The sequence below is a fragment of the Kitasatospora sp. NPDC101801 genome (genome assembly GCF_044766665.1).
Lineage (GTDB): Bacteria > Actinomycetota > Actinomycetes > Streptomycetales > Streptomycetaceae > Kitasatospora.
Window position 1 is genome coordinate 1 of the sequence record NZ_JBIWML010000008.1, and the last position, 55,774, is coordinate 55,774.

Genomic DNA, 55,774 nt, shown 5'->3' on the forward strand with positions numbered 1-55,774 from the left:
ACGGGTGTGGTGCGGTCATACAGTTTCATAGTGTTTCGGTGGTCATAGCGTGAGGGAAACGCCCGGTTACATTCCGAACCCGGAAGCTAAGCCTCATAGCGCCGATGGTACTGCAGGGGGGACCCTGTGGGAGAGTAGGACGCCGCCGAACAATCATTCACAGAAAGCCCCTACCCGGGATCGGGTAGGGGCTTTCTGCATTTCCGGACCAGAACGACCAGCCCGACCCGATCCGGGCCCCCGGGCCGGCGACTCCGTCGGAGCGGACCCGGCGGACCGTCCGGTTTCGGTTCTGACGCCGCGTATGGTCGGCCTCATGGAGACGACGAACCCGAGTCAGGACGGTATCCGCAGCACCGAGACCCTCGGTCCGGACGATCTTGCGGCGGCCAGGGCGGTGCTCGCGGCGGCGGGTGTGGAGGACGGGCGGGAGGCGGTGTCCGAGGCGGGGCGGTTGCGGTTGCGGGTGGACAGCGCGCGGCCCGGGGTGACCCATCTGGTGCAGCGTCAGGAGGGCGTGCCCGCGGGGTACGCGCAGCTGGAGGTTGGGGAGGAGCGGACCACGGTGGAGCTGACCGTGCATCCGGACCTCCGGCGGCTCGGGCTCGGGCGGCAGTTGCTGGACGCGACGCTGGCCGAGGCGGATGCGGGCACGGTGGACTTCTGGGCGCACGGCGGTCACCCGGGCGCCGCGCGGCTGGCGGCGGAGTACGGGGCGGAGCTGGTCCGGGAGCTGCGGCAGATGCGCCGGCCGGCCGACGAGCAGCCGGCCGAGCCGGTGCTGCCCGAGGGCGTGACGGTGCGGACCTTCCGCCCGGGGCAGGACGACGCGGCCTGGCTGCGGTTGAACGCGCTGGCGTTCTCGCACCACCCCGAGCAGGGCAGCTGGACGGAGCAGGACCTGGCCGAGCGGCTGGTCGAGCCGTGGTTCGACCCGGCGGGCCTGTTCCTGGCCTGGCGGGGGGAGCAGCTGGTCGGCTCGCACTGGACCAAGGTGCACCCGGACGGGCTGGGCGAGGTGTACGTGGTGGCGGTGGACCCGGCGGAGCAGGGCAACGGGCTGGGCCGGGCACTGACCGCGACCGGCCTGCGGCACCTGGCGGAGGACCGGAAGGTCCCGGCCGTGCTGCTCTACGTGGACGCCGACAACCCGGCCGCGGTGCGGGTCTACGAACGGCTGGGCTTCACGGTGCACGAGGTGGACCTGATGTACCGCCTGGACACCGCCGGCCCGCGCTGAGCCGGGTGGGGGCCGAGCGGCGGCCTGACCTGGCCGAGGCCCGTACCGGTCGGTGATCCGGCCCGGACACGGGGTGACCGACTCAGCTTTCCTCCTGGCCATGCGGTGTTTACCGTGGATTAAGTTAACGCCGCAAAGATCACAGGATGACGTCAGCAGTGCCACGCCCCCGGTCGGCCGGAGACCCCTCGGCCGACCGGTCGCCGACCGCCCCGGGCGGTTGGGTTCTGGCGCCTGCCGCCGGGAACCCGGAGAACGTCCTGCTGGAGGAGCTGGAGCCCATGAGCGTCCCCCGTCCCGCCTCCGTCCCGAAGAGCTCGAAGGGCCCGAAGAGTCCCGCTGCGGTCACTGCCGCGGCCCCCGCCACCGCCCTGCCGCCGTCGCTGGCGCTGGCCGAGGTCGATCTCGAGGTCGACGGCCAGGAGCTGGAGGAGCTGCCGCAGGGGCGGTTCCTCGACCGCGAGCGCAGCTGGCTGGCGTTCAACGAGCGGGTGCTCGAGCTCGCCGAGGACCCGCAGATCCCGCTGCTGGAGCGGGCCAAGTTCCTGGCCATCTTCGCCAGCAACCTGGACGAGTTCTTCATGGTCCGGGTGGCCGGGCTGAAGCGCCGGATCGCCACCGGGGTGGCCCAGCGGTCGGCCTCCGGGCTGCAGCCGCGTGAGGTGCTGGACCAGATCTGGACCAGGTCGCGCGAGTTGATGGCCCGTCATGCCGCGACCTTCCAGCAGGAGGTGCTGCCGGACCTCGCGACGGAGGGCATCGAGCTGGTCCGCTGGGCCGAGCTGGCGGAGAAGGAGCAGGCCCGCCTGCACACGCTGTTCCGGCAGAAGATCTTCCCGGTGCTGACCCCGCTGGCGGTCGACCCGGCGCACCCGTTCCCGTACATATCGGGTCTGAGCCTGAACCTGGCCGTGGTGGTGCGCAACCCGGTCTCCGGGCACAAGCACTTCGCCCGGGTGAAGGTGCCGCAGTCGCTGGCGCGCTTCCTGGCGGCGGGTGACCAGCGTTACGTCCCGCTGGAGGACGTGATGGGGGCGCACCTGGAGGAGCTCTTCCCGGGGATGGAGGTGTTGGCCCACCACGCGTTCCGGGTGACCCGGAACGAGGATCTCGAGGTGGAGGAGGACGACACCGAGAACATCCTCAAGGCGCTGGAGAAGGAGCTGATGCGGCGTCGGTTCGGCCCGCCGGTGCGGCTGGAGGTGGAGGAGTCGATCGACCCCTACATCCTCGACCTGCTGGTGCGCGAGCTGAACATCACCGACGCCGAGGTCTTCCCGCTGCCGGGCCCGCTGGACCTGACCGGGCTGTTCGGGATCGCCGACCTGGACCGCCCGGAGCTGCGGTACCCGAAGTTCGTGGCGGGCACGGCCCGTGGGCTGATCGAGGTGGAGTCGGCCTCGCAGCCGGACATCTTCGCCGCGATGCGCGAGCGGGACGTGCTGCTGCACCACCCGTACGACAGCTTCTCCACCTCGGTGCTGGCCTTCCTGGAGCAGGCGGCCAACGACCCGGACGTGCTGGCGATCAAGCAGACGCTGTACCGGACCTCGGGCGACTCGCCGATCGTGGACGCGCTGATCGACGCGGCCGAGTCGGGCAAGCAGGTGCTGGTGCTGGTCGAGATCAAGGCGCGCTTCGACGAGCAGGCCAACATCAAGTGGGCCCGCAAGCTGGAGGAGGCGGGCTGCCACGTGGTCTACGGCCTGGTCGGGCTGAAGACGCACTGCAAGCTCTCGCTGGTGGTCCGTCAGGAGGGCGACACGCTGCGGCGGTACGCCCACGTCGGCACGGGCAACTACCACCCGAAGACCGCGCGGCTCTACGAGGACCTGGGGCTGCTGACCGCGGACCCGCAGGTCGGTGCGGACCTGTCGGACCTGTTCAACCGACTGTCGGGCTACTCGCGCCGGGAGTCCTACCGCCGGCTGCTGACCGCGCCGCGCGGGCTGCGGGACGGGTTGGTGGCGCGGATCCAGCAGGAGATCGCGCACCACCGGGCGGGGCGGCCGGCGTTCGTGAAGATCAAGGTCAACTCGATCGTGGACGAGTCCGTGATCGACGCGCTGTACCGCGCCTCGCAGGCCGGTGTGCCGGTCGACGTCTGGGTGCGCGGGATCTGCGCGGTCCGCCCCGGGGTGGCCGGGCTGAGCGACAACATCCGGGTGCGCAGCATCCTGGGCCGATTCCTGGAGCACTCCCGGATCTTCGTGTTCGGCAACGGCGGCGAGCCCGAGGTGTGGTTCGGCAGCGCCGACATGATGCACCGGAACCTGGACCGCCGGATCGAGGCGCTGGTGAAGGTGACCGACCCGGCGGCCCGTGCGGAGCTGTCGGGCCTGATCGACCTCGGGATGTCGGACGAGACCGAGTCCTGGCACCTGGGGCCGGACGGCCGCTGGACCAGGCACGCGCAGGACGCCGAAGGGCGGCCGCGTCGGCACGTGCAGGACCTGCTGATCGACTCCAGGCAGCGCCGACGCAAGCTGCCGTAGCAGGAGCTGACGGACAGTCACCATCCCCGGGGCATCGCCACCACAGCGGGGACAGCCCTCGGGGGGACGAGGAATCAGCATGACCGATCTGCCGACGACGACGGAGCGCACCGACCACCCGGCCCCGGCCGGGGAGGTGCTGGCGGGGTACCTGAACGCCCGGGCGGGGGCGTTTCTTCGAGCGCTCCCGCTGGCGGTGGGGGAGGCCGGGTCCCGGACCGGCTCGCTGCCGAGCGCCGGGGGCGGCGGGCAGGGGGTGGCCTCCGGGACGGGGGAGCTGCTGCGGTGCGTGCGCCGGATCGGCGGGGCGCTGCACACCTTCTCGACGGTCTTCGAGCCGGTCTGGGCGCAGGAGACCCGGACGGAGCTGCGCTGGCTGTCGGGGCTGCTGGCGCAGGAGCCGGGGTACGTCCGGCGGTCGGCGCGGCTGCTGGCGGCGCTGGACTCGCTGAGCGAGACGGACCCGGGCCGGCCCGGGATGCTGGCCGGGCACGCCGGTGCGCCGAAGGCCCGGGCCCTGATGGAGCGTCAGCTGACGCTGGCCAGGACCAGGGCGCACACCGCGCTGCTGCAGGAGCTCCGGTCGGCCCGGCTGCACGCGCTGGCGGACCGGATGACGCTGCTGGCGGGGGAGGTGCCGATGCTGCCGGGTGGCGAGGCGGACCTGCGGCCGCGGGTGGCGACCGCGCTGGGGGTGCTGGAGGCGGGGGTGGCGACGCTGCCGCCGGCCCGGGCGCCGTACGGGGGCGAGGGGCTGCACCGGCTCGGGGCGGTGCCGGCCCAGGGCGCGCCGGTGGACGCCGACGCGGTGGTGGCGGCGGACGACGCGCCGTGGCACCGGGTGCGGATCCTGGCGAAGCGGGCCAGGTACGCGCTGGAGGTGTGCGGTGCGGGGCTGTCGGAACTGGACGGGGTGGACCGGGTGCTGGACCGTCACCAGGAGGCGGCGGACGCGGCGGTGACGGTCTCGACGGCGGCGCGGACGCCGCGGATCACCCCGGCGACGGCGTACGTGCTCGGGGTGGTGCATGCTGATCAGCGGCTGGAGGTGGAGGCGGCGAGGTACGCCTTCGGCCACCAGTGGCCGACTCTCCAGCATCACGGATGGCACGAATGGGCAAGCTGCTGACCGCACCGGTCCGGGGGACGCGCGGGCGGCCGTCCCGGCACGGGCAGACCATCCTGGCGGCCGGGGCGGTGCTCTGGGTGCCGGGGCCGCCGAAGAAGAGCGGCGTGGGCCGGAAGAAGCCGCGGATCGCGCTGATCCACCGGCCGAAGTACGACGACTGGTCGCTGCCGAAGGGGAAGCTGGACCCGGGGGAGGGCTGGCGGGCGGCCGCGCTGCGGGAGGTCAGGGAGGAGACCGGGCTGCGCTGCGTGCTGGGGGTGGAGCTGCCCACCCAGCACTACCTGGCGCAGGGGCGGGCCAAGGAGGTCAGGTACTGGGCGGCGGTGCCGACCGGTGGCTCGTTCACGCCGAACCGCGAGGTGGACCGTTTGAAGTGGCTGTCGCCGCGGAAGGCGAAGGCCCGGCTGACCCACGCCCGGGACCGGGAGCTGGTGGACGCGCTGCTGGCGGCGCTGGGCGACGCGGCGGCCGGGCGGTTCGCGGACGAGTGATCTCGTCGCGCCCTGTCCGTGACGCAACCGTTACTACCGATCGGTGTTTCCCGCCATCCGCTACAGGTTCACTCTCCGTTCACTTGTGACCGCCTGACGCGTCACCTACCCGGCCTAACTTCGGTAGCACCGGAGGGCCGCACGGGCCCCGGACCACAGCAGAACCCGTACCGCCGTCCCACGTCGGGAGCAGGCAGAGCACGGGTGGTGCCACAGAAAGGGAACCCCTGTGAAGCTCCAGCGGAACGGCCGCTCCAAGGCCCTCGCGATCGGTGCCATGGCGCTCGTTGGCTCGCTGTCGCTCGCGGCTTGCGGCTCGGACGACAACGCCGACCCCAAGGCGTCCGGCTCGGCCGCCCCGTCCGCCGCCGCGATCGCGTGCGGCAAGGCAGGCCAGCTCCTCGGCGCCGGTTCCACCGCGCAGGGCAGCGCCATCGACGTGTGGAAGGTTGCCTACGGCAACGCCTGCGCCGGTTCGACGATCACCTACTCGGGCGGCGGTTCGGGCGCGGGTGTCCAGCAGTTCAACCAGGGCAAGGTCGCCTTCGCGGGCACCGACTCGGCCCTGAAGCCGGCCGAGGTCGACGCGTCCAAGGCGGTCTGCAAGACCGGCCAGGGCATCAACCTGCCGCTGGTGGCCGGTCTGATCTCGGTCATCTACAACGTGAACGGCGTGGACAACCTGGTCCTCGACGGCCCGACCCTGGCCGCGGTCTTCGACTCGAAGATCACCAAGTGGAACGACCCGGCGATCGCCAAGCTGAACCCGACCGCCAAGCTGCCGGACGCCGAGATCCAGACCGTGCACCGCTCGGACGACTCGGGCACCACGGAGAACTTCACCAAGTACCTGTCAAAGGCCTCGGCCGGTGCCTGGACCTACGCGCCGGCCAAGACCTGGGCGGGCAAGGGCGGCCAGTCGGCCAACCTGAGCGCCGGTGTCTCGGCCCAGGTGAAGACGGTCCCGAACTCGATCAGCTACGCCGAGCTCTCCTACGCCCAGACCAACAACCTGAAGTCGGCCGCCATCGCGACCGGCGCCAGCAAGCCGGTCGAGGCCACCGCCGCCAACGCCGCCACCACCTTCGCCAAGGCGAAGATCGCCGGCACCGGCAGCGACCTGGCGCTGACCCTGGACTACGCGACCAAGGAGGAGGGTTCCTACCCGCTCGTCCTGGTCACGTACGAGGTCGTCTGCGACAAGGGCAACAACGCCGAGACCCTGGAGACCCTGAAGTCCTTCCTCACCTACACGGTGAGCGACGCCGGCCAGCAGGCGATCGCGCCGAAGGGCTACGTCCCGCTCCCCAAGGAGCTCGGTGACAAGGTGAAGGCCGCGGTCACCGCGCTCGCCTAGATCCACCGCACCACCGGCCGGGCGGCCCTCAGTTGAGGGGGGCGGGGCTGCCCGGCCGGATCCACCACCGCACCACAAGTCCGGGGCACCGCCGCCATGGTGCCGCCCTCCGCGGGGCAGCACCACCAGACCGGAGTACACACCATGACTTCATCACCCCCTGCTGCCACGCGCGGCAGGGCACGCCAGAGCCGGGACAGTCGGCGCGGCGACACCATCTTCTTCAACCTCTCCCGCGGTTCGGGCATCCTGCTGCTGGTCGTCATGGCCGCCATCGCCGGGTTCCTGACGTACCGTTCGGTGCTCGCCTTCGGGCACAACGAGGGCAACTTCCTCACCACCTTCGAGTGGATGCCGGACGCGCCCAAGCCGACCTTCGGCATCGCCGTGCTGGTCTTCGGGACCGTCGCGAGCGCGATCGTCGCGATGGTGATCGCGGTTCCGGTCGCCATCGGCGTGGCGCTGTTCATCTCGCACTACGCCCCGCGCCGGATCGCCCAGCCGTTCGCCTATCTGGTGGACCTGCTGGCGGCCGTGCCCAGCATCGTCTACGGCCTCTGGGGCGCGCTCTTCCTGGTGCCGCACCTGCGCGGTCTGACCAGCTGGCTGGACGAGTACCTCGGCTGGACGTACATCCTCGACTCGACCAAGGTCGGGGCCGCCCCGCGTTCCCTGTTCACGGTCGGCATCGTGCTGGCGATCATGATCCTGCCGATCATCACCGCGGTCTCCCGCGAGGTCTTCAAGCAGGCGCCGCGGATGCACGAGGAGGCGGCGCTCGCCCTGGGGGCGACCCGCTGGGAGATGATCCGCACCGCGGTGCTGCCGTTCGGCCGCCCGGGCGTGATCTCCGCCTCGATGCTCGGCCTCGGCCGGGCGCTCGGTGAGACCATCGCGGTCGCCACCGTGCTCTCCGCCAGCCCGCAGCTCTCGCTGCACCTGCTCGACGCGGGCGGCGGGACCTTCGCGCAGAACATCGCGCTCCGCTTCGGCGAGTCCGGCGAGAACGGCCGGAACGCGCTGATGGCCTCCGGCCTCGTCCTGTTCGTGATCACCTTGCTGGTCAACGGCGCTGCTCGCATGATCATCGCGCGCCGCAAGGAATACTCGGGGGCCAACTGATGAGCGCCGTTACCGACACCGTGACCGTGACGCCGCAGCTGCACCGGGGTCTGACGACCGATCGGCTGCCGAACTGGGCCCCGGCCGGGATCGCCGCCGTCGCGATCGCGCTCGGCGTCCTGATCGGCCTGGTCGGTGACCTGCAGAGCCGGATCCAGTGGGGTCTGATCGCGGGTCTGCTCTTCGTCGGCCTCACCTACGGGCTGTCCGCCCGGATCGAGGGCCGCCGGCAGGCCAAGGACCGGCTCGCCACCTCGGTGGTCTGGCTGGCCTTCGTGATGGCCGTCATCCCGCTGGTCGCGCTGGTCTTCTACACCGTCCAGCAGGGCGCCGGTGTGGTGGACGCCTACTTCCTGAACCACTCGATGAAGGGCGTGCTGTTCACCGAGGCGGGTGGTGGTGTCTACCACGCGCTGATCGGCACCCTGGAGCAGGTCGGTCTGGCCACCCTGATGGCGGCCCCGATCGGTCTGCTGACCGCCGTCTACCTGGTGGAGTACGGCCGTGGCCGGCTCGCCAAGGCGGTCACCTTCTTCGTCGACGTCATGACGGGCATCCCGTCGATCGTCGCCGGTCTGTTCATTCTCTCGCTCTGGATCCTGCTCTTCGACTTCGAGTACTCCGGCTTCGCGGGCAGCCTCGCGCTGGCGATCCTGATGATGCCGGTGGTGGTCCGTTCCACCGAGGAGATGCTCAAGCTCGTTCCGAACGAGCTGCGCGAAGCCGCCTACGCGCTGGGCGTGCCGAAGTGGAAGACCATCCTGCGGGTGGTCCTGCCGACCGCGATCGGTGGCATCACCACCGGCGTGATGCTGGCGGTCGCCCGTATCACCGGTGAGACCGCGCCCGTGATGATGCTGGTCTTCGGGGCCGACATCATCAACTCGAACCCGTTCGAGGGTCCGCAGCAGTCGTTGCCGCTCTACATCTGGCAGCAGTACCAGACCAACAACGACTTCGGGTACGCCCGCGCCTGGGGCGCCGCACTGGTGCTGATCGCCTTCGTGATGGCGCTCAACCTGGTCGCCCGGGGCATCGCCCGCTGGCGTTCGCCCAAGTCCGGTCACTGACACACCGACTGACGCCCCAGAAGACGAGAGAAGACGAAAGATCATGGCCAAGCGCATCGACGTCAGCGGACTGTCCGCCTACTACGGCACCACCAAGGCCATCGAGGACATCTCGATGACCGTCGAGCCCCGCTCGGTGACGGCCTTCATCGGCCCCTCCGGCTGCGGCAAGTCCACCTTCCTGCGCACCCTGAACCGGATGCACGAGGTGATCCCCGGTGCCCGGGTCGAGGGCAAGGTGCTGCTCGACGACGAGAACCTGTACGGCTCGGCGGTCGACCCGGTCGCCGTCCGCCGCACCGTCGGCATGGTGTTCCAGCGGCCGAACCCCTTCCCCACCATGTCGATCTACGACAACGTGGCGGCCGGGCTCAAGCTGGCCGGCGTGAAGAAGAAGTCGGTACTGGACGGCGTGGTGGAGAAGTCGCTCCAGGGCGCCAACCTCTGGAACGAGGTCAAGGACCGGCTGAACAAGCCCGGTGCCGGCCTGTCGGGCGGTCAGCAGCAGCGGCTCTGCATCGCCCGCGCGATCGCGGTCGAGCCGCAGGTGCTGCTGATGGACGAGCCCTGCTCGGCCCTGGACCCGATCTCCACCCTCGCCATCGAGGACCTGATCGGTGAGCTCAAGTCGCAGTTCACCATCGTGATCGTCACCCACAACATGCAGCAGGCGGCCCGGGTCTCCGACCGCACCGCCTTCTTCAACCTCGCCGGGGTCGGCCAGCCGGGCAAGCTCGTCGAGCTCGACGACACCCAGCGGATCTTCTCCAACCCGTCCGTCCAGGCCACCGAGGACTACATCTCGGGCCGGTTCGGCTGAGACTGCTTCGCGGCGCTGCATGGCGGTGCCGCCGCGAAGTCAGAGAAGGCCCGCCCCCGTGATGTGGGGGCGGGCCTTCGTCGTGCCGTGACCGGCGGGTCGCGCTAGAAGACCAGGTAGACGGCCCAGTAGATCAGCGCGGCGACCAGGGCGGCGGCCGGCATGGTGATGAACCAGCCCAGCACGATGTTCTTGGCCACGCCCCAACGGACCGCGCGGATCCGCTTGGTGGCCCCCACGCCCATGATCGCCGAGGTGATGACGTGGGTGGTGGAGATCGGCGCCTTGAAGACGAACGACGTGATGTACATGATCGTCGCGGCGGTGGTCTCGGCCGCGAAGCCCTGCGGCGGGTCCAGCTCGATGATCTTGCGGCCGAGGGTCCGCATGATCCGCCAGCCACCGGCGTAGGTGCCCAGCGAGAGCGCCGTGGCACAGGAGATCTTCACCCAGACCGGGATGTCGCTGCCGCTCTGGTGACCGGAGATGGTGAGCGCCATCACCACGATGCCCATGGTCTTCTGGGCGTCCTGCAGACCGTGGGCCAGCGCCATCGCGGCGGCCGAGGCGGTCTGGGCGACCCGGAAGTTGCGCTTGGCCCGGTGCGGGTTGGCCTTCCGGAAGATCCACAGGATCGCCAGCATCACCAGGAAACCGGCCACCAGGCCGATCACCGGCGACAGGAACATCGGGATGATGATCTTGTCCACCACGCCGGACCAGATCACCTTGGTGCCGCCGGCCAGCGCCGCGCCCACCATGCCGCCGAACAGGGCGTGCGAGGAGGACGAGGGCAGCCCGAAGTACCAGGTGACCAGGTTCCAGGTGATCGCGCCGACCAGGGCGGCGAACAGGATGCCCATCCCCTGACGGCCCGTCGGGGTGGCGATCAGGCCCTCGGAGACGGTCTTCGCGACCCCGGTGCCGAGGAAGGCACCGGCCAGGTTCATCACCGCGGCCATCGCCAGCGCGGCGCGCGGGGTGAGGGCCCGGGTGGAGACCGAGGTGGCGATGGCGTTCGCCGAGTCGTGGAAGCCGTTGGTGTACGTGAAGAAGAACGCCACCCCGAGGACGGCGATGAGTGCTGCCGTATCCACGCTGGTCAGGACTCCTTGACGGCGATGGTCTCCACCGTGTTGGCCACGTGCTCGAACGCGTCGGCGGCCTCTTCGAGGACGTCCACGACCTGCTTGAGCTTCAGCACCTCGATCGCCTCGTACTGACCGCTGAACAGGTGGGCGAGCAGCTTCCGGTGGATCTGGTCGGCCTGGTTCTCCAGCCGGTTGATCTCGATCCAGTACTCGGTGAGCTTGGTCATGGTGCGCAGCTTCGGCATCGCCTCGGCGGTCAGCTCGGCGGCCCGGGCGAGCACCTCGATCTGCTGCTCGACGCCCTTGGGCAGGGTCTGGATGTCGTAGAGGACGACCAGGTCGACCGCCTCCTCCATGAAGTCCATGATGTCGTCCAGCGAGGACGCGAGGCTGTAGATGTCCTCGCGGTCGAAGGGCGTGATGAAGGAGGAGTTGAGCTGGTGGAAGACCGCGTGGGTGGTGTCGTCCCCGGCGTGTTCGGCGGCGCGCATGCGCTCGACGATCTCCGCGCGGGCCGACACGTCTGAACCCAGCAGTTCCAGCAGGAGCTTCGATCCCACGACCAGGTTCTCCGCGGCTGCGGCGAACATGTCGTAGAAGCTCGTCTCCTTCGGGGTCAGGCTAAAACGCACGGAAATCTCCGATGTGCGGGGTAGGGACTGAACGATGCTAGGCGCAAGGCGTCAGAAGTGCGCAAACGGGGTGATGTTCACGGAGCCGGAGCGTCCGGTTCCGCACTTCGGCACACGGCGGTTCGGTCGGGGCCGCACACCGGTGTGCGGACGTGAGTCATCAGTCTGACGGAACAGCGGCCCGATTACCCCCCTGTTGCGGTCGGAGATCGGTCGTGCCGCTCGTACGGAGGAACAGACCCGGGCCCCGGGGTGTTGGACACTTGGGCCCTACGGACAGGTGAGCACCGAGACTGAGGCGGACGGGATGACCAGCGTCGGGACACAGGATGCCGAGCTCCAGCAGGAGCCCGGGCACCAGGAGCAGGCCGGGCACGGCCCGCACGGGTACAGCTCGCAGAAGGCCGAGCACCTGAAGCGGCTGCGCCGGATCGAGGGTCAGGTGCGCGGCCTGCAGCGGATGGTCGACGAGGACGTGTACTGCATCGACATCCTGACCCAGGTCTCGGCCAACACCAAGGCGCTCCAGGCGTTCGCGCTCTCGCTGCTGGAGGAGCACCTGCGGCACTGCGTCGCGGCCGCCGCCGAGCAGGGCGGCGCCGAGCTGGACGCGAAGGTGGCCGAGGCCACCGCCGCGATCTCCCGCCTGCTGCGGACCTGACGCCGGCCCGGGGCTGACGCCCGGTCAGCCGGACGCCTCGTCACCCGACCGCAGCACCTCGTCGATCCGCTCGGGGGCCAGCCGCTCGCTCTCGCTGTCGGAAGCGGCGATCATCAGCTCCCCGGTCAGCTCGATCTCCTCCAGGGCGGTCTGGTCGTGACCGCCGCGGGGCCCCGAGGACGCCATCACCCGTTCCACCCCCATGGACCCGTCCGACCGGTGGCGTGCCGCCCCCGACTCCAGCGTAGGGAGCCGGGGCACGCGGCCGCATGGCACGGACGGGCCATCTCTGGCGACCATCCGGGCGGTTACTTCGGCGGGGTGGACGCCGCAGGCCGATCGGGCCGCATGGAGTAGATCTCGGCCGGCGCCGGCTCCGCGGCCTCCACCGGCTTCCCGAACTCGGACAGCGAGAGCACCGAGACCACCTTCACCTGGTCCTTGGGCTGCTTCGACCCGGCCACCCCGGAGAACCCGAACGTCTGCACCACCTTGCGCAGCCGCCCCTGCCCGTCCAGCCACGCCTCGTACGGGATCTCCTTCACCGTGAACGTCCCCGCGGCCATCCGCAGCCCGTCCCCGCCGCGCCCGCCGGTGGCCTCGGCGGCCTTGGCCAGGTCGAGCACCCCCTTGTAGTGCTTGAGCTCCACCCCGCCGACCGACTCGGTGCCGACCAGCTCGGCCTGCTGCGCACCGCGCAGCGCGCCGGCCGCGCTGGCCGGGTCGGTGGCCCCGCTGCTGACCAGGTTGCCGTCCGGGAGCTGGCGGATGTCCAGCTTCACCCACTTGCCCTCGGGGATCTTGGCGCCGCTGTTCTGCAGGTAGACCGTGCCGGGCAGGACCACCTCGGCGATCTTCCCGGTGGTCGCGGCGCCCGGCGGGACGGTGATGTCCAGGCGGCCGATCCGCTTCACGTAGTCGTAGCCGCCGGCGCCGGTGAACACCGCCTTCTTGTCACCCGACTCGGTGGTCAGCTCGGTGACCGCCTGGGCGGAGCCGGTGCGGCCGGTGATGTCGGCGGCGCTGCGGACGGCGGTCAGCGGGTCGGCCGACAGCTGGTCGGCGGAACCACCGGCCGGGTGGCCCGACCCGCCTCCACAGGCGGTCAGAGCGGCGGCGAGCACCGCCACGGCGGTGGCGGTACGAGCGGACTTCTTCACGACAGCGACAACCCCCTCGGGCCTGGGCCCGGCAAGCAGCCACCCCGGATGGGCAGAGCTCTTGCGTGGCAAACGAGTTGACGGCCCGGGGGTTACGGGCGGACCGGCGCACAGTGTTCATTTCGCGCCGGTCGGCGGAGCGGTTACCGTGGCAGGGTGCCCCGCGAGCATCACGTGACGATCGACGAACGCGGCTCCTTCGCCATCGCCCACTGCACCTGCGGCTGGTCCGCCCCCGCCCGCCGCTCCCGGGAACGCTCCCGACGCGACGCCGCTGAACACCTGGCGGCCCCCGACGCCGACCTTCTGGCACGAGGTGCACCACCAGGGGCTCGGGGAACTGCGACGCCGGCCTCGTAGAAGGTGATCGTCGCGTAGGTGGTCAGGCACTTTCGCAGTGACCCCGGCGCCAGATCCCCTCGCAGTTCCCCGATCCCCTGGACAGTGCAACTGGACGCCCTGCCAAAGGCGGAGCCCCCGAGCCCCTGGGGGGGGGTGCCTGCCCGGAGCGGAGCTCCTAGGCCGCGAGGTCGCGTTCCGCGTGGCGGCGGGAGCGGCGGCGGGGTTGGGGGGCGACCAGCAGGGGGCGGAGGGCGGTCCGGGTGAGGGCGTGGCAGAGCGGGACCAGGACGGCCATCGCGAGCGGGGCGAGCAGCAGGACCACCGCGGCCGCCAGCGCGTAACCGCCGAGCACGTCGGTCGGGTAGTGCACCCCGACGTACAGCCGGGCGAAGCCCTGGAGCAGGGCGAGCCCGGCGGCGATCAGCCCGAGGCGTCGGTTGACCAGGTAGAGGGCGATCGCGAGGCCCATCGACATGGCCGAGTGGTCGCTGACGAAGGAGAGGGTGCCCTCCTTGCCGGCCACCAGGACGTCCAGGTCGGGGTGGTCGACGAACGGGCGGGGCCGGTTCACCAGGGCGGAGATCGGCAGGTTGGCGAGCTCGCAGAGGGCGACCGCGAGCGGGGCCCAGAGCAGGCCGGCGACGGCGACCGGGGCGTCCGGGCGGCGGCGGGCCTGGAGCCAGGCGACCACGCCGATCAGGGCCAGGCCGAGCAGCAGGCCGTACTCGCCGAACCAGGCGACGGTGCCGTCGACCCAGGAGGGTGCGGAGTCGGCCAGCCCGTTCACCGCACGCAGCAGCTCCAGGTCGGGCCCGGTCGTGTCGCCGAGCAGCGTCGACACGCCACACCTCCGTCGGATCCGATTGTTCGCCATCGGTCACAACGCCGGAACCGGGGTATCGGGTTCCGTCTCGACGCGGTGTTATGAAAAATTGACTGACCGTCCACTTCGCGGTCACAGACCTCTGGTCGGTGCGGTCACTCCCGCCCGGTGCCCTGGCCGCCGCTGGCGATGTCGCCGTCGGCGTTCCTGGTCGGCAGGGCGACCGCGCCGTCCGGGGTGACCCGGGTGGCGCCGAAGTACTTGGCCCGGTCGATGCTGTCGTAGCGGATCACCGCGCCGGTGTGCGGGGCGTTGATCATGTACCCACCGCCGACGTAGATGCCGACGTGGTCGATCGAGCGCGGGTCGCTCTGGTCGGTGGCGAAGAAGACCAGATCGCCCGGACGGAGTTGGTCCCGGCTGGGGTGCGGTCCGGAGTTCCACTGGTCGTTGGCGACCCGCGGGAGCTCGATGCCGACGCTGGCGTACGCGGCCTGGGTCAGCCCGGAGCAGTCGAACCGGCCGTCCTGCGAGGCCCACCCGTTGCCGCCCCAGAGGTACGGGGTGCCGAGGGTGCGCTGGGCGTAGTAGATCGCCCCGGCGGACTGGGCGGACAGCGCGAGCGAGCTGCCCGCGACGGGCGCGGTGAAGCTCTGGGCCAGGGACTTGATGCTCCGTACGTAGCCCTGGGTCTCCCGGTACGGCGGGATGCCCTGGTACCTGGTGACCGCGTCGGGGCCGGCGTTGTAGGCGGCCAGCATGTTCGACTGCAGGTCGCCGGGGACCTTGGCGACGAACCTGGCGAGCGCGCAGTCGAAGGTGGCGGCGGAGGCGATCGCGTCCAGCGGCTCCCACGGGTCGGCCTTGCCGTCGCCGTTGCCGTCCCGGCCGTAGCCGGCCCAGGTGCCGGGCATGAACTGGGCCATCCCCTGGGCGCCGACCGGGCTCTTGGCGGTCGGTTTGAAGCCGCTCTCCTGGTAGAGCTGGGCGGCCAGCAGCGGGGGCGACAGCTCCGGGCAGAGCGCGCCCCACTGTTCGATCGGCGCCTGGTAGGCGGCCGGGACCGAACGGCTGGAGAGGGCGAGGTGGTTGCCGGCGGCGGCCGGGGCCCCGCTGGCGGCGTACGTGCCGAGCACGATCACGGCGACGAAGCCGACGGCGAGCACGCCGACGGCGCCTGTGGCGGCCTTGGCCTTCCCGAGTAGCATCAGCACCGTCCCGACGAGGCGTCAGTTTCCTGTGTCCGAGAAGGCATTGCTCAGCGCAATCATCGCAGATACAAAGAGTGAGCGGTATCATTCGTACGGTGGACATCCTGGCGTACGTGTCCCATCCCCTGCGACCAATCCGCGAGAAGCAGCCAAGTCGGCATCAGATCTGGCCAAGAATGGGTACCGGCCCTTCGCGCAACCCTGGTCCGGGGCCTTGAATTTGCCTGATCGGGCGGTGAGATGGAATGAACCAGAGCAACCTGCTGAGCGACCGGATCGGCTTCCTGGCCGAGGACCCTCCCAAGAAGGCGGGCATCGACACCATCATCGGCGGCATCGCCCCGGACTGGGGCCCGTTCGCCAGTCTCGGCGCCGAGGCCCGGACGATGGTCCAGGTGGTGATGGCGGTCGCCATCCTCTCCTGCCTGGGCATCGCGATCTGGGGTGCCGCCAAGCAGCGGATCGGCGCGACCGCGATGCGGGACACCTTCGGGGCCGAACAGGGCAAGGGGCTGATCGTCGCGGGGCTGACCGGCGTGTTCATCATCGGATCGCTCGGAACTCTGTTCACCATTGTGTACGGCATGGCCATCTGACGATCGGACAGTCCTAACCCCGGTGGTGCGGCCAGGCGGCCGTCGCCGCCGGGCTGTCGCGCATCCCAACCCGTTCGCGCAGCACAGTCAGTCCACGCTTGGGCGCCCGCCGGGCTCCCCGTACCAGGAGGGTCGCCGTGCCGGTGTCCGACGACCAGCCGCACACCCGGACGCGGCTGCCGGTCGGCGAGCAGTCCGTCTACCAGTCGACGGGCCGTCAGCCGCGCCCGCTGCGCACCTTGTTGACCGTTCTGCTGGTGGTGGCCCTGCTGGTGGTGGCGATCTCGATCGCGAACCGGGACAAGCCGGACCCGGGCGCCGCCGCCTCGGCCGACCAGGTGACCGCCCCGCCCGCCTCCGCCACCGCTCCGACCGGCCAACTCCCGGTCACCACCGCCTCGAACGGCATCGGCGTCGGGTACCCGCACACCGGCCAGGGCGCCCAGTCCGCCGCCGCCAACTACGCGGTCGCGCTGGGCTCGGCGGAGATGCTCCGGGCGGAGGGGCGGCGCACCGTGCTGGCCACCATCGCGGACGCCTCCAGCCAGGCCCCGCTGACCGCCCGGCTGGACGCCGCGTTCAGCAAGGAGATGCTGGCCCGGCTCGGCCTGGACGACAAGGGGAAGGCGCCGAAGGGGACGACCTTCGTCAGCCGGACCATCCCGGTCGGCACCAAGGTCACCAACTCCGCGGACACCGCCACCGTGGTCGAGGTCTGGTGCACCGGCCTGCTGGGGCTGGCCGGCGCCTCCTCGGTGCTGCCGGTCACCGAGAACTGGTTCACCCTCACCGTCACGATGCGCTGGACGGGAGCCGACTGGAAGTTGACCGACTTCGCCCAGCGGACCGGTCCGGCCCCGCTGCCCGGCGACCAGCAGGCCGCCACCGCCGAGGAGATCACCGGCGCCGTCCAGGACTTCGGAGGCTTCCGCTATGCCCGTTGACGGACACCGACTCCGCCGGGCGGCCACGCTGCTCGGTTCGCTCCCGGTCCTGGTGCTGCTGGCCGCCCGGCAGGCGTGGGCCGATCCGGCGGTGCCCTCGCCCACCCCCCGGTGCAACCTGCCGCTGCCGGGCGGCACCAGCGTCTGTGACGCGCCCTCAGGTGCGGCGGTGGTCCCCAGCGGTGGTGGCGGCACCATCGGCGGCGGCATCACCGACCCGCTCGGCTCGCTGGCCAAGGGCTGCGCCCAGGCCGCCGCCTACGTGGTGCGGGCGCTGTCCGGCGCGATCGACGGCACCACCCAGGTGGACTTCACCAACGCCGCCTTCCTCCAGCAGTACGCGGTGGTGTTCGCGGCCTCCACGGTGATCACCCTGGTGCTCTGGCTGCTCGCGGTGACCAAGCGCGCGGTCCGCGGCGCCTCGCTGGCCGGGGCCATCTCGGAGGCGATCGGCTTCCTCTGGCTGACCGTCATCGCCTCCGCCTTCACCCCGCTGATCCTCTACACCCTGGTCTCCGCCACCGACGGCCTGACCGACGCGATCTCGGCCGGCACCAAGTCCGACACCGGCACCTACCTGGGCGGCTTCGCGGACACCCTGGAGAAGGGGTCGATCGGCGGCGGGCCGCTGATCCTGATCATCATCTCGCTGGTCGCGGTGCTGGCCGCCGCGGTGCTCTGGATCGAGCTGCTGATCCGGGCCGCGATGCTCTACGTCGGCGCGCTGCTCGGCACCGCCGTGTACGCCGGGCTGGTGGACAAGCAGCTCTGGAAGCACGTCCGGCGCTGGGCCGGGGTGATGCTCGCGGTCGACCTGGCCAAGCCGATCATCGTGATCATCCTCGGCCTGGCCGGCGCGGTGGCCACCGGTGCCGGGGTCACCGACGACTTCTCCAAGGTGCTCTCCGGCCTGGCCATCCTGTTTCTGTCGATCTTCGCGAGCGCCGCCGTCTACCGCTTCGTCCCCGGCTTCGGCGACGAGATGATGCAGCTGCGGAACGCCCGGGCGAGCGCCGTCTCGGCCGGCTCGGCGATGATCAACGGCCCGGCCAACCTGGTCAAGCAGGGCATCTCCACGCACGGTTCGCGCGGCGGCCCGCAGGCCGCCAACGCCTCCACCGGAGCGGGCGGCGGCTCCGTCGCCCCCGGTATCGCCGCGCACGGCTCCCGCACCCCGGCCCCGCCGGCCCAGGCCCCCGCCCCGACCACCAACCCAGTGAAGGGAGCGTGACCGGCCAGTGAGCAGCGAACAGTACGGCGGTGGTTCCTACGCCCAGCCGTACGTGCACCAGCGTCGCACCTACCTGATCGGCAAGTCCCGCCCGAACGCGCCGATCGGGCGCAACCGGGAGTCCGGGGAGATCGTGCTGATCATCTTCGGCGCCTTCCTCGGCATGGTGTGGGGCCTGGCGATGCCGGTCCTGCCGTTGCGGATCGCCGGTCTGATCGGTCTGCCGCTGCTCGCCGTGATGGCCGTCTACGTGCCCTACAGGCGGCGGACGTTCTACAAGTGGGTGGAGATCAACCGCACCTACCGCCGCACCGCGCGCAGCGGCCGGGGGCTGTGGCGGTCCGACGTGGTGGACGCCGGTACCCGGCTGGACGGCCGGGAGATCGAGATCGGCCCGCCGCCCGGCGTCGGGCGGCTGCGCTGGCTGTCCGCACCGTTCGGTCCGGACGAGGTCGGGGTGCTGATGCACCTGGAGCGCCGCACCGTGACGGCCGCGATCGAGATCGAGGGCCCGGGCGTCGGGCTGCGCGACTCGGAGGACCAGGAGACGCTGGTCGACCGGTTCGGCACGCTGCTCAAGCACGTCGCCAACGGGGACGGCTTCGTGACCCGGCTGCAGATCCTGGCCCGCACGCTGCCGGCCGACCCGGACGCGCACGCCAAGGACGTGGAGCGGCGGGGCAACCCGTCCTCGCCGGGCTGGCTGCAGGACAGCTACGACCAGCTCCAGTCGATGGTCTCCACCTCCTCCGAGCAGCACCGGGCCTACCTGGTGGCCTGCATGCACTACACCCGGGACCTGGCGGCCGAGGCACACGCGATGGGCCGCACCTCCGGGGCCCGGCGGGCCAGGGACGACGAGGGCCTGGCGGCCGTGATGGCCCGTGAGCTGACCGACATCTGCGCCCGGCTGGCCGAGGCCGACATCCGGGTCAGGCAGCCGCTCGGCCACGCCCGGCTGTCCTCGCTGCTGCACTCGATGTACGACCCGGACCACCCGATCGACCACATCCAGGCGATGAGCCAGCGGAATGCCTGGCCGGCCGAACTGGACGCCACCCACCAGCAGTTCCTGCAGGCCAAGACCCGGGAGTCGGCCACCAGGGAGCCCTGGTGCCATGCCACCGCCTGGATCAAGGAGTGGCCGCTCACCCCGGTCGGGGTGAACTTCCTGGCCCCGCTGCTGGTGCACACCCCGGACGTGATCCGCACCGTCGCGGTCACGATGGACCTCGAGCCGACCGACGTCGCGATCGAGCGGATGCTCACCGAGAAGACCAACGACGAGGCGGAGGCCAGCCGGGCCGCCAAGATGAACCGCACGGTGGACCCGCGCGACCTGGCGCACACCGGCCGGGTGGACCAGCGCGGCGACGACCTGGCCTCCGGCGCGGCCGGGGTGAACCTGGTCGGGTACATCACGGTTTCCTCGCGCAGCCCGGAGGCGCTGGCGCGCGACAAGCGCACCATCCGCGCCTCGGCGGGCAAGAGCTACCTCAAGCTGGAGTGGTGCGACCGCGAGCACCACCGGGCCTTCGTCAACACCCTCCCGTTCGCCACGGGCATCCGCCGCTGACCCTTCCCGGGAGGACCACTGATGGCCATCGGAAGCCTGACCGACGCTTTCACCAGCCTGATGTTCGGCAAGGTGGAGACCGCCCGGCTGCCCGTGCGCACCTCCACCGGCCAGGCCCAGGCGGTGTACCTGCCCACCGCCGCCCCGGGGCTGGGCGACTCCGGGGTGATCATCGGCCGCGAGGTGTACAGCGGCAAGGGTTACGTCTACGACCCGTTCCAGCTGTACGGGCAGCAACTGCCGGCCCCGCACTGGCTGGTGCTCGGCGAGTCCGGTAACGGCAAGTCGGCGCTGGAGAAGACCTACGTGCTGCGCCAGCTGCGGTTCAAGGACCGCCAGGTGGTGGTGCTGGACGCGCAGGGCGAGGACGGCGTCGGCGAGTGGAACCTGATCGCCAACGCGCTGGGGATAAAGTCCATCCGGCTGGACCCGATGGCCGCCCGGGACGGTGGCGTCAAGCTCAACCCGCTCGACCCGGCGATCACCACCACCGGCCAGCTGTCGCTGCTGCGCACCATCATCGAGGTGGCGATGGGGCGCGGCCTGGAGGAGCGGGCGGGCTTCGCACTGAAGGCCGCACACGCCCATGTGCTGGCCACCGTGACGGACCGTCAGCCGGTGCTGGACGACATCATCACCACCCTGCGCAGCCCGGAGCTGGGCTCCACCGACTCGCTCGGGGTCGAGGTCCGGGACGTGCAGTCCTGGGGCCTGGACGTCGCGCTGGTGCTGGACCGGCTGGTCGACGGCGACCTGCGCGGCATGTTCGACGGCTCCACCACCGACGGCATCGACCTGGACGCGCCGCTGATCGTCTTCGACCTCTCGCACATCGACCGGAACTCGATCGCGATGCCGATCCTGATGGCGATCGTCGGGGTCTGGCTGGAGCACACCTGGATCCGTCCGGACCGGAAGAAGCGGATCTTCCTGGTCGAGGAGGCCTGGCACATCATCAACAGCCCGTTCGTGGCCCAGCTGTTCCAGCGGCTGCTGAAGTTCGGCCGGCGGCTCGGGCTGTCCTTCGTCGCGGTGGTCCACCACCTCTCCGACGTGGTGGACGGGGCGGCGGCCAAGGAGGCCTCGGCGATCCTCAAGATGGCCTCCACCCGGACCATCTACATGCAGAAGGCCGACGAGGCGAGAGCGACCGGCCGGGTGCTCGGGCTGCCCCGCTGGGCGGTGGAGATCATCCCGACGCTGTCCCCGGGCATCGCGGTCTGGGACGTGAACGGCAACGTCCAGGTGGTCAAGCACATCATCACCGAGGCCGAGCGGCCGCTGGTGTACACCGACCGCGCGATGACCGAGGACGCGGTGGCGGAGCGGGACCGGGCCGAGCGGCACCTGGAGGCCGAGCCCCGGCGGTGAGGGGCCGTCAGTCCCCGGCGGTCCGGTCGGATTCGTCTGCAGGAAACGCTCTCGTTACCTCCGGGGTCCTGACAGCTACGCGCGTTGACTCTAGGCTGCATCGGGTCACACCACCCTCGGCTCCACCCCACGGCGGAGCCCCAAACGGTGCAGGGGAAACCTCATGCCCAATGTCGGTCAGCTCGGCCGCTTCCGTCGGCCCGCGTACGCCGCGGCCGCCGTCGTCGGCCTGTTCGGGACGTTGCTGGTGCCGAGCGCCGCCCAGGCGCACGGCTGGGACTGGAACTGGCACCAGCCCAAGACCGAGGACCTCCAGATCCTCGCCATCAACGACCTGCACGGGAACCTGGAGCCGCCGGCCGGCTCCTCCGGGAACATCAAGGAGATCGACCCGGCGACCGGCAAGGTGGTGGACACCCCCGCCGGCGGCATGGAGTACCTGGCCACCGCACTGCGGCAGGCCCGCGAGGGCCACCGCAACACGGTCACCGTCGCGGCCGGCGACCTGGTCGGCGCCAGCCCGCTGCTCTCCGGCCTGTTCCACGACGAGCCCACCGTCGAGGCGCTGAACAAGGTCGGCCTGGACGTCACCAGTGTCGGCAACCACGAGTTCGACGAGGGCTCCAAGGAGCTGCTCCGGCTGCAGAACGGCGGCTGCCACCCGACCGACGGCTGCTACGAGAAGGGCCGCAAGTTCAAGGGCGCGGACTTCGAGTACCTGGCCGCCAACGTCACCAACGAGAAGACCGGCCGCCCGATCCTCAAGCCGTACTGGGTGAAGAACGTCCACGGCGTCAAGGTCGGCTTCATCGGCGCGACCCTGGAGGGCACGCCGAACATCGTCACCGCGGCCGGCATCCAGGGCCTCAAGTTCGGCGACGAGATCGAGACCATCAACAAGTACGCCAAGGAGCTCAAGCGCCAGGGCGTGGACTCGATCGTGGCGCTGATCCACGAGGGCGGCTACCCGGCCTCCAGCACCTACAACTACGACTGCGGCGCGGCCGGCCAGGGCATCTCGGGCCCGATCGTGGACATCGCCAAGGGCCTCGACCCGGCGATCGGCGCGATCGTCACCGGTCACACCCACAACGCCTACGCCTGCGCCATCCCGGACCCGAACGGCCAGCTGCGGTCGGTCACCAGCGCGGCCTCCTTCGGCCGGCTGTACACCGAGATCAACCTCAAGCTGGACAAGCGCTCCGGCGCGATCGTCCGCCCCTCGGTGACCGCCGCCAACCACGTGGTGCGCCGCACCACCGAGAAGGCCGCCGACATCACCTCGCTGATCAGCCGCTACAGCAAGCTGGCGGCCCCGATCGCCAACCGCTCGCTCGGCTGGATCGGCGCGGACATCAACGGCCGTGGCTCCAGCGCGTACGAGAAGCCGCTCGGTGACGTGATCGCCGACGCCCAGCTGGCCGGGCTCGCGCCCGCCGACAAGGGCGGCGCGCAGATCGCCTTCATGAACCCCGGTGGCATCCGCTCCGACCTGGTCTACAAGGCCAGCGGCGCCGAGGGCGACGGCGTGGTGACCTACGGCGAGGCGTTCACCGTCCAGCCGTTCACCAACATGATGCAGGTCAAGACCCTGACGGGTGCCCAGGTCGTGCAGCTGCTCAAGGAGCAGGTCAGCGGCCTCAACACGGCCGCCCCGAAGATCCTGCAGAACTCCAAGGGCCTGACCTACACCCTGGACCTCAACAAGACCGGCGCCGACCGGGTGCCGGCCGACTCGGTCAAGCTGAACGGCGCCCCGATCAACCCGACCGCCAACTACCGGGTCGCGGCCAACGAGTTCCTGGCCGGCGGCGGCGACGGCTTCCCGACCTTCGCGGCGGGCACCGACAAGCTGGTCGGCGTCTCCGACCTCGACCTGTTCGCGGCCTACCTCGGCGCCAACTCCTCCGCCACCGCCCCGCTGGCGGTCCCGGCGCAGGACCGGATCAAGGTCATCGGCGTCGGCGAGGACGTCAACTGACGTCCACCGCACACCTGAAGTGAGAGGGGCACCCCCGGCGGGGGTGCCCCTCTCGCGTGCGGCCCGCCTGCCCGCCTACGGCCGGTCGGTCTGGCCGGGGAGGCGGACGGTGGCCAGGGTGCCCGGGCCGTCCTGGGGCGCACCGAGCGCGACCTCGCCGCCGGAGTCGCGGACGGCCTGCGCCACGATCGAGAGCCCGAGGCCGGAGCCGGGGAGCTGACGGGAGGACGGGGAGCGCCAGAACCGGTCGAACACGTACTGGAGTTCGTCCTGGGGGATGCCGGGGCCGTGGTCACGGACGGTCAGCCGGCCCTGCTGGAGGGCGACCTCGACGGCGCCGCCGGGCGGGGAGTACTTGACCGCGTTGTCCAGCAGGTTGATCACCGCGCGCTCCAGTGCGGCGGCGTCGCCGTGCACGAACCAGGGCTGGATCGCGAGCTCGAAGTGCAGGCCGGGGCCGCGCAGTCGGGCCCGTTCGACGGCCCGGTCGGCGATCTCGTGCAGGGCCACCACGGTGGGGTTCTGACCGGGCCTGGGGGAGTCCGGGCGGGACAGCTGGAGCAGGTCGCCGATGAGCAGGGTGAGTTCCTGCATCTGCGCCTTCATGTTGCCGAGCAGCTTGGTGCGGGTCGCCTCGGGCAGCGGGCGCCCGGTGTCGTTGGAGCGGATCAGCAGGTCGACGTTGGTCCGCAGCGAGGTCAGCGGAGTACGGAGCTCGTGCCCGGCGTCGGCGATCAACCGGGTCTGCCGGTCACGGGAGTTGGCCAGCGCGGTGGACATCGAGTTGAAGGAGGAGGACAGTCGGGCGATCTCGTCGTCCCCGTGCACGGGGATGGTGGAGCCGACCTCCTCGGTGCGGGCGATGTGCTCGACCACGTCCGTGAGCTGGTCGACGGGCTTGAGCGCGGACCGCGCGACCAGCCGGCCGGTGGCGCCGGCACCGACCACGCCGAGGGCGGCGACGCCGAGCAGGATGAAGGCGAGCTGCTGGAGCGAGTTCTCCACCGAGGCGAGCGGCTCGGCGGCCAGCATGACGTAGGTCTGCCCCTCGTAGGGGAAGGTCGAGGCGCGCACCATGACCGACTCCCCGTTGGTGTACGTGCTCTCGTGGAAGACGTACGTCCCGGGGGCGGTGGTGGAGTTCAGCAGTGCCAGGTCGACCGAAGTGACCTTGATCGCGTGGTTGGAGCCGATCTGCAGGCAGATCTGCTGGTCGGGGCTGATGGCCTGGAGCGGCCAGCGGGGGCCGAGCGGCTGCCCGGCCGGCAGCTTGCCGACCGCGGCGGTGGCATTGGCCAGCGCCGAGTCCGGGGTGGCGCCACAGGGCCAGTAGGTGGCCCCGGGCCGAGTACCGGCCGTCGGTGAGTTCGGTGCACCCCTGAGGTTGCTCTTCACCTGCTCGTACAGCTGTCCCCTGACGATGAACCAGCAGGCGAGCGCCGACAGCGCGATGGCGACCGCCACCGCGGCGGCGGTGAGCATGGCGAGCCGGCTCCGGAGGGAGCGGCCGCGGAACCAGCCGGTGAGTCTCTTCACGCCGCTGGGCCGGTGGCGGACCGGAGGGCGTAGCCGACGCCGCGGACGGTCTGGATCAGGCGGGGGAGGCCGCCCTGTTCGGTCTTGCGGCGCAGGTACATCACGTAGACGTCCAGCGAGTTGGAGGAGGGCTCGAAGTCGAAGCCCCAGACCGCCTTGAGGATCTGTTCCCGGGTCAGCACCTGGCGCGGGTGCGAGAGGAACATCTCCAGCAGCATGAACTCGGTCCGGGTCAGCTCGATCGGCTTGCCCTCCCGGGTGACCTCGCGGGTCGCGGTGTTCATCCGCAGGTCGGCGAAGGCGATCACCTCGGTGTCCTCGGCCTCGACCGCCGCGCGGGCGGCGGCCTCGGAGGCGAGGGCGCTGCGCCGGAGCAACGCCCGGACCCGGGCCAGCAGTTCGTCGAGTTCGAACGGCTTGGCCAGGTAGTCGTCGGCGCCCACGTCGAGGCCGGTGACCCGGTCGCCGACCGCGTCCCGGGCGGTGAGCATCAGGACCGGTGCGGTGTCGCCCCGGGCCCGCATCCGGCGGACGGCGGTGAGGCCGTCCATCCGGGGCATCATGATGTCGAGCAGGACTAGGTCGGGGTGGTCGCGTTCGACGGCGTCCAGCGCCTCGAAGCCGTCGGTGGCGGTGGTGACCTCGTAGCCCTCGAAGGCGAGGCTGCTCTCCAGGGCGTCCCGCAGTGCGGGCTCGTCGTCGACCACGAGGAGCCGGGCCGTGCTGCCCGGGGTCTCGGCAGAGGTGCGGTCGTCGGCGGGGGGTGTCATCGGGGCGGGACCTTTCCTAGTCCGGTCGTACGGTCATTGTGCTGCTCAGAGCTGCTGGCCGGCCTGCACCTTGGGCAGCACGTCCTTGATGTCGTTGATCGGGATGGCGAAGCCGAGCCCGACGCTGCCCGCGGTGCCGGACCCGGCGGTCGAACTGGAGCCACTGGCCGAGTACATCGCGGAGTTGAGGCCGATTACCTGACCGGTGGCGTTGATCAGCGGGCCGCCGGAGTTGCCGGGGTTGAGCGCGGCGTCGGTCTGCAGGGCCTTGTAGTTGGCGGTGTCGCCGCCGGTGGAGCCGCCGGAGCTGCGCTGACCGGGCAGGTTGGGGAAGCCGAAGCCGCCGTTGCCGCTGGTGGTGGACTCGTCGACCTGGACGGTGACCGGGCGGTCCTTGGCGCTGATGATGCCGGAGGTGACGGTGCCGGTGAGGCCCTCGGGGTTGCCGATGGCGACCACCGAGTCGCCGACCTGGACGGCGTCCGAGTCGCCGAGGGTGACGGTGGGCAGTCCGCTGACGCCGTTCGCGGTGATCACCGCGACGTCCAGCGAGGCATCGGTGCCGGTCACGCTGGCGGTCTTGGTGGAGCCGTCCTTGAAGGTCACGGTGAGCTGCCCGCCGCCGCTGACGGCGCCGGAGATCACGTGGTAGTTCGTCAGGATCTGGCCGTTGGCGGTGAGCACCACGCCGGTGCCGGTCGCCGTGCCGGAGGCGGACTTCACGGTGATCTGGACCACGCTCGGCGAGACCGCCGAGTTGATCGCGGTGACGTCGGCGCTGCCGTCGGACTTCGCGGAGACCGGGCGCACCAGGGTGCTGGAGCTGCTGCCGCCGGAGCCCCGGTCGGCGGCGATCACCCCGCCGGTCACCCCGCCGAGCAGCGCGGCCACCGTGGCCACGGCGGTGACCAGGGCCAGCCGGCCCTTGAGGAAGCCCTTGCGGGCGTGGCTGACCGGGGGCGCGGGCTCGGCGGGCGGTGCGGCGAAGTCCTCGGCGTACGGGCCGTGCGGGAGCACGGTGCCCTCGATCACGTGGGCGCTCGGCGCCTCGGTCGGTTGCGGCGGGGTCCAGCCCGGGTAGCCGTACGGACCCTGGTCTTCGGTGTTGCGGTGCTGGTCGCTCATGGATCCAACGTCCGCCCGGTTGATGAGAGCCGGATGAGAGCGCGGTCAGAGCCGCCCGAGAAGCCCGTTGACTTCTCATAAAGCCTGGTCAGCCCTGGGAGGGGGCTCCGCAGCCGCAGGAACGGCGGATGACCAGCCGGGACGGGAACTTCCGGACCCGCTCGGTGTCCGAGCCGGGCACCATCAGCGAGTCGTCCAGCACCAGGTCGACGGCCGCCCGGGCCATCGCGTCCCGGTCCGAGGCGACGGTGGTCAGCGGCGGGTCGGCCAGCGCGGCCTCGGGGATGTCGTCGAAGCCGGCCACCGCCAGGTCCTCCGGCACCCGCAGGCCGACCTCGCGGGCGGCCCGGAGCACGCCGATCGCCTGGTCGTCGGTGGAGCAGAAGATCGCCGGCGGCCGCTGCGGCGAGCGCAGCAGGGCGACCGCGACCTCGTACGCGCCGTAGCGGTGGAACGGGGCGTCCACCAGGTTGGGCTCGACCGGGAGGCCGTGCGCGTCCATCGCGCGCTGCCAGCCCTCGACGTGGTCGATCACCGGGTCGCCGGGAGCGGGCTGCTCGACCGGGCCGCCGAAGCAGACCACGTACGGGTGCCCGTGCACCTCCAGCAGGTGGCGGACGGCGGTCTCGGCGCCGCCCACGTCGTCGGTGACCACCGCGACGTCGTCGATCGCCTCGGGTCGGCGGTGCAGCAGCACCACCTTGGCGCCCTCCATCGCGGCGAACTCCTCGGCGGCCCGCTGCGAGGGGCCCTGGCTGACCAGGATCAGGCCGGAGACCCGCATGCCGAGGAAGGCGCGGACGTAGTGCACCTCGCGGTCGTCCACGTAGTCGGAGTTGCCGATCAGCACCAGCTTGCCGCGCTCGGAGGCGGCCCGTTCGACCGCGTGCGCCATCTCGGCGAAGAACGGCTGCCGGGCGTCGGGGACGACCATGCCGACCAGGTTGGTCCGCCGGGAGGCCATCGCCTGGGCGACGCTGTTCGGCCGGTAGCCGAGCTGCTCGATCGCCGCGAGCACCTTCTCCTTGGTCGCGGGCGCGACCGGTCGCGGCCCGTTGTTGATGACGTAGCTGACGACCGCGGTCGAGGTCCCAGCCAGTCGGGCTACATCGTCACGCGTCACCTTGGCCACGGGGGGAGTCTACGCGGGTCGCGCAAGGGGGTACGGCGGACCGCCCGACCCGCCCCGGACAGGCCGGGGCGTAGTCGGACAAGCCGGTCACGGCCGTTGGGCCGTCAGTACTCGCGGGCGGCCGGGGAGCGCTGCTCCAGCCCGGGCCGCTCGCCCTTGTCCGGCTTCTCGGGGATGACGAAGCGGTAGCCGACGTTGCGGACGGTGCCGATCAGCTGCTCGTTCTCGACGCCGAGCTTCGCCCGGAGCCGCCGGACGTGCACGTCCACCGTCCGGGTGCCGCCGAAGTAGTCGTAGCCCCAGACCTCCTGGAGCAGCTGGGCCCGGGTGAACACCCGGCCCGGGTGCTGGGCCAGGTACTTCAGCAGTTCGAACTCCTTGAAGGTCAGGTCGAGCACCCGGCCCTTGAGCTTGGCCGAGTAGGTCGCCTCGTCGACCACCAGGTCGCCGTTGCGGATCTCCATCGGGCTGTCGTCGGAGACCACCTGGAGCCGGCCCGTCGCCAGCCGCAGCCGGGCCTCGACCTCGGCCGGGCCCGCGGTGTCCAGCAGGACGTCGTCGATGCCCCACTCGGCGGTCACGGCGGCCAGGCCGCCCTCGGTGACCACCAGGATCAGCGGGCAGCCGATCCCGGTGGAGCGGAGCAGCTGGCAGAGGCTGCGGATCTGCGGCAGGTCCCGGCGGCCGTCCACCAGGATGACGTCGGCGCTCGGGGTGTCGACCAGGGCGGAGCCCTCGGCCGGGGCCACCCGGACGGTGTGCAGCAGCAGGCCGAGGGCAGGCAGTACCTCGGCGGAAGGCTGCAGCGCGTTGGTGAGCAGAAGGAGAGAACTCATACCCGGTAGTCCCCTTTCCGGGTCGTCGCGGTCGCAGCCGGTCGGCCGGGGGGCCGGTGGCGGGCTGCGGTGAAGGTGGGGGAGCGGACGTCCGAGGGACGAGATCCGACCGGTTCGTGAGCGCGCAGCACCGGCCGGGGCGTGCGTCCGGGGTCCCGCAACCCCTGATGCTCCGTCTCAGTCCTGCTCATCCGCGAACCTTCCGGTCTGCTCCCGCTGCACTCCCGCCCGGCCGAGCTCCCGCACACCGTTGTGCGGCTCCTGCCGGTCGGTCCTCGCCGACGACGGTGCGGGTGGGGCACCGTCCCGGGAGGCCATCCGTACGTGGCGTCCTGAAAGCACAAAAGGACCCGGGGGCGACTCTGCCCAGGTCCCTCACGCCACGAGAATAGCCGACCACTCCCCGCACGGGGAGGGCTGTGCACGCGTCGTCGGGCCACATCGGGCCACTCCGGGCGTGACTCCCGCCACGTCCGCGCCGTTCACCGGGTGCCGAACGCGCCACGCGCGACCAGCGCCGTTACGGCTTCCGGGCCCGGCCGGTCCATCATGGGAGCCGCACCGGCCGCACCGTACGTGTACACCTTTGGCGTGGGTGCCCCGGCAGCAGAGCCGGCGCACCGCACCGGGCGAGGACGACGAGGAGGGCTGCCATGGCAGCGCACACTTCCACCGCACGAGCGACGGCGCCGGGGGCCACCAGGGTGACCGGCACCCTCCGGTACTGGGCCGCGGCCAAGGCCGCCGCAGGGGTCGCCGAGGAGCCCTACCTGGCCGCCACGCTCGGCGAGGCGCTGGCCGAGGTCCGGCAGCGCCACGGCGACAACCCCCAGCTGCTCCGGATACTCACCCACTGCTCCTACCTGGTCGACGGCCACCAGGTGGGCACCCGCGACCACACCACCGTCCCCCTCACCGAGGGCGGCACCATCGAGGCCCTCCCCCCCTTCGCGGGCGGCTGACCCGGCCCTCCGGCTGGCGCGCCGGGCTCAGCCATCAGGGGCTCGGGGCTCTGCAGTTGTGCGGCTCCGCCGCGCGGGCGACGCCAGCTTCTAGGCAGGCGGCTCGGCATCTACGGTCAGGGGCTCGGGGCTCTGCAGTTGTGCGGCTCCGCCGCGCGGGCGACGCCGGCCTCTGCAAGGTGGTCCGTTCCGGGGTGGTCAGGCACTTTCGCAGTGACCCGCACGCCAGATCTCCTCGCCCACGCGGCGGAGCCGCACATCAGCAGAGCCCGAGCCCCTGGGCAGGGCAACTGGACGCACTGCCGAGAGCGCAGCCCCGGTGCCGCGGGCGGAGCGCCCTGCAAAAAAAGTTGATCGCCTGCCCAGTGGAGACTCCTGATGGTCCTGACCGCCGCCCCCGCGAAGAGCGACTTGCCGATCGTGGCGCCGGGCCTACGGCCCGCGGTGCTGACGGCGGGTCTGTGCGCACTGCTGGCGGTGGCCGCCCTCGGGGGCCGGTACGGCCTGACGGCCGGGCTGACGGTGGCTCAGGGGCTGACCGCGGTGGGGTGGTTCAGGCTGCACGGGATGTGGCCGGCCCGGCAGGGGATCGCCGGGGTGGCGCTGGCGGGCTTCGCCGCCGACGCCGCGGTGCTGGCCGGTGGGGCCGCCGGTCTGGCGGCGGCGCTGGGGGTCGGCCTGGTGGTGGCGCTGGTCTGGCAGACGTTCCGGCCGGCCGATCCGGCCGAGCGGTTCTATGCGCTGACCGTGCTCGGTTCCGGCGTGCTGCTGACCGGGCTGATGGCCGGGCTGCTGCTCGCGGGGCACGTCCCGGCCGCGCTGCTCGTGGTCGCGGTGGGCACGCTGCTGGCGGCGGCCCCGGTCCGGGGTGTGCTCCGGCCGGTGGCCGCGCTGCTGTTGGGGGCGACCGCCGGGGTGCTGGCGGGCGGTCCGCCGGCCGTGGCGGGGCTGGCGGCGGTCGGTGCGGTGGTCGGCCACCGGGTGGCGTCGTACGACTTCCCGTCCCGGTTCGTGCACTTCACGGCGGGTGTGGTGCTGCCGCTCACGGTGGCCGCGCCGCTGGCGTGGATCGGCTCGCGGCTGATCGGCTGACCGCCCGCCCCGTCCGCTCTGCGAGACGCACTGTCCAGCGTTGCCGCTCCGGGGCCTGCGCGGCCGGGCGGCGGACGGGGCCGGGCCCGGTGCGAGGAGGGCGGGAAACCCGCAAATCTCACTATGTGATGCGAATCGTCTCACTATTTGACACGCTGATGACAGCGGCCGGTCCGAGTCCCTAGCATCGTGAGCATGAAGCGACAGGCGGACCTCACGAAGCGGCGGGCGGTAGACCTGTGCCGCGTGGCCGCCTGCCTGTGTCGAATGCGCTGAACGGGCGGTTCTGACCGGTACGTCCGGCCCTGCCCACTCCCTTGCCGCTGGCCCTGACCAGGCAGTTCCACGCCTCAGGCCGCCTCGGCACCCCTGCAAGGAAGCCCAACCCCGGCCACACCCGTGCGTCTCGGTATTCGGACAGAATTCCGGACGGCCGGCCTCCCGGGGTGCCGCTCACACAGACCTCCGCACCCCTTCCGCAGTACCGCCCCCGGATGGAGACACCACCATGAGCCGCAGTGACGTCCTGGTCGACGCCGACTGGGTCCAGGACAACCTGGACAACCCGAAGGTCGTCGTCGTCGAGGTTGACGAGGACACCGCCGCGTACGAGCTGAACCACATCCGCAACGCGGTCCGGATCGACTGGAAGCAGGACCTCCAGGACCCGGTCCGCCGCGACTTCGTCGACCAGGCCGGCTTCGAGGCGCTGCTCTCGAAGAAGGGCATCGGCAACGACCACATCGTGGTGCTCTACGGCGGCAACAACAACTGGTTCGCCTCGTACGCCTACTGGTACTTCAAGCTCTACGGCCACGGTGACGTCCGCCTGCTCGACGGCGGCCGCAAGAAGTGGGAGCTCGACGCCCGCGAGCTGGTCGCCGAGGTGCCCGAGCGCGCCGCGACCGAGTACAAGGCGCAGGAGCAGGACAAGTCGATCCGCGCCTTCCGCGACGACGTGGTGAACGCGATCGGCACCCTCAACCTGGTCGACGTCCGGTCGCCCGACGAGTTCGCCGGTCGCCTGCTCGCCCCGGCCCACCTCCCGCAGGAGCAGTCGCAGCGTCCGGGCCACGTCCCGTCCGCCCGCAACATCCCGTGGGCGAAGAACGCCAACGACGACGGCACCTTCAAGTCGGACGAGGCGCTCAAGGAGCTCTACTCCGCCGAGGGCGTCGACCTGGCGAAGGACACCATCGCGTACTGCCGCATCGGTGAGCGCTCCGCGCTCACCTGGTTCGTGCTGCACGAGCTGCTGGGCCAGGAGAACGTCAAGAACTACGACGGCTCCTGGACCGAGTACGGCAGCCTGGTCGGCGTGCCGATCGCGCTCGGCGACAACTGAGCCTCTCGAACCGTAGGAAGGGAAGACATCATGTGCGGTGCGAAGGCCGGTGGCCCCGATCTGGCAGGAGTTGACGTGGCCAAGGAGACGATCATCCAGGGTTCGGTGACCCGCGACGGCGAGCCCGTCAACGGTTACGTCCGTCTGCTGGACGAGGGCGGCGAGTTCACGGCCGAGGTGCCCACCTCAGCGACCGGGCAGTTCCGCTTCTTCGCCCGTCCGGGCAAGTGGACGCTGCGCGCGCTGGTCCCGGGCGCGACCGTGGACCGGGTCGTGGTCGCCTCCCAGGGCGCCCAGACCGAGGTCGCGATCGCGGTCTGACGACCCGACAGCTCCCCGACGTACGACCGAGGGCCCCCTGCCGCGCAGGGGGCCCTCGGCCGTACCGTGCAAGGGTGCAGCAGCGCCGGAGGCACCTCTACTACTTCGTCATGATGGCCGTCTGCGTGACGATGTTCGTCCTGGCCTGGGGAGTGGTGCGGTTCTTCTCGGTGCCCGCCGCGATCGGGATGTGCGTGGTCGCGGCGGTGATACCGCCGACCGCCGCGATCTTCGCCAACAAGCGCGACCCCGAGGACGACTGGTGGCAGGACCCGCGCTGGGACGACCCCCGGTGGGACGAGCCCGGTCATGACCGGGACCGGCCGGATCAGTAGACCAGGGCCTGCACGTCGTCGGCCATGATCTCCTGCACGAACAGCTGCGCCCCGGCGATCCGGGCACCCTCGACCAGGTCCTGCTCGACGATGCCCCGGCGCACCGCGCACTGCGTGCAGACGGTGACCTGGCCGGCCGCCAGCACCGCGTCCAGCAGGTCGGGCAGCGGCGCGGCGTGCGGCAGCTCGAACTCGGCGGCCCGGCCCGGCAGTGCGAACCAGGTCGCCTCGCCGGTCAGCCAGAGCGAGACCTCGACCCCGCTGGCGACCGCGACGGCGGCCACCGTGAACGCCTGCGAACAGCGCTCCGGGGCGTCGGCTCCGGCGGTGACCTTGATGACCAGCTTCTTCGGCATGGTGACACCTTATAGACGACGTGGCGGGGCTCACCGAGACCGGCGCATACCGGGCCGATAGACTCAGCCCGTCCTGCTCTGTACCGCAACGCCGCAATGGGAGCGCCCCGTGTCCGGTCTGGAATACGTCTTCACTGGTCTGCTCGTCCTGGTGGCCGTGCTGGTCACCTGGTTCGCCATCTTCGCCGTCATGAAGCTCTACCAGGGCCAGCGCTGATCCCTCCCGTACGGTTGAGGCAGTCCCACACCGACGACAGCGACCAGGAACATGATCGAGATCCCTTCTGACCTCCACAAGGACGTCGTCCCGCTGGCCTTCCTCCTCGGCACCTGGGAGGGCGCGGGCGTCTACGACTTCCCGGGCACCGAGAAGTGCAACTTCGGCCAGGAGATCGTGTTCCGGCACGACACCCGGGCCTTCCTGGAGTTCCGCTCCCGCTCCTGGGTGCTGGACAACGACGGTGAGAAGGTCCGCCCGCTGGAGACCGAGCACGGGTTCTGGCGGATCACCAGCAACCAGCACGGCACCAGCGGCGAGCGCGAGATCGAGGTCTCCTCGGTCCGCGACGACGGCACCGTGGAGATCTGGTACGGCAAGCTGCACGACGGCAAGCCGCAGATCGACCTGGCCACCGACGCGGTCGCCCGGATCGAGGGCGCGGCCCCGTACACCGGCGGCAAGCGGCTCTACGGCATGGTCGCCGAGGAACTGCTCTGGGTCGGTGAGAAGGCCGCCCCCGAGGTGCCGCTGCGGCCGTACATGTCGGCGCAGCTCAGGAAGGTGCTGAACCCGGCGAAGCTGATCCAGGACATCGCGGACCTGCCGGACGACGGCATCGCCTTCTTCCGCTGAGCAATGGTGCACCGTAGGGGCCGGCCGGATGGTCGGTCCCTACACTTGTCGCACGCGGGCCTGTCCGACCATTCCCGTCGGGTCCGGCCCGTCCAGCACGCACGCTCGCCGCACGGCCGCCGCGACGACCAGCGGCTCCGCCCCGGGGCCCGAGCAGCTCCGCTACGAGGGCGCCCCGGCCGCACGCCGAGCGCACGCACCGGACGACCCGGCCTGTTCCGACGCGAATGGTCGGACAGGCCCCAGAGGCAGGGCAGGCGCACCGTGGCTGACACCGAGACCCCCTTCGACTGGAAGGCCGACCTGCGCGAGCGCGGGTACCGGCTCACCCCGCAGCGCCAGCTGGTGCTGGAGGCGGTGGACACACTGGACCACGCCACCCCGGACGAGCTGCTGCACGAGGTCAGGAAGACCGCCAGCGGGGTCAACATCTCCACCGTGTACCGGACCCTGGAGCTGCTGGAGGAGCTCGGGCTGGTCTCGCACGCCCACTTGGGCCACGGCGCCCCGACGTACCACCTGGCCGGCCGGCACACCCACCTGCACCTGGTCTGCCGGGACTGCGAGGGCGTCACCGAGACCGACACCGCGATCGCCGCGCCGCTGATCGACAGCCTGCGCGCGGAGCACGGCTTCGACACCGACCTCAAGCACTTCGCCATCTTCGGCCGCTGCGCGGACTGCACCAGCAAGCTCGCGCAGGAGCAGTCGTAAGCTTGCGGTCATGAAGAGTCCGCTGCTTGCCCTGCCCGGTGCCGTCCCCGCCGAAGGAGCCGACGAAGGGGTGGCCGCGCACTACGGCGGCCTCTTCCCCGAGCAGCGCGAACTGGCCGAGGGGCGCGGGTTCGTGGACCTCTCGCACCGGGGCGTGCTGACCGTCACCGGCGCGGACCGGCTGAGCTGGCTGCACCTGCTGCTCACCCAGCACGTCAGCGCACTGCCGCCGCAGCAGGCCACCGACGCGCTGGTGCTCTCCCCGAACGGGCACGTCGAGCACGCGCTCTACCTGGTGGACGACGGCGAGACCACCTGGGCGCACGTCGAACCGGGCACCCAGGCGGCGCTGATCGGGTACCTGGAGAGCATGAAGTTCTTCTACCGGGTGGAGGTCGCCGACGCGACCGAGGAGTACGCCGTGGTGTACCTGCCGGCCGGCTCCGAGGCATCCGCCGAAGGGGCCGCCGCGGTCCGCGAACTCCCGTACGGGCGGGACCTGTTCGTGCCGCGGGCCCGACTGGCCGAGCTGACCGCCGGCTACGGCCCGGCGGCCGGGGTGTGGGCGTACGAGGCGCTCCGGATCGAGGGCCACCGGCCCCGGCTGGGCTTCGAGACCGACCACCGGACCATCCCGCACGAGGTGGACTGGCTGTCCAGCGCCGTGCACCTGCAGAAGGGCTGCTACCGGGGCCAGGAGACGGTGGCCCGGGTGCACAACCTGGGGAAGCCGCCGCGTCGGCTGGTGCTGCTCAACCTGGACGGCACCGAGGAAAAGCTCCCGGCGCACGGCGCCGAGGTGCTCCGGCCCGGCCAGGACCGCCCGGTGGGCTTCGTGACCTCCTCGGCCCGGCACCACGAGCTGGGCCCGATCGCGCTGGCCCTGGTGAAGCGGAACGTGCCGGTGGACGAGGTGCTGCTGGCCGACGGCGTGCCGGGCAGCCAGGACGTGATCGTCCCGGTCTAGGCCCTACAGCTCCAGCAGGACGGTGAGCGGGCCGTCGTTCACCAGCGACACCTTCATGTCGGCGCCGAACCGACCGGTCTCCACCGTGGCGCCGAGCGACCGGAGTTCGGCCACCACGGCGTCCACCAGGGGCTCGGCCTGCGGGCCCGGGGCGGCCGCGTTCCAGGTGGGGCGGCGGCCCTTGCGGGCATCGCCGTAGAGCGTGAACTGACTGATCACCAGCAGCGGGGCGTCCAGGTCCGAGCAGGACAGCTCGGTCTCCCCGCCGTCGAACAGCCGTACCGACCAGAGCTTCCGGGCCAGTTGGGCGGCCTGCTCCGGGGTGTCCGCGTGGGTCACCCCGACCAGCACGCAGAGCCCGGGGCCCTCGATCGCGCCGACCGTCTCGCCGTCCACCGTCACGGCCGCCTCGGCGACCCGCTGCACCACTGCTCGCATGGACCTCATTCTGCCGGAGCGCATCGGCCGCCCCACGGGCGCGTGGCAGGGTCCCGCACGCCGGGGGCGCATTCCGCGCGCGGTCGGACCAGGGGCACGGCCTGCGGATTGTTCCGGTCGTATCAGCCACCCCCCTTCGCCAGGGGGCCGTTCGGGTGCACGGGCGGTGCACCGGCCGGTCCCGGATGGCACGCTGTGGGCGACGCGTGGACGAGCACCCATGCGGGGTAGGGAGTTCCGGGGTCGCTCGCACGGGTGGAGTCGCTGCCCGGCGGGAACTCCCGGCGTCGGGCGGGCGTCACCGGACACGGGGCATCCGGCGGCGGACCCAGTGGGGGATCAGTGACCGGTACAGCGGCAGGTGGTTGGTTGATGGACGCGAGCAGCACGGCCCACGAGCAGGAGTACGGCCTCACCGGGCTCGGCCTGGAGCAGCTCCGGCTGCTCCGCCGGGACGCACAGGACCAGGAGGCCGACCTCTCGTACCTGCGCCGGCTGCTGCACGGGCGGTTGGACATCCTGCGGGCCGAGCTGGCCCGCCGGCGGTCCACCGGGTCCGAGCCCGGGGGTGACGGGCTGTCGGACGCGCTGCTCGACCAGCTCCCGGCGATCCTGGCCGACACCCCGTCACCGGTCCGCCGCCCGGCCAGGCACCTGCGGCTCGGCCCGCCGCGCGGGGAGCGCTACCAGCGGGAGGCGGACGCCCTGATGGGTGACGTCCAACTGGCCGATCTGGAGGCCCACCAGACCGTCGAACTGGTGGCCGCCGTCGAGCGCCTGACGCTGCACGAGCGGGAGGTCTCCGGGCGCCGGCAGGCGCTCCAGCGGCGGGCGGACGACTGCAGCGCGGAGATCACCCGGCGCTACCGGGAGGGCGAGGCCAGGGTGGACGACCTGCTCACCGGCGGGTGAGCGTGCGGGACCGGTTCGGCTGGGGCACGGTGGGACCGGGGGCGCACCGATGGGAGAAGAGCCATGAGCGAACACGTGTACCGGGTCACCGAGATCGTCGGTTCCTCGACCGAGGGGGTGGACGCGGCGATCCGGAACGGGGTCGGGCGGGCCTCGCGGACACTGCGCAACCTGGACTGGTTCGAGGTCACGCAGATCAGGGGGCACATCGCCGACGGCGGGGTCGCGCACTTCCAGGTGGGGCTGAAGGTCGGCTTCCGGCTGGACGACGAGGACTGACCCGCACCGGGGCTGCCCGCCCCGGCGGCGGGCAGCTCAGTGCCGGGACGGCAGGACCAGCGGGACGCCGCTGACCGGGTGCGGGAAGACGTCCACGGGGTGTGCGTACACCTCGGTCAGCAGCGGGGCGTTCAGCACCTCGGCGACCGGTCCTTCGGCCACTGCGCGGCCGCCCGCGAGCAGCACCACGCGGTCGGCGTAGGCGGCGGCCAGCGAGAGGTCGTGCAGCACCACCACCACGGCGTCGCCCGCCTCGGCGCGGTCCCTGGCCACCCGCAGCACCAGCTCCTGGTGGCGCAGGTCGAGGGCGGCGGTGGGCTCGTCGAGCAGCAGCAGCGCGGCCCGCTGGGCGAGCACCCGGGCCAGCGCGATCCTGGCCCGCTCGCCGCCGGAGAGCGCGGTGAACGGACGGTCCACGAAGGCGGCCGACTCGGTCGCGGCCAGCGCGGCGGCCACCGCCGCGTCGTCCTCCTGCTCGGCCGCCGTACCGGCCCAGGGCGCGCGGCCCATCCGGACCACCTCGCCGGCCGGGAACGGGAAGGAGAGCGCGGCGGACTGCGGCAGCAGCGCCCGGTGCAGGGCGAGTTCGGCCGGGCGGTAGCCGGCCAGCGGGCGACCGCCGAGGGTGACCGTGCCGGAGGTCGGGGCGACATCCCCGGCCAGCACCGAGAGCAGGGTGGACTTGCCGGCCCCGTTCGGCCCGAGCAGGGCGAGCACCTCGCCGGACCGGACCACCAGGTCCACCCCGCCGAGCAGTTCGCGGCCCTCGACCTCCAGCCGGAGGCCGGCCGCGGTGAGCAGTTCGGCGCCCGGGAGCGGACGTTCGGGCACCTGGCGGCGTCGCTTCACGCCCAACCCCCTTGCTTGGTACGGGTCCGGCGGAGCAGCCAGAAGAAGAACGGGCTGCCGATCAGCGCCGTGAGCACGCCGAGCGGCAGTTCGGCGGGCTGGGCCAGGGTGCGGGCGGCCAGGTCGCCGAGCACCAGCACCAGCGCGCCGGCCAGCGCGCTACCGGGCAGCAGGAAGCGGTGCCCGGGACCGGCCAGCATCCGCAGCAGGTGCGGGACGACCAGGCCGACGAAGCCGATGATGCCGCTCACCGAGACGGCGGCGGCGGTCAGCAGCGCCACCACGGTGATCAGCACCAGCCGCATCCGCTCGACGTCCACGCCGAGGTGCCTGGCCGGGCGCTCGCCGAGCGCCAGCAGGTCCAGCTTCCGGGCGTGGAACGGCGCGACGGCCAGGCCGAGCAGGGCGAACGGCAGGACCGCCAGCACCTTGCCCCAGGTCGCCTGGGAGAGCGAGCCGAGCTGCCAGAAGGTCACCTGGTTGATCGCGGCGCTGTCGGCGGTGAACAGGAAGATGCCGATCAGCGCGCCGCAGAAGGCGTTCACCGCGACCCCGGTGAGCACTAGGGTGACCACCTCGGTCCGGCCGCCCGAGCGGGACATCGCGTACACCGCGAAGACCGTCAACAGGCCGGTGACGAAGGCGAAGACGGTGACCGTCCAGCTGCCGAGCGCGTCCAGGCCGAGCACGATGCAGGCGACCGCGCCGACCGCGCCGCCGGAGGACACCCCGATCACGCCGGGCTCGGCCAGCGGATTGCCGAAGACGCCCTGCATCAGCGCGCCGGCGCAGCCGAGCGAGCCGCCGACCAGGAGGGCCAGCACCACTCGGGGGAAGCGGACGTTCCAGAGCACCGACTCGGGCACCCGGTCGAGCGCGTGGCCACCGAGGCCGACCCGGTGCGCGACCGAGGCGAGCAGGTCGCCGAGCGGGATGCGGTACGCGCCGACCCCGGCCGCGAGCAGCGCGGCGACCAGCAGGGCGAGCCCGAGCCCGGCGGTGAGCAGGGTGCTTCGGCTGATCCTGGGGCGGGTCAACGGGAGGGCGGTGGCGGTCACTTGGCGGTCCCGTAGAGCTGGTCGGAGATCGACCTGAGCACCTCGGGGGTGCGCGGGCCGTAGCTGAGCAGGATGCCGTCCGGCACCGAGACCACCCGGCGGTCGAGGCCGGCCGGGGTCTGGGCGACGCCGGGCAGCTTGAGCATCCCGTCGATGCCGCCGACCGAGTCCAGGCCCTTGCTCATCACCAGCAGGGCGTCGGGGGCGGCCTTGACCAGCGCCTCGCTGGTGAGCGGGGTGAAGTCACCGGTCAGCCCGGAGGCGGTGCCCGCGTCCACGCCGCCGACCGCGTCGATCAGCGAGCCGGCGCCGGAGTCGGCGCCGCCGAGCAGGAAGACCGAGGCGCTGCCGCGCAGGTAGAGGAAGGCGACCTTGGGCTTGGCGCCGGTGGGCCGGACGGCGGCCTGCACCTCCTTGGTGCGGGCGGCGGTCCGCTCGGTCAACTGCCTTCCGGCGTCCGGCACTCCGAGGGCGGCGGCGACCTTGGCGATCCGGCTGTCGATGTCGGAGAGCTGCTTGGCGTCGTCCAGCACGATCAGCGGGACCCCGGCAGCACGGATCTGGTCGATCGCCTCGGCCGGGCCGGTGGACCGGTCGGCCAGCACGACGGTGGGGTGCAGCGAGAGCACACCCTCGGCGGAGACGTCGTGCGCCTGGGTGATCACCGGCAGCGCGGCGGCCTGCTCGAAGGTGGTGGAGACGTCCCGGGCCACCACCCGGTCACCGAGGCCGAGGCTGAACACCAGCTCGGCCAGGCTGCCGCTGAGCGGGATGATCCGGTCGGCGGCGGACACCGTGACCTGGCGGCCGTCGGCCGAGGCGACGGTGGCGGGCAGCACGGGGGTGGCGGCGGCCAGCGGCTCGACCCGGTCGGGCGCGGCCGGGGCCTTCGCCGTCCCGGACCCGGCGGCGGTGCCACCGCAGGCGGCCACGGTGGCCAGCAGCAGGGCGAGGCCCAGCGCGCGGGCCCGGTCTCGGATGGTCCCGGTCAACTGCTGCTCCTTAGCTGGGTGCTGACACGTCCGGATCGGGAAGCCGCAGTGGACCCGGGGTGACTCTTGACGCATATATTAGGTTAGCCTTACCTGAGATTCGCAAGGGGGGGCTCTGCTGAGCCCACTCCGAACCCATGCTGCCGAGGAGCGCTTCGCCATGCTCGTACCGCGACGTCTGCGCCGCCTTGCCGCCACCCTGGTCGCGGTGCTCGCGTCGCTGCTGCTGGTCGTCCTGCCGAGTGCCCCGGCACTGGCGGCGTCCGGCACGGTCGCCGGCGGGCGGCTCGACTGGGGGTTGAAGCAGTCCTTCCTCAGCTATGTCACCGGCCCTATCGCCAAGGGCAGTTGGGGTCTCACCGGTGGGGCGGCCACGGTCGGCGGCAGCGCCTTCCGGTTCCACTCGGCGACCGGGACGTACGACCCGGAGAGCGGTGCGCTGACGGCCGCCTTCTCCGGTGGGTTCACCTTCAAGGGCCATGAGGCCAAAGGCAGTTACGGCCTCGACATGAAGCTCAGCCGGTTCACCCTGAAGGCCGGCGGCAGCGGCGCGGGCCTGTACGCCGACGTCAGCAGCAAGGCCAAGGACACCGGCGTGGTGAGCAACGCCACCCAGGCCAAGCTGGTCGACCTCGGCCTGGACGGACTCGACCTGCGCGGCCGGTCCGGCACCCTGACGCTCTCCAACGTGCCCACCACGCTGACGGCTTCGGGCGCGGTGGCGTTCGGCAACTTCTACACCGCCGGCACCGCGCTGGACCCGCTGACCGTCTCGGTCGACGTCAAGGCCGCCGCCGCTGCCACCCCGGCCGCCCCGTCCACCCCGCCGGCCGGCACCCCGGCGACCACGCCGCCGCCCCCGGCCGCCGCCACCGAGACCCCGGCGGCCCCGCCGGCCGCGACCCGGACCGAGTTCGCCCAGGGCGCGCTCGACTGGGGCGTCCGCCGGACCTTCCGGGACTACGTCACCGGCACCATCGCCAAGGGCGACTGGCAGCCGGCCGACGGCGCCGCCGACGGCGGCGCGTTCTTCCGCTGGACCCCGGCCAAGGGCAGCTACGACCCGGCCACCGGCGAACTGACCGCCGCCTTCACCGGCGCCGTCCGGTTCCGCGGCATGAAGACCGGCGACGTGTACGGGCTCGACCTGAGCCTGACCAACCCTGCGGTGAAGGTGGCCGGGGGCAAGGGCACGCTGCTGGCCGACGTGTCCGGCAGGACGGTGAGCGGTGCGGCCCAGCAGCTCCTGGCCGTCCCGCTCGGCACCTTCGACGCGGCCGCGCTCAAGCCCGAGGGCGGTCTGCTCAAGGCGACCGACCTCCCGCTGCTGCTCACCGAGGACGGCGCCAAGGCGTTCGGCGGGCTCTACCCGGCGGGCACCGCGATGGACCCGCTGAGCTTCGCCGTCGCCCTCGACCCGGCCGCCACCCTCCCCCCGCTGCCGAACCTCGGCAGCACCCCGACCGTCACCCCCGCCGCCCCGGCGTCCGCTGCGCCGGTCGCGGCGGTCACCGGCCAGGGGTCCTCGCCCTGGCCGTGGATCGCCGTCGGCGGCGGAGTGACGGCCGCCGGTACGGCCGTGGCCGTCACCCTGCTGGTCCGGCGTCGCCGGACCGTCTGAACTCTTCCCCGCCGCCGTTCCCGAAGGAGTACCAGCACCATGTCCGTCACCGCCAAGATCGCCCGCCGCAACCGCACCCCTCTTCCGGCCCTGGCCGCCGTCGTGGTCGGGCTCGGTCTGACCGCACTCGGCATGCCGTCGGTGGCCTTCGGCGCGGGGCCCGGCACGGTGGTCTACGACCAGGGCTCGCTGGACTGGGGCGTCAAGGAGTCCTTCCGCAAGTACCTGGAGGGCCCCGCCTCCCAGGGCGGCAAGATCGAGCTGACCGGCGGCACCACCCGGAACGCCGAGGGCAGCTTCCACCTGGACGGCAGCGGCGCGTACGACGGCACCGCCCACACGCTCAGCGGTGCCTTCACCGGCGGACTCCACTTCACCGGCCACCAGGGCCAGTTGGACATCGCGCTGACCGACTTCAAGCTCACCACCGCGGGCTCCACCGGCACCATCACGGTGGACGCGGTGACCGCCGAGACCACCGAGGACCCGACCACCAAGGCGAAGAGCACCAAGCTGGTCACGCGCTCGGACGTCCCGCTGGTCACCTTCGCGGTCGGCCGCGACACCACCACCGGGGTGGCCACCCCGACCACGCTGACCGAGGACGGCTCCAAGGCGTTCGGCGGCTTCTACCAGGCCGGTGCGGCGATGGACCCGGTCAAGCTGGTGCTGACCAAGTCGACGCCGTCGCCGTCCGCGAGCCCGTCCGCCTCGGCCTCTCCCTCTCCTTCTCCCTCGGCATCGGCTTCGGCTTCGGCCTCTGCGTCGGCGAGCCCGAGCGCGCCGTCCGAACTGCCGATCGTGGACGGCGTCCTGAACTGGGGCGTCAAGAAGTCCTTCGTCAGCTACCTGACCAGCCCGGCCGCTGCGGGCAAGGTGGAGTTCGGCGCCGGTGCGGCCGACTTCCGGTTCGGCGGCGGCAGCGGCGCGTACGACACCAGGACCCACGCCGTCACGGCCGGGTACCAGGGCTCGGTGCGCTTCCTCGGCCACCCGAAGGACGGCGGCTACGAGCTCGACCTGACCTTCGCCAACCTGGCCGTCGCGGTGGACCAGGGTGGGGCGTTCCTGACCGCCGATGTGAAGTCCAAGGCGCTGGACGGCAAGGTGACCGAGCTCAAGGGCGTCCGGACAGCCGCGCTGGACGTGTCCAAGGCCAACTTCGCGCCGGTCAACGGGGTGGTGACGCTGACCGAGCTGCCGGCCACCCTGACCGCCGACGGTGCGGCTGCCTTCGGTGGCTTCTACGGCGCCGGTACCGCGCTCGACCCGGTCAGCGCCACGCTCGCCTTCCGGAAGACCGCCCCGTCGCCCTCCGCTTCGCCCTCTGCTTCGCCGTCGGCGAGCGCCTCGCCGTCCGCCCCCGCCTCGCCGTCCGCGAGTGCCTCACCGACCCAGGCACCCGCCGAACTGCCGATCCTGGACGGTGCGTTGGACTGGGGCGTGAAGGAGTCCTTCCGTGCCTACCTGAAGACCCCGGCCGCTGCGGGCAAGGTGGAGTTCGGCGCCGGTGCGGCCGACTTCCGGTTCGGCGGCGGCAGCGGCGCGTACAACACCAAGACGCACGGGGTGACGGCCGGGTTCAAGGGTTCGGTGCGCTTCCTCGCCCACCCGAAGGACGGCGGCTACGAGCTCGACCTGACCTTCGCGGATCTCGGTTTGCGGGTGGAGCAGGGTGGGGCGTTCCTGACCGCCGACGTGAAGTCCAAGGCGCTGGACGGCAAGGTGACCGAGCTCAAGGGTGCCAAGGTCGCCGCGCTGGACGTGTCCAAGGCCAACTTTGCGCCGGTCAACGGCGTGGTGACGCTCCATCAGCTCCCGGCCGCCCTGACGGCCGAGGGCGCCTCGGTCTTCAGCGGCTTCTACCAGGCCGGTGCGGCGCTCGACCCGGTCACCGCCTCGCTGGTCTTCGACAAGGGCGCCACGGTGCCCACCCCGGCCCCGGGCACCGGCGGTACGGTCACCCCTGCCCCGGCCCCGGGCGGCAGCACCGGCGGCGGCGCGGTGCTGACCAGCAGCGGCGGCTCCACCGGCGGCGAGCTGGCCTCCACCGGGATGGACACCCCGATAGTCCCGCTGGTCGCCACGGCGGCCGGGCTGCTGCTGCTCGGTGGCGGCACCACGGTGCTGCTGCGCCGTCGCACCGTCAGGTAGGACCGGCAGACGCCGTTGCCCCCTGGTGAACTTCACCAGGGGGCAACGGTGTTGAGGAATCAGGCGCTGAGCGGGTAGCGCAGGTCCAGGTCCGAGAAGATCGCGCCGTTCAGCGCGAACGCCTTCTTGGTCTCGTCGGTCACCCGGCGGCGCTCCACCTCGTCCAGCGCCTCGCCGGCCGCGTCGAGCCTGGAGCGGTAGTCGCGCTTGAACGCGGCCGGGTTCTCGACCTGCTCGAAGACGTAGAAGTGCACCCCGGGGCCCTTCTTCTCGAAGCCCCAGGTCTTCTCGGCTATGCCACGGATGATCTGACCGCCCGACAGGTCACCCAGGTAGCGGGTGTAGTGGTGGGCCAGGTACCCGGCCGGCCAGGTGTCGATCAGCTGCTCCAGCCGGGCCACGTACGCGGCGGTGGCGGGCGAGGCGGTCAGCCCGGCCTGCCAGTCGGCGCCGCGCAGGTGCAGCAGGTCGGCCTCCAGGGCGGCGGTGCGGAACAGCGCCGGGTCGATGAACGGACCGATCACCGGGTGCTCGGCGAGCTCGGCGGCCCGGCCCTCCAGTGCCCGGTAGACGAACCAGAGCTGCCCCGAGAGCTCCGCGTAGGCCTCCACACCTAGCCGCCCGTTGAGCAAATGCCCCATGAACGAGGAGGATTCGGCGGCCTCGTGCTCGGCGGCACTGGCGGTGCGCAGCACGACGGAGAACGGGGTGGGCTCAGGGCTGGTCATGCGGACCTCCGGTTGGGGCGGATGCTGGCCCTGATTCTTATGGTTAGCCTTACCTAAGTCAACATGATGCCGACAGGCTGTCGGGAAAAGTGCCGGCACCGGGCCGCCCGCATCGGTACCGACTACCGCCGAAGGACAGAAAAACGGCCGGGGCGAGCATCTCTGCTCGCCCCGGCCGGGGTGGCCCGCTGGGCCGGTGTCGGTGCCGGGCTCAGTGGCCGGACTCCTCGTGGCGCTTGATCGAGGCGACGATCTCGGCCTCGGCCTCGACGCGGCCGACCCAGTCGGCGCCCTCGACGGACTTGCCGGGCTCCAGGTCCTTGTAGACCTCGAAGAAGTGCTGGATCTCCAGGCGGTCGAACTCCGACACGTGCTGGATGTCCTGCAGGTGCTCCCAGCGCGGGTCCGTCGCCGGGACGCAGAGCAGCTTGTCGTCGCCGCCGGCCTCGTCGGTCATCTTGAACATACCGATGGCGCGGCACTTGATCAGGCAACCCGGGAAGGTCGGCTCCTCCAGGATGACCAGCGCGTCCAGCGGGTCGCCGTCGTCCGCGAGGGTGCCCTCGACGTAGCCGTAGTCGGCCGGGTAGCGGGTCGAGGTGAAGAGCATCCGGTCCAGACGGAGGCGACCGGTCTCATGGTCGACCTCGTACTTGTTCCGCGAGCCCTTCGGAATCTCGATCAGGACGTCGAACTCCAACGGTTCCTCCAAGGTAGGGACTGACAGAATCCAAGTGTCTCCTACGGGAGGGTGTGCTCAGGAAAGGGGCCGGTCGGTGCAGCGAGGTGCAGGGGTGGGGCGTGGTCGCCGGATGGCGCTCGCCGGGATGCTCGGGGTGGCGCTGACGGCGAGTGCGCTGAGTCCGGCGTGGGCCGATCCCAGCCCGGGCGCGACGCCCGGGAAGACCGGCAGCGGTACGCCGCAGCCGCCGACCGCCGCCGGGCTCAAGGCCGTTGCCACCGGCGGTCCGGTGCTGGCCGCCAGCACGACCGGGGCGGAGGGCATGCCGACCACCGCCGGACTCCAGCGCGACCTGGCCGCGCTGCTCCAGGACAAGGCGCTCGGCACCCTCAACTTCGCCATCACCGACGGAGCCACCGGCCAACTGCTGTACGGCGCGGGCGAGAACACCCCGGCCACCCCCGCCTCCACCACCAAGCTGCTCACCGCGCTGGCCGCGCTCGAGCTGATCCCCGGCGACACCCGGCTGACCACCAAGGTGGTCAAGGGCACCGCACCGGACGAGATCGTGCTGGTCGGCGGCGGCGACCCGACCCTGTCCACGCTGCCCGCCGACCAGGTCAAGGTCGGCGGCCTGCCGGTGGACCCCGACACCGCCCCCGCCACCGTGGCCGAGCTGGCCAAGCGGACCGCCGCCGCCCTCAAGGCGGCCGGGCTGAGCTCGGTCAAGCTCGGCTTCGACGTCTCGATGTACACCGGCCCGGCGAATCACCCGCAGCACGACGCGATGAACATCGCCACCGTCACCCCGCTGATGGTGAACGAGGGCCGGATCGACCCGAAGTCCCCCGACGAGGCCCCGGCCCGGGTCTTCGACCCGGCCGGCCAGGCCGCCGACGCCTTCGCCGCGGCGCTCGGCGCCGAGGGCGTGACCGTCCAGGGCAAGCCCAAGCCCGGCGTGGTCGCCGCGGCCGGCGCCCAGCCGGTCGCCGCCGTCGAGTCGCCCACCGTCGCCCGGCTGGTCGAACGCCTGCTCACCACCTCGGACAACACCCTCAGCGAGGCGATGGCCCGTCAGGTCGCGATCGCCGCCAAGCAGCCCGCGAGCTTCGAGGGCGCCTTCGCCGCCACCCGGCTGACCCTGGAGAAGCTCGGCGTCCCGATGGCGGGCGTGGTCCTGCACGACGGCAGCGGTCTGCACACCGGCAACCAGATCTCGCCGCTGGTGCTCTCCAAGGTGCTGGCGCTGGCCGCCTCACCCGAGCAGCCGCGGCTGCGGCCGGTGCTCACCGGCCTGCCGATCGCCGGCTTCACCGGGACGCTGCTCAGCCGGTTCGGCGTCGCGACCCGGGCGCAGAACGGCATCGGCATCGTCCGGGCCAAGACCGGCACCCTGGCCGGCAGCGGCATCCACACCCTGGCGGGCACCGTCCTGGACGCCGAGGGCCGGGCACTCGCCTTCGCCCTGATGACCCGCACCACGGCCGCACCCGACGCGGCCCGCGCGGCCGTCGACCGGGTCGTCGGCCAACTCGCCACCTGCGGCTGCCACTAGGCAGGTGCCCAGCCCGCTACGGAGTCAGGGGCTCGGGGCTGTGCTGTTGTGCGGCTCCGCCGCGTGGGCGACGCCGGCCTCTTGGCAGGTGGTTCGGGAGAGTCAGGGGCTCTGCTGTTGTGCGGCTCCGCCGCGTGGGCGACACCGGCCTCTTGGCAGGTGGTTCGGGAGAGTCAGGGGCTCTGCTGTTGTGCGGCTCCGCCGCGTGGGCGACGCCGGCCCTTGCAAGGTGATCGTCGCGTAGGTGCTCAGGGACTTTCGCAGTGACCCGCACGCCAGATCCCCTCGCAGTTCCCCGAGCCCCTGGGCAGTGCAACTGAACGCCCTGCCTACAGCGCAGCCCCGAAGCATCTGCCCGAGCCGCTGGTGGTCCCGTACGGTGAGGGCATGACGAGCGCTAGCGGCGGGGCTGGGATGGTCGACTGGGATCTCGCGGTCGCGACGGCGACCCGGCTGGCGAGGTCGGGTCCGGAGGTGAGTCGGGCCGAGGCACGGGCGGTGGTCTCGGAGCTCCGGCGGCACGCGCTGGAGGCGGAGGAACACGTCCGCGCCTTCACCCGGATGGGATCGAGCAGCCTGCTGACCACGGCCGCCACCCCGGTGCTGGTGGTGGACCGGCCGGGGTGGATCAGAGCCAACGTGGCGGGCTTCCGGACCGTCGTCCGGCCGCTGGTGGAGAAGTTGCAGTCGCGTCGCTCGGACTCGCCCGGTTCGGCGGCGCTGGGCTCGCTCGGCGAGAAGGCCACCGGGGTCGAGGTCGGTGCGGTGCTGGCGTTCCTGTCGGGTAAGGTGCTCGGTCAGTACGAGACCTTCGCCCCGGCCGAGTTCCCCGGTGCGCTGCCGGTGGCGCCGGACAGTCCGGCCGGGATCCTGGAGACGCCGCGGCAGGCGCTCCCGCCGCTGACCCCGGGGCGGCTGCTGCTGGTGGCGCCGAACATCGTCCAGGTCGAGCGCGAGCTGGACGTGAACCCGCACGACTTCCGGCTCTGGGTCTGCCTGCACGAGGAGACCCACCGGACCCAGTTCACCGCCGTCCCGTGGCTGCGCGACCACATCCAGTCCGAGGTGCAGTCCTTCCTGGCGCAGACCGACGTCGACCCGGTGGCGCTGCTTGACCGGGCCAGGGACCTGCTGGCCGGGCGGGGGGAGGAGCGCCGGGGGAGTCTGCTGGAGGTGGTCCAGTCCCCGCAGCAGCGGGACACGCTGAACCGGCTGACGGCGGTGATGTCCCTGCTGGAGGGGCACGCCGACGTGGTGATGGACGGGGTGGGCCCCGCCGTGGTGCCGAGCGTGGCGGAGATCCGGGAGAAGTTCCAGCGGCGCCGGGCCGGTGGCGCCGGCCGGCTGGACCTGGTGGTCCGGCGGCTGCTCGGGATGGACGCCAAGCTGCGGCAGTACCAGGACGGGGCGGTCTTCGTCCGGGGCGTGGTGGACCGGGTCGGGATGGACGGCTTCAACCGGGTCTGGACCTCGCCGAACACGCTGCCGACCCGTGACGAGATCCACAATCCGGGCGCCTGGGTGGCCCGGGTCACCGCCTGAGACCGGTCCGGGCGGCCGGGTCGTCCGTACGTTCGCGCCGGTTGACCCGTTGGCTGCGGATGAACGTTTCTTCATTCACTCGTACGTGGGACGGTGGTCGTACCGGTGGCGCGGGTGGCGTAGCCGGTGCCCGGATTCTGCGACCATCTGTGAGCACCCGGTGACCGTGCGCTGACGCCGCGTCACCATCTGCTCCGCCTCTCCGCCAAGGAGTGCTTACCCGTGGGACCACACCCCGCTGTCGCGGCGATACGCCTCGCCGTCCGCCGTACCCTCGCCGAACTCGCCGCAGACCTGGGCGAGACCACCCCGGCCGCCCGGGCGCCCCGCAGCCGCCCGTCCGAGCTCGCCCTGAGCGGTGCCGCCGGTGTCACCACCCTGATCGGCAACGCCCGCCGACACCCCTCCGGCCTGCCCCGCACCCCCGCCGCGCCCGGTTCGCCGCTGGTGCTGGTCGCGGTCAGCGGCGGCGCCGACTCGATGGCACTGGCCACCGCGACCGCCTTCGAGGCGCCCAAGCTCGGCCTGCGGGTCGGTGCGGTGACGGTGGATCACGGACTCCAGGCCGGTTCGGCCGAGCGGGCCCAGCAGGTCGCCGAGCGGCTGCGCGAGCTGGGTCTGGACCCGGTGGAGGCGGTCCCGGTCCTGGTGGGCCGTCAGGGCGGCCCGGAGAACGCCGCCCGGGAGGCCAGGTACGCCGCGCTGGACGACGCCGCCGAACGGCTCGGCGCGGCGGCCGTGCTGCTCGGTCACACCAGGGACGACCAGGCGGAGACCGTGCTGCTCGGCCTGGCCCGGGGCTCCGGCTCCCGTTCGCTGGCCGGGATGCCCGCCCAGAAGGGCCGCTACCGCCGCCCGCTGCTGGAGCTCGACCGGGCCGCCACCCGGCAGGCCTGCTCCGCCCAGTCGATCCCGGTCTGGGACGACCCGCACAACAGCGACCCGGCCTACACCCGCTCCCGGGTCAGGCACGAGGTGCTGCCGGTGCTGGAGAAGCACCTCGGCGCCGGCGTGGTCGAGGCGCTGGCCAGGACCGCCCGGCTGTTCCGGGACGACGCGGACGCGCTGGACCAGTGGGCCGCGCTGGCCGAGCGCGACCTCCGGACGGCCGAAGGGGCGCTGGACGTCACAAAGCTGGCCGAACTGCCCTCGGCGGTCCGCCGCCGACTGCTCCGCCGGGCCGCGCTCAGGGCGGGCTGCCCGGCCGGTGACCTGTTCGCCCGTCACCTGGAAACCGTGGACCTGCTGGTGACCGGCTGGCGCGGCCAGGGGCCGTTGCACCTACCCGGTGGCGTGGAGGTCACCCGTAGGTGTGGCACGCTGGTGTTTCGGCGACAGAGCGACTGACGAGTGAACACCTGGTCGCAGGGCCGCCGCCGACACAGGACCCCGAACGTTTGAGGACGTATCCCCGGTGGATCACAACGACATGGGCGCCGACCTGGCGAAGGTGCTCATCAGCAAGGACGAGATCGACGCCAAGCTGCTTGAGCTGGCCGAGCGGATCGACCAGGACTACGCCGGACGGGATCTGCTGATCGTCGGCGTGCTCAAGGGCGCCGTGATGGTGATGGCCGACCTGGCCCGCGCGCTGCACTCGCAGGTGACGATGGACTGGATGGCGGTCTCCTCCTACGGGATGGGCACCAAGTCCTCCGGCGTGGTCCGGATCCTGAAGGACCTCGACACCGACATCGCCGGCCGGGACGTCCTGATCGTCGAGGACATCATCGACTCCGGTCTGACGCTGTCCTGGCTGCTGGGCAACCTGGGCTCGCGCGGCCCGGCCTCGCTGGAGGTCTGCACGCTGCTCCGCAAGCCCGACGCGGCCAAGGTCGAGATCGACGTCAAGTACGTCGGGTTCGACATCCCGAACGAGTTCGTGGTCGGCTACGGCCTGGACTACGCGGAGAAGCTCCGCAACCTGCCGTTCATCGGCACGCTGGCCCCGCACGTCTACGGGGGCTGACGGACCGTCCGACGACAGCTGCCCCAATCGGGCGACGGGCGGGAACAGTGCGATGTTCCCGCCCGTTGTGCCGGGGTAGGAAAATACGTCGTAGTCGTGGTGCTCTCGCCTCGGGTGGAGAGGACTGCGGTACGGTCCCATTAACCGCTCTTCTGATGAGCACATACCCGGAATGCGCCGACGGCCCACAGCCGTGCAGCGCCGTTGAGTGGCAGGAGGGACGGGGCGGAAACGCCCCGCATGGATGGACGTCAAACGATACTTCCGTGCGCCGATCATGTGGATCGTGCTGGCCGTCCTAGCCGTCATTGTGCTGATGCAGGTCGTCTCCGACTCGAGCGGCTCCAAGACGGTGGACACCAGCCAGATCGTGGCTGCGATCAACAACAATCAGGCGAAGTCGGTGCAGATCACCACCGGCGACTCGAATCTGATCAAGGTCGAGCTGAGGGACGGTCAGAAGCTGCCGGTTGGCAGCAATGGCAAGGTTCCCTCCGGCTCCAAGTTCCAGGCCTCGTACATCGGAGACCAGGGCGCCGCTGTCGCGGACGACCTGAGCAAGAACCCCGGCCTGGTTCCCAACGGTTACACCGTCGTCCCCGAGAAGCAGTCGACCTTCGTCAGCGTCCTGCTGTCGATGCTGCCGATCGTCATCATCGTGCTGGTCTTCCTCTTCCTGATGAACCAGATGCAGGGTGGCGGCTCGCGGGTCATGCAGTTCGGCAAGTCCAAGGCCAAGCTGCTGACCAAGGACACCCCGAAGACCACCTTCTCCGACGTCGCGGGCGCCGACGAGGCGGTCGAGGAGCTCCACGAGATCAAGGAGTTCCTGCAGGAGCCGGCCAAGTTCCAGGCGGTCGGTGCCAAGATCCCCAAGGGCGTGCTGCTGTACGGCCCGCCCGGGACGGGCAAGACCCTGCTGGCGCGTGCCGTGGCCGGCGAGGCGGGCGTCCCGTTCTACTCGATCTCCGGCTCGGACTTCGTCGAGATGTTCGTCGGTGTCGGTGCCTCCCGGGTCCGCGACCTGTTCGAGCAGGCCAAGGCGAACGCTCCGGCGATCGTCTTCGTCGACGAGATCGACGCGGTCGGCCGGCACCGCGGGGCCGGCCTCGGCGGCGGTCACGACGAGCGCGAGCAGACCCTCAACCAGCTGCTGGTCGAGATGGACGGTTTCGACGTGAAGGGCGGCGTCATCCTGATCGCCGCCACCAACCGCCCGGACATCCTCGACCCGGCGCTGCTGCGCCCCGGCCGTTTCGACCGCCAGATCGCGGTCGACCGCCCGGACCTGATGGGCCGCCTGGAGATCCTCAAGGTGCACCAGAAGGGCAAGCCGGTCGCGCCGGACGTCGACCTCAAGGCCGTCGCCAAGCGCACCCCCGGCTTCACCGGTGCCGATCTCTCCAACGTCCTGAACGAAGCCGCCCTCCTGACGGCCCGTTCGGACAAGAAGCTGATCGACAACAACATCCTGGACGAGGCCATCGACCGGGTCGTCGCCGGACCGCAGAAGCGCACCCGGATCATGTCCGACAAGGAGAAGAAGATCACCGCGTACCACGAGGGCGGTCACGCCCTGGTCGCGGCGGCTTCCCCCAACGCGGACCCGGTGCACAAGATCACCATCCTGTCCCGCGGCCGGGCCCTGGGTTACACCATGGTGCTCCCGGACGAGGACAAGTACTCGACCACTCGCAACGAGATGCTCGACCAGCTGGCGTACATGCTGGGCGGGCGCGCGGCGGAGGAGCTGGTCTTCCACGACCCGACCACCGGCGCCTCGAACGACATCGAGAAGGCCACCGCCACCGCCCGCGCCATGGTCACCCAGTACGGGATGACCGAGCGGCTGGGTGCGATCAAGTTCGGCACGAGTGACTCCGAGCCGTTCCTGGGCCGCGAGATGGGCCACCAGCGCGACTACTCGGAAGAGGTCGCCGGGCTGGTGGACGAGGAGGTCAAGAAGCTGATCGAGAACGCGCACAACGAGGCCTGGGAGATCCTGGTCGAGAACCGCGACGTGCTCGACAACCTGGTGCTGGAACTCCTCGAGAAGGAGACCCTGAACAAGGAGCAGATCGCCGAGATCTTCCGCTCCATCGTCAGGCGCCCGGCCCGGCCGGCCTGGACGGGCTCATCCCGTCGTACGCCGTCCACCCGTCCGCCCGTGCAGTCCCCGAAGGAGCTGGCGCTCACCAACGCCGCCCAGTCGGAGATCGCCGCCCCGGTGGTCGACACGGTCAAGCAGCCCGAGGCCCCGGCCGAGAGCTGACCGACCGTACGGAATGGATGCCGCGCCACCAGGGTTTGTACCCTGGAGGCGCGGCATTCGTGCTGTCGGCCCTTCCCCTTGAACCAAGCGAGGCACAGATGATCGACCCGGTGACCCTGGAGCAGGACGCCGCCGCCATCGGGACGTTCGACCAGAAGCGGGCCGAGAACGCGGTCCGCGAGCTGCTGCTCGCGATCGGTGAGGACCCGGACCGCGAGGGCCTGCTGGAGACCCCGGCCCGGGTGGCCCGCGCGTACAAGGAGATATTCGCCGGGCTCTGGCAGGAGCCGGAGGACGTCCTCACCACCACCTTCGACCTCGGCCACGACGAGATGGTGCTGGTCAAGGACATCGAGGTGTTCTCCACCTGCGAGCACCACCTGGTGCCGTTCCGCGGCGTCGCGCACGTCGGGTACATCCCGTCCACCAGCGGCAAGATCACCGGCCTCTCCAAGCTGGCCCGCCTGGTCGACGTCTACGCCCGCCGCCCCCAGGTCCAGGAGCGGCTGACCAGCCAGGTGGCGGATTCGCTGATGCGGATCCTGGAGCCGCGGGGTGCCATCGTCGTCATCGAGTGCGAGCACATGTGCATGTCGATGCGGGGCATCCGCAAGGTCGGCGCCAAGACCATCACCTCCGCGGTCCGCGGGCAGCTCCGCGACCCGGCCACCCGCGCCGAGGCGATGAGCCTGATCATCGGCCGGTAACCGGCCCTCCGGGGCTTGGCAGACGCCTCGGACGAAGCAGGGGCCCGGGGCCCTGCTGATGTGCGGCTCCGCCGCGGGGGCGACGCCGGCCCGGGCACGGTGATCGTCGCGTGGGTGGTCAGGCACTTTCGCCGTGACCCCGGCGCCGGATCTCCTCGCCCGGGCGGCGGGCCGCAGATCAGCGGAGCCCCGAGCCCCTGGGCAGTGCCGGGCCGATGCCCGGAGCCAGGCGGCCTCAGCCGAGGGCGTTGCGTTTGGCGGGCATCGCGAGGGTGACCATCCGGCGCCAGCCGACGGTGCGTTCGTAGAGGTAGAGGACGTGCAGGCCGGCCGCCAGCAGGAGCCGCTGGTAGCGGGGCCACCGGAGGATGCGTCCCATCGCGCCCATCACGGCCAGCCCGACGTCGCGGTGGGTGCGGATCTCGGCCCGCGCGATCGACTCCAGGGTGTGCCGGATGTACGGCTCGTGGCCCGCCGCCGCGAGCCGGAGCAGCTCCTCGTGGCAGTACGCCAGGTGGTTGTCCTCGTCGGCGGAGATCATCCGGAGCGCCTTCTCGAGCTCCGGGTTGGAGCTGTACGCCTTCACCAGCTGCCGCATCTGTTCCGAGGCACGCTGCTCGGTGACCCGGCTGTGGGCCAGGTAGGTGATGATCTCCCGGTCGTCGAGCGGGGTGGCGGACTTCAGGCGGTGGTGGGAGAGGCCGATGCCCTGGCGTTCGAGCAGCATGCAGTAGTCGGTGTCGAGCGGGATCGAGACCTTGCTCAGGCCACGCTTGTTGAGCAGCTGGGTGAAGATCCGGCCGTGCTTGCGCTCGTCCGCGCCGTGCCGGGCGATCTTGGGGGCGAGCACCGGGTCGGTGGTGAGTTCGGTGATCCGCTCGTTCTCCCAGCCGCCCTGGTCCTCGCCGCCGGCCGCGACGCTGCAGAACAGCTGGTACGCCTCGTCGTGGGCGTAGATCTGGTGGAAGAGCGCACGGGTACTGAGCATGGATCTCTCCTACTGAACTTCCGTCAGCACGGCGGTCCGGTCGGTGGCCTGACCCGAGCCGGTCGCACCGGGGTCCCGGAACATCGTGCGGCGAGCGGCCGGGCCGGGGCCACCGGAGCTGCGCCGGACGGGTAGCCGCCACCGGGGCTCCGGGGGCGCAACCGAGGGCCTAGAATGCGGCGTCCACCCGTGTGCGGCGCCGATCCGCGCCCCGCGTGCACCACCAGGCCCCCACCCGCCGTTCGGCGGGGCGGGCGCACCCGTCCCCAGGGCTCTGCCGTCGCCGGGGGCTCCAGCAACTACCGTACTGGGGCTCCAACTTGACGGTCCGATTGCCAGATCAAGGATTTGTCATGAAGGTTCATCACGACTCCTCCTACGGAGTGACAGAACGGACCGCCACAGCACCTACGCTGACTCTCCATGAGCGTTCCAGTGTCCGTTGAGCCGTCCGTCGAGGCGCCGGAGGAGCAGCCGCGCCGCAGGTTCCAGCACCTGCGGACGCAGGCCGCCTCGGTGCCCCGTGCCTGGCTGCCCGGTGCGGTCGGGTACGCCGCGCTGCTGATCGGTCTCGTCGACATCGCCTGTGCGGTGTTCCCCAAGCTGCGCAACACCAAGATGCACTGGCTGGCCGGCCAGCTGCCCGGCGGCACCACCACGCTGGCCGCGGCGGGCACCCTGATGGTCGGCCTGCTGCTGGTGATACTGGCGCACGCCCTGCGCCGCCGGAAGCGCCGGGCCTGGCGCGCGGTCTGCGTGCTGCTTCCGATCGGGGCCGGCCTGCACCTGCTGCGCTGGCACCAGGTCGGTCCGGCGGTGATCTCGCTGGTGCTGTTCGTGGTGCTGCTGGTGCACCACCGCGAGTTCTACGCCAAGGCCGACCCGCGCACCCGCTGGCGGGCGGTGGTCGCGTTCGTCCTGCTGACCCTGGTCAGCGTCGGGCTCGGCCTGGTGATCGTCGGTGTCAGGCACGGGGCCGAGATCGGTGACCCGGGCCTGTTCGAGCGGCTGCAGCACGTGGCGTACGGCCTGTTCGGCTTCGAGGGCCCGATCGACTACCGCAACGACCGGGTCGCCTGGTACGTCGGCTACTCGCTGGGCGCGCTCGGCCTGCTGACCGCGGGCACCACCGCGTACCTGGCGCTGCGGCCGGAGCGGCCGCAGCCGGAGCTGACCGCCGAGGACGAGGTCAGGGTCCGGGCGCTGCTCGACAAGCACGGGGCCCGGGACTCGCTGGGCTACTTCGCGCTGCGCCGGGACAAGAGCGTGCTGTTCTCGCCGACCGGCAAGGCGGCGATCTCCTACCGGGTGGTCTCCGGCGTGATGCTCGCCTCCGGCGAC

At 71.5% G+C, this 55,774-nt stretch carries 54 protein-coding genes and 1 rRNA gene (1 of these 55 cut by a window edge); 36 read left to right on the plus strand and 19 right to left on the minus strand.

Features of this window, described 5'->3' with window-relative positions; translation table 11 throughout:
• Positions 1–34 precede the first annotated feature (34 nt).
• The 9 genes from rrf to pstB all read left to right on the plus strand — a co-directional run bounded on the left by rrf (position 35) and on the right by pstB (position 9,724).
• A 5S ribosomal RNA gene (rrf, locus tag ACIRPK_RS12685) occupies positions 35–151 on the plus strand.
• A gap of 165 nt (positions 152–316) precedes the next feature.
• Positions 317–1,240 (plus strand): mycothiol synthase, encoded by a 924-nt coding sequence (gene mshD / locus ACIRPK_RS12690; protein WP_403036898.1) that lies wholly within the window; start codon positions 317–319, stop codon positions 1,238–1,240.
• 281 nt (positions 1,241–1,521) lie between these two features.
• Positions 1,522–3,735, plus strand: a complete 2,214-nt coding sequence (locus ACIRPK_RS12695; RefSeq protein WP_403036900.1) for an RNA degradosome polyphosphate kinase — start codon at positions 1,522–1,524, stop codon at positions 3,733–3,735.
• Between the two features lie 79 nt (positions 3,736–3,814).
• Positions 3,815–4,864: a CHAD domain-containing protein gene (locus ACIRPK_RS12700; RefSeq protein WP_403036903.1), complete on the plus strand. Its 1,050-nt coding sequence runs from the start codon at positions 3,815–3,817 to the stop codon at positions 4,862–4,864.
• Entirely contained in the window at positions 4,849–5,355 is a 507-nt protein-coding gene (locus ACIRPK_RS12705; RefSeq protein ID WP_403036905.1) for an NUDIX hydrolase, read from the plus strand. Before ACIRPK_RS12700 ends, ACIRPK_RS12705 begins: the two co-directional genes overlap by 16 nt.
• A 229-nt stretch (positions 5,356–5,584) precedes the next feature.
• Positions 5,585–6,712, plus strand: a complete 1,128-nt coding sequence (gene pstS, locus ACIRPK_RS12710; RefSeq protein WP_403036908.1) for a phosphate ABC transporter substrate-binding protein PstS — start codon at positions 5,585–5,587, stop codon at positions 6,710–6,712.
• A gap of 144 nt (positions 6,713–6,856) precedes the next feature.
• The gene (gene pstC, locus ACIRPK_RS12715; protein WP_403036911.1) at positions 6,857–7,834 is read left to right on the plus strand and encodes a phosphate ABC transporter permease subunit PstC; all 978 of its coding nucleotides are present in this window, start codon (positions 6,857–6,859) and stop codon (positions 7,832–7,834) included.
• Positions 7,834–8,904, plus strand: a complete 1,071-nt coding sequence (gene pstA / locus ACIRPK_RS12720) for a phosphate ABC transporter permease PstA (protein ID WP_403036914.1) — start codon at positions 7,834–7,836, stop codon at positions 8,902–8,904. Before pstC ends, pstA begins: the two co-directional genes overlap by 1 nt.
• A gap of 43 nt (positions 8,905–8,947) precedes the next feature.
• A complete protein-coding gene (gene pstB / locus ACIRPK_RS12725) occupies positions 8,948–9,724 on the plus strand; it encodes a phosphate ABC transporter ATP-binding protein PstB (protein ID WP_403036916.1) in 777 nt (258 codons plus the stop codon).
• A gap of 104 nt (positions 9,725–9,828) precedes the next feature.
• On the opposite strand, the gene ACIRPK_RS12730 is transcribed toward pstB, so the two are convergent.
• Positions 9,829–10,821 (minus strand): anion permease, encoded by a 993-nt coding sequence (locus tag ACIRPK_RS12730; protein ID WP_403036919.1) that lies wholly within the window; start codon positions 10,819–10,821, stop codon positions 9,829–9,831.
• Between the two features lie 5 nt (positions 10,822–10,826).
• Positions 10,827–11,447: a DUF47 domain-containing protein gene (locus ACIRPK_RS12735; protein ID WP_057227898.1), complete on the minus strand. Its 621-nt coding sequence runs from the start codon at positions 11,445–11,447 to the stop codon at positions 10,827–10,829.
• A gap of 307 nt (positions 11,448–11,754) precedes the next feature.
• Between ACIRPK_RS12735 and ACIRPK_RS12740 the strand changes: the two genes are divergently transcribed.
• The gene (locus ACIRPK_RS12740; RefSeq protein WP_403037414.1) at positions 11,755–12,108 is read left to right on the plus strand and encodes a metal-sensitive transcriptional regulator; all 354 of its coding nucleotides are present in this window, start codon (positions 11,755–11,757) and stop codon (positions 12,106–12,108) included.
• A 24-nt stretch (positions 12,109–12,132) separates the two neighbouring features.
• Here the strand turns inward: ACIRPK_RS12740 and ACIRPK_RS12745 are convergent, their stop codons facing one another.
• The 4 genes from ACIRPK_RS12745 to ACIRPK_RS12760 form a co-directional block, all read right to left on the minus strand.
• Positions 12,133–12,312, minus strand: a complete 180-nt coding sequence (locus ACIRPK_RS12745; protein ID WP_403036922.1) for a hypothetical protein — start codon at positions 12,310–12,312, stop codon at positions 12,133–12,135.
• A 104-nt stretch (positions 12,313–12,416) separates the two neighbouring features.
• The gene (locus tag ACIRPK_RS12750; protein WP_403036925.1) at positions 12,417–13,268 is read right to left on the minus strand and encodes a hypothetical protein; all 852 of its coding nucleotides are present in this window, start codon (positions 13,266–13,268) and stop codon (positions 12,417–12,419) included.
• A gap of 517 nt (positions 13,269–13,785) precedes the next feature.
• A complete protein-coding gene (locus ACIRPK_RS12755; RefSeq protein ID WP_403036928.1) occupies positions 13,786–14,451 on the minus strand; it encodes a phosphatase PAP2 family protein in 666 nt (221 codons plus the stop codon).
• A gap of 137 nt (positions 14,452–14,588) precedes the next feature.
• Positions 14,589–15,641: an NlpC/P60 family protein gene (locus ACIRPK_RS12760; RefSeq protein WP_403036931.1), complete on the minus strand. Its 1,053-nt coding sequence runs from the start codon at positions 15,639–15,641 to the stop codon at positions 14,589–14,591.
• A gap of 248 nt (positions 15,642–15,889) precedes the next feature.
• Between ACIRPK_RS12760 and ACIRPK_RS12765 the strand changes: the two genes are divergently transcribed.
• The 6 genes from ACIRPK_RS12765 (at position 15,890) to ACIRPK_RS12790 (ending at position 23,343) form a co-directional block, all read left to right on the plus strand.
• Positions 15,890–16,240 (plus strand): hypothetical protein, encoded by a 351-nt coding sequence (locus tag ACIRPK_RS12765; protein WP_403036934.1) that lies wholly within the window; start codon positions 15,890–15,892, stop codon positions 16,238–16,240.
• Between the two features lie 137 nt (positions 16,241–16,377).
• Entirely contained in the window at positions 16,378–17,184 is an 807-nt protein-coding gene (locus ACIRPK_RS12770) for a hypothetical protein (RefSeq protein WP_403036937.1), read from the plus strand.
• Positions 17,174–18,415: a hypothetical protein gene (locus tag ACIRPK_RS12775; RefSeq protein ID WP_403036940.1), complete on the plus strand. Its 1,242-nt coding sequence runs from the start codon at positions 17,174–17,176 to the stop codon at positions 18,413–18,415. Before ACIRPK_RS12770 ends, ACIRPK_RS12775 begins: the two co-directional genes overlap by 11 nt.
• A gap of 7 nt (positions 18,416–18,422) precedes the next feature.
• A complete protein-coding gene (locus tag ACIRPK_RS12780; RefSeq protein ID WP_403036943.1) occupies positions 18,423–19,991 on the plus strand; it encodes an SCO6880 family protein in 1,569 nt (522 codons plus the stop codon).
• 21 nt (positions 19,992–20,012) lie between these two features.
• Positions 20,013–21,362 carry an ATP-binding protein gene (locus ACIRPK_RS12785; RefSeq protein ID WP_403036945.1) on the plus strand — a complete coding sequence of 450 codons (1,350 nt, stop codon included), beginning with the start codon at positions 20,013–20,015 and terminating at the stop codon, positions 21,360–21,362.
• Positions 21,363–21,525: 163 nt separating this feature from the next.
• On the plus strand, positions 21,526–23,343 hold the full coding sequence (locus ACIRPK_RS12790; protein ID WP_403036948.1) for a bifunctional metallophosphatase/5'-nucleotidase: 1,818 nt from the start codon (positions 21,526–21,528) through the stop codon (positions 23,341–23,343).
• Between the two features lie 75 nt (positions 23,344–23,418).
• Here ACIRPK_RS12790 and ACIRPK_RS12795 read toward each other — a convergent pair whose 3' ends face one another.
• From ACIRPK_RS12795 to ACIRPK_RS12815, 5 genes are all read right to left on the minus strand, one after another.
• A complete protein-coding gene (locus tag ACIRPK_RS12795; RefSeq protein ID WP_403036951.1) occupies positions 23,419–24,879 on the minus strand; it encodes a sensor histidine kinase in 1,461 nt (486 codons plus the stop codon).
• Positions 24,876–25,649, minus strand: a complete 774-nt coding sequence (locus tag ACIRPK_RS12800; RefSeq protein WP_403036954.1) for a response regulator transcription factor — start codon at positions 25,647–25,649, stop codon at positions 24,876–24,878. The genes ACIRPK_RS12795 and ACIRPK_RS12800 overlap by 4 nt, the downstream gene beginning before the upstream one ends.
• 45 nt (positions 25,650–25,694) lie before the next feature.
• Positions 25,695–26,774 carry a S1C family serine protease gene (locus ACIRPK_RS12805; protein ID WP_403036957.1) on the minus strand — a complete coding sequence of 360 codons (1,080 nt, stop codon included), beginning with the start codon at positions 26,772–26,774 and terminating at the stop codon, positions 25,695–25,697.
• Between the two features lie 88 nt (positions 26,775–26,862).
• Positions 26,863–27,906 carry a LacI family DNA-binding transcriptional regulator gene (locus tag ACIRPK_RS12810; RefSeq protein ID WP_403036959.1) on the minus strand — a complete coding sequence of 348 codons (1,044 nt, stop codon included), beginning with the start codon at positions 27,904–27,906 and terminating at the stop codon, positions 26,863–26,865.
• 104 nt (positions 27,907–28,010) lie between these two features.
• Positions 28,011–28,742 (minus strand): response regulator transcription factor, encoded by a 732-nt coding sequence (locus tag ACIRPK_RS12815; protein ID WP_403036962.1) that lies wholly within the window; start codon positions 28,740–28,742, stop codon positions 28,011–28,013.
• A 653-nt stretch (positions 28,743–29,395) separates the two neighbouring features.
• Between ACIRPK_RS12815 and ACIRPK_RS12820 the strand changes: the two genes are divergently transcribed.
• The 6 genes from ACIRPK_RS12820 (at position 29,396) to ACIRPK_RS12845 (ending at position 32,797) form a co-directional block, all read left to right on the plus strand.
• Positions 29,396–29,704, plus strand: coding sequence for a MoaD/ThiS family protein (locus tag ACIRPK_RS12820; protein ID WP_403036964.1), 309 nt, complete (start codon positions 29,396–29,398; stop codon positions 29,702–29,704).
• 378 nt (positions 29,705–30,082) lie between these two features.
• Positions 30,083–30,796, plus strand: a complete 714-nt coding sequence (locus ACIRPK_RS12825; protein WP_403036967.1) for a hypothetical protein — start codon at positions 30,083–30,085, stop codon at positions 30,794–30,796.
• A gap of 195 nt (positions 30,797–30,991) precedes the next feature.
• A complete protein-coding gene (locus ACIRPK_RS12830) occupies positions 30,992–31,072 on the plus strand; it encodes an Ms5788A family Cys-rich leader peptide (protein WP_369405619.1) in 81 nt (26 codons plus the stop codon).
• A gap of 232 nt (positions 31,073–31,304) precedes the next feature.
• Positions 31,305–32,141: a sulfurtransferase gene (locus ACIRPK_RS12835; RefSeq protein ID WP_403036969.1), complete on the plus strand. Its 837-nt coding sequence runs from the start codon at positions 31,305–31,307 to the stop codon at positions 32,139–32,141.
• A gap of 30 nt (positions 32,142–32,171) precedes the next feature.
• Positions 32,172–32,462 (plus strand): DUF1416 domain-containing protein, encoded by a 291-nt coding sequence (locus ACIRPK_RS12840; RefSeq protein ID WP_057227860.1) that lies wholly within the window; start codon positions 32,172–32,174, stop codon positions 32,460–32,462.
• 74 nt (positions 32,463–32,536) lie between these two features.
• Entirely contained in the window at positions 32,537–32,797 is a 261-nt protein-coding gene (locus ACIRPK_RS12845; RefSeq protein ID WP_403036971.1) for a DUF3099 domain-containing protein, read from the plus strand.
• On the opposite strand, the gene ACIRPK_RS12850 is transcribed toward ACIRPK_RS12845, so the two are convergent.
• A complete protein-coding gene (locus ACIRPK_RS12850; protein WP_403036972.1) occupies positions 32,791–33,153 on the minus strand; it encodes a DsrE family protein in 363 nt (120 codons plus the stop codon). The two genes, ACIRPK_RS12845 and ACIRPK_RS12850, sit on opposite strands and share 7 nt — an antisense overlap.
• Positions 33,154–33,421: 268 nt before the next feature.
• Between ACIRPK_RS12850 and ACIRPK_RS12855 the strand changes: the two genes are divergently transcribed.
• The 3 genes from ACIRPK_RS12855 to ACIRPK_RS12865 all read left to right on the plus strand — a co-directional run bounded on the left by ACIRPK_RS12855 (position 33,422) and on the right by ACIRPK_RS12865 (position 35,687).
• Positions 33,422–34,006 (plus strand): FABP family protein, encoded by a 585-nt coding sequence (locus ACIRPK_RS12855; protein WP_403036975.1) that lies wholly within the window; start codon positions 33,422–33,424, stop codon positions 34,004–34,006.
• A 264-nt stretch (positions 34,007–34,270) separates the two neighbouring features.
• Positions 34,271–34,720: a Fur family transcriptional regulator gene (locus ACIRPK_RS12860; protein WP_403036978.1), complete on the plus strand. Its 450-nt coding sequence runs from the start codon at positions 34,271–34,273 to the stop codon at positions 34,718–34,720.
• A gap of 10 nt (positions 34,721–34,730) precedes the next feature.
• Positions 34,731–35,687 (plus strand): YgfZ/GcvT domain-containing protein, encoded by a 957-nt coding sequence (locus tag ACIRPK_RS12865; protein ID WP_403036980.1) that lies wholly within the window; start codon positions 34,731–34,733, stop codon positions 35,685–35,687.
• Between the two features lie 3 nt (positions 35,688–35,690).
• Here ACIRPK_RS12865 and dtd read toward each other — a convergent pair whose 3' ends face one another.
• Positions 35,691–36,125, minus strand: a complete 435-nt coding sequence (dtd, locus tag ACIRPK_RS12870) for a D-aminoacyl-tRNA deacylase (RefSeq protein WP_403036982.1) — start codon at positions 36,123–36,125, stop codon at positions 35,691–35,693.
• A 372-nt stretch (positions 36,126–36,497) separates the two neighbouring features.
• Here dtd and ACIRPK_RS12875 point away from each other — a divergent pair, with 372 nt between their 5' ends.
• Both ACIRPK_RS12875 and ACIRPK_RS12880 read left to right on the plus strand, forming a co-directional pair.
• Entirely contained in the window at positions 36,498–37,037 is a 540-nt protein-coding gene (locus ACIRPK_RS12875; protein ID WP_403036985.1) for an ABC transporter substrate-binding protein, read from the plus strand.
• A 63-nt stretch (positions 37,038–37,100) separates the two neighbouring features.
• Positions 37,101–37,316 (plus strand): dodecin, encoded by a 216-nt coding sequence (locus ACIRPK_RS12880; protein ID WP_184915732.1) that lies wholly within the window; start codon positions 37,101–37,103, stop codon positions 37,314–37,316.
• A 36-nt stretch (positions 37,317–37,352) separates the two neighbouring features.
• Here ACIRPK_RS12880 and ACIRPK_RS12885 read toward each other — a convergent pair whose 3' ends face one another.
• Genes ACIRPK_RS12885 through ACIRPK_RS12895 form a run of 3 tightly spaced genes read right to left on the minus strand, consistent with a single transcriptional unit; the run spans position 37,353 to position 40,215 of the window.
• Complete coding sequence (locus ACIRPK_RS12885) at positions 37,353–38,171, minus strand: heme ABC transporter ATP-binding protein (RefSeq protein ID WP_403036988.1); 819 nt, start codon at positions 38,169–38,171, stop codon at positions 37,353–37,355.
• Positions 38,162–39,223: a FecCD family ABC transporter permease gene (locus ACIRPK_RS12890; RefSeq protein ID WP_403036991.1), complete on the minus strand. Its 1,062-nt coding sequence runs from the start codon at positions 39,221–39,223 to the stop codon at positions 38,162–38,164. Before ACIRPK_RS12890 ends, ACIRPK_RS12885 begins: the two co-directional genes overlap by 10 nt.
• Positions 39,220–40,215 (minus strand): hemin ABC transporter substrate-binding protein, encoded by a 996-nt coding sequence (locus ACIRPK_RS12895; RefSeq protein ID WP_403036993.1) that lies wholly within the window; start codon positions 40,213–40,215, stop codon positions 39,220–39,222. The genes ACIRPK_RS12890 and ACIRPK_RS12895 overlap by 4 nt, the downstream gene beginning before the upstream one ends.
• A 160-nt stretch (positions 40,216–40,375) precedes the next feature.
• Here ACIRPK_RS12895 and ACIRPK_RS12900 point away from each other — a divergent pair, with 160 nt between their 5' ends.
• Together ACIRPK_RS12900 and ACIRPK_RS12905 are read left to right on the plus strand one after the other, a co-directional pair.
• Positions 40,376–41,836 carry an HtaA domain-containing protein gene (locus ACIRPK_RS12900; protein WP_403036996.1) on the plus strand — a complete coding sequence of 487 codons (1,461 nt, stop codon included), beginning with the start codon at positions 40,376–40,378 and terminating at the stop codon, positions 41,834–41,836.
• A gap of 39 nt (positions 41,837–41,875) precedes the next feature.
• A complete protein-coding gene (locus ACIRPK_RS12905; protein ID WP_403036999.1) occupies positions 41,876–43,990 on the plus strand; it encodes an HtaA domain-containing protein in 2,115 nt (704 codons plus the stop codon).
• A gap of 59 nt (positions 43,991–44,049) precedes the next feature.
• Here the strand turns inward: ACIRPK_RS12905 and ACIRPK_RS12910 are convergent, their stop codons facing one another.
• Together ACIRPK_RS12910 and ACIRPK_RS12915 are read right to left on the minus strand one after the other, a co-directional pair.
• The gene (locus ACIRPK_RS12910; RefSeq protein ID WP_403037002.1) at positions 44,050–44,718 is read right to left on the minus strand and encodes a heme oxygenase (biliverdin-producing); all 669 of its coding nucleotides are present in this window, start codon (positions 44,716–44,718) and stop codon (positions 44,050–44,052) included.
• 211 nt (positions 44,719–44,929) lie between these two features.
• The gene (locus ACIRPK_RS12915; RefSeq protein WP_403037005.1) at positions 44,930–45,418 is read right to left on the minus strand and encodes an inorganic diphosphatase; all 489 of its coding nucleotides are present in this window, start codon (positions 45,416–45,418) and stop codon (positions 44,930–44,932) included.
• A 94-nt stretch (positions 45,419–45,512) separates the two neighbouring features.
• Here ACIRPK_RS12915 and dacB point away from each other — a divergent pair, with 94 nt between their 5' ends.
• The 6 genes from dacB (at position 45,513) to folE (ending at position 53,445) form a co-directional block, all read left to right on the plus strand.
• Positions 45,513–46,955 carry a D-alanyl-D-alanine carboxypeptidase/D-alanyl-D-alanine-endopeptidase gene (gene dacB / locus ACIRPK_RS12920; protein ID WP_403037007.1) on the plus strand — a complete coding sequence of 481 codons (1,443 nt, stop codon included), beginning with the start codon at positions 45,513–45,515 and terminating at the stop codon, positions 46,953–46,955.
• A gap of 387 nt (positions 46,956–47,342) precedes the next feature.
• Entirely contained in the window at positions 47,343–48,497 is a 1,155-nt protein-coding gene (locus ACIRPK_RS12925; protein WP_403037010.1) for a zinc-dependent metalloprotease, read from the plus strand.
• Between the two features lie 222 nt (positions 48,498–48,719).
• Complete coding sequence (gene tilS, locus ACIRPK_RS12930; RefSeq protein ID WP_403037013.1) at positions 48,720–49,844, plus strand: tRNA lysidine(34) synthetase TilS; 1,125 nt, start codon at positions 48,720–48,722, stop codon at positions 49,842–49,844.
• A gap of 67 nt (positions 49,845–49,911) precedes the next feature.
• The gene (gene hpt, locus ACIRPK_RS12935; RefSeq protein WP_350670525.1) at positions 49,912–50,466 is read left to right on the plus strand and encodes a hypoxanthine phosphoribosyltransferase; all 555 of its coding nucleotides are present in this window, start codon (positions 49,912–49,914) and stop codon (positions 50,464–50,466) included.
• A gap of 244 nt (positions 50,467–50,710) precedes the next feature.
• Positions 50,711–52,738: an ATP-dependent zinc metalloprotease FtsH gene (gene ftsH / locus ACIRPK_RS12940; RefSeq protein WP_403037016.1), complete on the plus strand. Its 2,028-nt coding sequence runs from the start codon at positions 50,711–50,713 to the stop codon at positions 52,736–52,738.
• 98 nt (positions 52,739–52,836) lie between these two features.
• Entirely contained in the window at positions 52,837–53,445 is a 609-nt protein-coding gene (folE, locus tag ACIRPK_RS12945; protein ID WP_403037018.1) for a GTP cyclohydrolase I FolE, read from the plus strand.
• 235 nt (positions 53,446–53,680) lie between these two features.
• Here folE and ACIRPK_RS12950 read toward each other — a convergent pair whose 3' ends face one another.
• Entirely contained in the window at positions 53,681–54,433 is a 753-nt protein-coding gene (locus ACIRPK_RS12950; protein WP_403037021.1) for a ferritin-like domain-containing protein, read from the minus strand.
• A 423-nt stretch (positions 54,434–54,856) separates the two neighbouring features.
• On the opposite strand from ACIRPK_RS12950, the gene ACIRPK_RS12955 reads away from it, so the two are divergent.
• Positions 54,857–55,774, plus strand: the 5' portion of a protein-coding gene (locus ACIRPK_RS12955) for a phosphatidylglycerol lysyltransferase domain-containing protein (protein WP_403037024.1). Its footprint extends 921 nt past the window's final position; the window shows 918 of its 1,839 coding nt (coding positions 1–918); the start codon lies at positions 54,857–54,859; its stop codon lies beyond the right edge, outside the window.

What these genes read in the sequence shown, in the direction of transcription:
- mshD (WP_403036898.1), top strand. Translation starts at nt 317, where the DNA reads ATGGAGACGACGAACCCGAGTCAGGACGGTATCCGCAGCACCGAGACC.
- ACIRPK_RS12695 (WP_403036900.1), top strand. Translation starts at nt 1,522, where the DNA reads ATGAGCGTCCCCCGTCCCGCCTCCGTCCCGAAGAGCTCGAAGGGCCCG.
- ACIRPK_RS12700 (WP_403036903.1), top strand. Translation starts at nt 3,815, where the DNA reads ATGACCGATCTGCCGACGACGACGGAGCGCACCGACCACCCGGCCCCG.
- ACIRPK_RS12705 (WP_403036905.1), top strand. Translation starts at nt 4,849, where the DNA reads ATGGGCAAGCTGCTGACCGCACCGGTCCGGGGGACGCGCGGGCGGCCG.
- pstC (WP_403036911.1), top strand. Translation starts at nt 6,857, where the DNA reads ATGACTTCATCACCCCCTGCTGCCACGCGCGGCAGGGCACGCCAGAGC.
- pstA (WP_403036914.1), top strand. Translation starts at nt 7,834, where the DNA reads ATGAGCGCCGTTACCGACACCGTGACCGTGACGCCGCAGCTGCACCGG.
- pstB (WP_403036916.1), top strand. Translation starts at nt 8,948, where the DNA reads ATGGCCAAGCGCATCGACGTCAGCGGACTGTCCGCCTACTACGGCACC.
- ACIRPK_RS12740 (WP_403037414.1), top strand. Translation starts at nt 11,755, where the DNA reads ATGACCAGCGTCGGGACACAGGATGCCGAGCTCCAGCAGGAGCCCGGG.
- ACIRPK_RS12745 (WP_403036922.1), bottom strand. Translation starts at nt 12,312, where the DNA reads ATGGGGGTGGAACGGGTGATGGCGTCCTCGGGGCCCCGCGGCGGTCAC.
- ACIRPK_RS12760 (WP_403036931.1), bottom strand. Translation starts at nt 15,641, where the DNA reads ATGCTACTCGGGAAGGCCAAGGCCGCCACAGGCGCCGTCGGCGTGCTC.
- ACIRPK_RS12765 (WP_403036934.1), top strand. Translation starts at nt 15,890, where the DNA reads ATGAACCAGAGCAACCTGCTGAGCGACCGGATCGGCTTCCTGGCCGAG.
- ACIRPK_RS12775 (WP_403036940.1), top strand. Translation starts at nt 17,174, where the DNA reads ATGCCCGTTGACGGACACCGACTCCGCCGGGCGGCCACGCTGCTCGGT.
- ACIRPK_RS12785 (WP_403036945.1), top strand. Translation starts at nt 20,013, where the DNA reads ATGGCCATCGGAAGCCTGACCGACGCTTTCACCAGCCTGATGTTCGGC.
- ACIRPK_RS12790 (WP_403036948.1), top strand. Translation starts at nt 21,526, where the DNA reads ATGCCCAATGTCGGTCAGCTCGGCCGCTTCCGTCGGCCCGCGTACGCC.
- ACIRPK_RS12800 (WP_403036954.1), bottom strand. Translation starts at nt 25,649, where the DNA reads ATGACACCCCCCGCCGACGACCGCACCTCTGCCGAGACCCCGGGCAGC.
- ACIRPK_RS12805 (WP_403036957.1), bottom strand. Translation starts at nt 26,774, where the DNA reads ATGAGCGACCAGCACCGCAACACCGAAGACCAGGGTCCGTACGGCTAC.
- ACIRPK_RS12815 (WP_403036962.1), bottom strand. Translation starts at nt 28,742, where the DNA reads ATGAGTTCTCTCCTTCTGCTCACCAACGCGCTGCAGCCTTCCGCCGAG.
- ACIRPK_RS12820 (WP_403036964.1), top strand. Translation starts at nt 29,396, where the DNA reads ATGGCAGCGCACACTTCCACCGCACGAGCGACGGCGCCGGGGGCCACC.
- ACIRPK_RS12825 (WP_403036967.1), top strand. Translation starts at nt 30,083, where the DNA reads ATGGTCCTGACCGCCGCCCCCGCGAAGAGCGACTTGCCGATCGTGGCG.
- ACIRPK_RS12830 (WP_369405619.1), top strand. Translation starts at nt 30,992, where the DNA reads ATGAAGCGACAGGCGGACCTCACGAAGCGGCGGGCGGTAGACCTGTGC.
- ACIRPK_RS12835 (WP_403036969.1), top strand. Translation starts at nt 31,305, where the DNA reads ATGAGCCGCAGTGACGTCCTGGTCGACGCCGACTGGGTCCAGGACAAC.
- ACIRPK_RS12840 (WP_057227860.1), top strand. Translation starts at nt 32,172, where the DNA reads ATGTGCGGTGCGAAGGCCGGTGGCCCCGATCTGGCAGGAGTTGACGTG.
- ACIRPK_RS12850 (WP_403036972.1), bottom strand. Translation starts at nt 33,153, where the DNA reads ATGCCGAAGAAGCTGGTCATCAAGGTCACCGCCGGAGCCGACGCCCCG.
- ACIRPK_RS12855 (WP_403036975.1), top strand. Translation starts at nt 33,422, where the DNA reads ATGATCGAGATCCCTTCTGACCTCCACAAGGACGTCGTCCCGCTGGCC.
- ACIRPK_RS12865 (WP_403036980.1), top strand. Translation starts at nt 34,731, where the DNA reads ATGAAGAGTCCGCTGCTTGCCCTGCCCGGTGCCGTCCCCGCCGAAGGA.
- dtd (WP_403036982.1), bottom strand. Translation starts at nt 36,125, where the DNA reads ATGCGAGCAGTGGTGCAGCGGGTCGCCGAGGCGGCCGTGACGGTGGAC.
- ACIRPK_RS12875 (WP_403036985.1), top strand. Translation starts at nt 36,498, where the DNA reads ATGGACGCGAGCAGCACGGCCCACGAGCAGGAGTACGGCCTCACCGGG.
- ACIRPK_RS12880 (WP_184915732.1), top strand. Translation starts at nt 37,101, where the DNA reads ATGAGCGAACACGTGTACCGGGTCACCGAGATCGTCGGTTCCTCGACC.
- ACIRPK_RS12900 (WP_403036996.1), top strand. Translation starts at nt 40,376, where the DNA reads ATGCTCGTACCGCGACGTCTGCGCCGCCTTGCCGCCACCCTGGTCGCG.
- ACIRPK_RS12905 (WP_403036999.1), top strand. Translation starts at nt 41,876, where the DNA reads ATGTCCGTCACCGCCAAGATCGCCCGCCGCAACCGCACCCCTCTTCCG.
- ACIRPK_RS12910 (WP_403037002.1), bottom strand. Translation starts at nt 44,718, where the DNA reads ATGACCAGCCCTGAGCCCACCCCGTTCTCCGTCGTGCTGCGCACCGCC.
- ACIRPK_RS12925 (WP_403037010.1), top strand. Translation starts at nt 47,343, where the DNA reads ATGACGAGCGCTAGCGGCGGGGCTGGGATGGTCGACTGGGATCTCGCG.
- ftsH (WP_403037016.1), top strand. Translation starts at nt 50,711, where the DNA reads ATGGACGTCAAACGATACTTCCGTGCGCCGATCATGTGGATCGTGCTG.
- folE (WP_403037018.1), top strand. Translation starts at nt 52,837, where the DNA reads ATGATCGACCCGGTGACCCTGGAGCAGGACGCCGCCGCCATCGGGACG.
- ACIRPK_RS12950 (WP_403037021.1), bottom strand. Translation starts at nt 54,433, where the DNA reads ATGCTCAGTACCCGTGCGCTCTTCCACCAGATCTACGCCCACGACGAG.